Here is a 53,703-nt window from a genome sequence, read left to right as displayed (position 1 = left end):
TGGTTTTCACTGAGCCAACTACTAGAAGGCGCTCGATTCATGCAAGCGCAACAACAGGAGATGTGATCAAGAGACAGATCCTGACACAGGGGGTAAGCATAAGAATGCGATTTTGCTTCTGGATGAACCTGGTATGAGTCTTCATGCGCTCAAACAGAGAGATTTTAGAGAAACAATCTCTCGATTATCTAAGGACAATCAGACCATATTCTCAACGCACTCTCCTTTTCTCGTTGGGCCTGACGAACTAGACATTGTTCGTGTCGTTGAAATGAAGAGCCGAGAAGCTGGAACAACAGTCCACACCACTTTGTCCTCAAAAGACCCAGCTGGAATGCTTCCTCTACAAGAGGCGCTTGGCTATGACCTCGCCAACAGCCTATTTTCACAACAACGAAATTTGATCTTAGAGGGAATAACAGATTATTGGTATATCGAGGCAACATCTTCACTCTTCAAAGATGCAGGAAGAACATCAGTGAATGATAAAATTGCTCTTGTATTTGCTAATACAGCGGGAAAGGTGGTTTATTACGCAACAATACTTCATGCCCATAAATTGAAAGTTGCCGCATTGCTGGATACAGATAGTGCAGGAGATCAAGCTGCTCAACAGGAAAACCTTGTTCACGCTCTAGGTAATAAAAATATTTTGCGCACAAAAGATTACTGTGATGTAGGTAAAGCTGAGATAGAAGATTTACTTAGAGTCACTTTAGCGTCTATCGTCAAATCAGAATATGGAGTGGACCTTACAGAAAAAGTGACCACTCAGTCAAGTAGACCTGTTGTTGAGCTGTTCTCTAAAGAAATAGATGGTTTTTCAAAGTACAAATTAGCTAAAGCCTACATTCGCTGGACACAAAATCATACAGTAGACAATTTAAGCCCAGATGAAAGTTCTCAGTGGGGTAAGCTATTTGATACTATCAATAAAGTATTAAAATAATTTTCAGTGCACTATACATAAGTTAAGCGCTGTACTCGGATAATTTCAAAATTGACGGTGTTCATATCGCTAGCAGTTCATTTAGATTTAGGGGTATGTATATTGTCGACTTTTTCAACACATTGTTTTAGAGACTTTAAGCGTTTTATTGGCGAGTTAACAGCTAATGCGGCCGGAACTTATATTGCGGCATGCTTTACAGGGGACAATTTGCCCCCAGCTAGCGATCCATGGGGTGATCTTGCTAAAAATTATGAAATTAAAGTTGATGGGATTAAAACGGAACAAGTATTGAAAAGCTCCTCTAGATTGAATATGGTAAGTATTTACAGTGGATTTGATTTATACCTAGCGGCATTTCGAAAGCAGTACACGGTGCTTTCCGAAAAAAACTGGATCAAAGAAGATAAGGACAGCCCATTTGAAGAGATTCGGAGAAACCTATTAAGAGATAAAATAAGAAAAGCGCATGATGTGGCTGATGAAATGATTGACGTAATTGAATACTATAGATTATTTAGAAATTCAGTTGCTCATCCTTCGGATAAAAATAAAAAAAATGCTGAACAAGTATTTATAGATTCAGAGCTTTCCAGGGAGAGTGTACGAAATTACTATTGTATACAATCAGCACCTAATTCCCCCAACGATATCAATTTTCATGATGTGAAGCTTTTCTCTAGAATTTTGCTGGACTTACTCCCAAAATTTGATGAGATTGTTGATCCTGGAGATGACCGGCTGCTACAATTGTTGCCGAGCAACAGTTGGCTGTTACTTAATGATGAGAGAAAGAAAAATGCGCGTATTGGGTTTTTAGTTAATACATATGGACTTGATAGAAATCGTGCTTCTGAAATTATTGGCTCACTAGCATAATTGGTAGTGCATCGTCCTTCAAGAGAGTCTTCTAAAGAGGGCCCTCTTGAAGGCGAAAGTCCCTAGTTCGAGTCTGGGGTGAGTCACCATTTTTTTGCTTTAACTTCCTTTGTTAAAAAGTATTTTCAAGTGTGTTATCAAATACTATGTGTGACACATTTTGGTAATATATTTTTGACTTTATTTTTAAGTAACCTCGCATGATAAAGCTAGTTTTTAGTAACTTTATGTCATCTTAAACTTCAATTTTATGCCAATATACACTTCACTTGCGGCACTGTAGCTCAGTAAAAGCGTATGTTCTTATGCCAACTTATACTTCAAACAACATTGGGTGCTATAAACTAATTACTTATAACTAAGCCACTTTATAAACTACATTTTATTCAATTTATTTTTCTCTCATTATTCTACTTTTTTCCAATTTTAATCCCATACTTTAAATACTCACTTAAAACTTACGCTATATCAGCATATTAAATTTATATAAATGTTCGTACATTAAAGTAGATTGCTACCACCAAGGCACTTTATTCTGTGTTTGCGTAACTTAATTTAGTAAATGCGACCTAAGTCTAGATTGCGAAGTGCGCTGTAATACTTAAAATAACGCCAAATTAAAAAGGGGCTCAGTAGTATGCAGTTAGAACGTATCCGCAATAGCAATCTGCACCAAAAAGTAATGTCAGCAGAACAAGCTAGCCAATTTATTAAAGATGGAATGACAGTAGGCATGAGTGGCTTTACTCGTGCCGGTGAAGCTAAAGCCGTGCCAAGAGCACTGGTTGAGCGTGTTAAAAATAACCCAATGAAAATAAACCTAATGACCGGTGCGTCGTTAGGTAATGATTTAGATAAACTACTTACAGAAGCGGGTGTGCTAGCCCGCCGTATGCCTTTTCAAGTAGATAGCACATTACGTAAAGCGATTAATAACGGCGAAGTAATGTTTATTGATCAGCATTTATCAGAAACCGTTGAGCAGTTGCGTAATCATCAATTAACTATGCCTGATGTGGCGGTTATTGAAGCGGTAGCCATTACTGAAGAAGGCCATATTGTGCCTACTACTTCGGTAGGAAACTCTGCAAGCTTTGCTATTTTTGCTAAAGAAGTGATTATTGAAATAAATATGTTGCACAGCCCTGAACTTGAAGGCTTGCATGACATATATATTCCTTCGTATCGCCCTGTGCGCCAACCAATTCCTTTAACTAAAGTAGATGATCGTATTGGTAGCACGGCTATTCCAATTGATCCTGCTAAAATTGTTGGCATTGTTTTTACTAATCAGAGCGATTCGTTTTCAACAGTTACCGACCCTGACGTAGATACAGCGGCTATTGCCAGCCACTTAGTGAGCTTTTTTAAAGAAGAAGTAGCACAAAAGCGTATGGCAGAAAACCTAGGGCCATTACAAGCAGGTATTGGTAATATTGCTAACGCGGTAATGATGGGATTGTTAGATTCTGATTTTGAAGATTTAACAATGTACTCAGAAGTATTACAAGATTCGACCTTTGATTTAATTGATGCCGGTAAACTTAAATTTGCTTCAGGCAGTTCAATTGTTTTATCAGAGCGTTGTAATGCAAAAGTATTTAATAACCTATCAGAATATAAAGATAAGTTAGTGTTACGTCCGCAAGAAGTGTCGAATCACCCTGAAATAGTACGCCGTTTAGGGATCATTGCCATTAATACTGCGCTTGAGTTTGATATGTACGGTAACGTAAACTCAACCCACGTTTGTGGTACTCGCATGATGAATGGTATTGGCGGCTCGGGTGACTTTGCACGTAATGCGCATTTAGCGATATTTGTTACTAAGTCGATTGCTAAAGATGGCGCTATTTCGAGTGTAGTACCTATGGTAAGCCACGTTGACCATAACGAACATGACGTTGATATATTAGTAACCGAGCAAGGCTTAGCCGATTTACGCGGCTTAGCGCCACGTGAACGTGCTGTACAAGTTATTAAGCACTGTGTGCACCCAGATTACCGTGACGCCATGCTAGATTACTATGAGCGCGCTTGTAAGCGAGGCGGACACACACCTCATTTATTAGAAGAAGCGTTTAGCTGGCATATTCGCCTTGAAGAGCAAGGCAGTATGAAAAAAGCCTAATAAATATAATCCCAAATTGCACCAATCCATACAGTTAATCTGTTTTGGGTTTAATTAAACGCTCCTTTTAGGGGCGTTTTTTTAGCGCTACTCTACACAATTAATTAGCCACTTAGTCTTGAGTATTAAAAGGCCTAAATTCGGATAATAAGTGCTGGCTAATTACCTTTAAGTAATCCATTAACACCTGGTATTAATGGGTTACTTAAACAGCCTCTAAAATCAAACTTAAGTAAGCTTTTTAGTTAGCCACATACCGCCTAGCACGGCCGCAAAAAACAACAAAAATTCCACTTTAAAAGACACTAATTGAACCAAGCCAGGGCCTGGGCATATGCCACTTAAACCCCAGCCTAAACCAAAGAGTATTGAGCCAGTAATTAAGCGCGCATCAACTTTTTTCAAATCACTTAAGTTAAATGATCCTGAAAGGAGTGGCTTCTCTTTTTTTGCAACCCATAACCACGTAAGCATCATTATTAGCATGGCAACAGCCATCACTATAATTAAACTTGCGTCCCATTGGTTCCCGTAGGTAAGAAAGTTAATTACTTTAGCGGGGTTTGTCATACCGCTAATAATAAGCCCTAAGCCAAATATAAAGCCTATAACAACCATCATAATTGCTTTCATTACTTATCCTACCAGGTTTGCTGTAATAATGGCGACGAGCATAAATGTACACGTTGCAACCCAAGAGCGGGTAGAAAAACGCGACATGCCGCACACGCTATGGCCACTTGTACATCCATTAGCTAAAGTTGTACCTACGCCAACTAAAAGCCCCGCAACAATAATAAGCCAAGGCGACAACTGTAATTCGGCTTCTAATAAAGAAGGGGCAAATACTCTTACAGCTACACCTGCTAACAACAACCCTAAAATAAAGTATAACTGCCAACGAGAGCCCGAATTTGCTTTAGCAAATACAGACTTAACAATGCCCGATATGCCTGCAATTTTTCCGTATAAAACCAGTAATAACGTACACGCTATACCTATTAATGCACCGCCTATTGCAGCCGACACTGGGGTGAATTCTGTTACCATTTTTTAAATTTCCCAAACAATAGAAACACCTAAACCGGTTTGTTTCATTTCGATTGATACTTGCTGATTTGGCGCTAAGTAGTTAGCACCCGTTACTTTTTTTGCAGGCGAATAAAAAGCCATAGCGTTTAATTGTACCTTGTTGGTAAAAGAATGGCTAAAGCCCGTTGTAAAATGCCACTCTTGAACGCCCGGCGCTAAAATATTTAATATAACTTGGGACGAAGGAATAGGTTGCTCGGTGTAAGACACCCCAAAACGAATTTTTTGTTGCGGTGTACGCTGCCACTGATAACCAAGCTTATAAATAGTCATATCGTTCCAGCCAAATCCAGCGCCGGCGTTAGCTCCTAAAGGCGCTGACATTAAGTTATTGATTGGATTTGCAATACTTTTTACTTCGCTGTAATTGATTTTTTGCCAATCAAATACCACCTGATTACTAGGTGTAAGCTGATAAGCTGCACCAAGTTGAAACGAACTTGGCAGATCAAATCCGCCTTGCTCTGCAAACAAACCTTTATAGCTATCAAACTCTTCCATCGACACTGCTGAGCGGTAACTTGCGCCTAAACTAAGCGATGAGTTAATTGCATGGCTTATACCTAATTGAACACCAAACCCTGTACTTGTATCTGTGCCATTATTAGTAAGCGCTTCTGGTGATTGCGAAAAAGGAGCAAAGTTTTCAAGCCCTTGTGCTTCAAACTGTTGCACCACGTAAATGGGGGATACACCAAGGCGTGTTTGTTCATTCAACTTATAGCTTAAGGTTGGGCTAATAAAGAGTTGCTTTAAATCAACGCCTGCCGTACCAGCGTAAAAGGTGCCTTCAGGAGCGGACTCTGCGCTGTACTCGGTATTCATGCCGCCGTTGCCATACACTAATAAACCAATATTTATTTTTTCATTTAATTGATGACCAATAGCAAATTCTGGAATTGCAAACACGGTGTTGTCGCTTTTTTGTGTTTTTGCTGCAAGATAAAATGCGCCAGGGTAAAAAGTATCTACTTTTGATGCAGTGTATTTTCGCTCAGGAGAAAAAAGCTCTAAGCCCAGAGATAGCTGTGTTCCGTTTGGTAAAAAGGTTGCTGGATTATTAGCGCCAGACATTAGCTCTTCTGACAGCGCTACACCTGCGCCAGCCATACCTTTGTGGGTCATGCCGTAGCCGTGAGTAAAATAACCATTCGTAGCAAATGTACTAAATGAGCCCAACGCGCACGTTAAAGCTAAGCCTGATATTAACTGTTTTTTCATTTTGGTAGACACATAAAGTTGGAATTGGCGGACAATAGCTAACTTTTGATATTCTAAAAAGGAATTTAAATAGATTACTTATAATAAAAGGTAATAGAACAATGGCTATAAAGTTAAAATAAATGAGTATAGATTGCTCTTTAACCTTTAGGTTATTTAAATCGCCATTATTAAATGGCGCTATTGTGTGCAAAGGCAAAGCGGCGACTAATATCACCGCTTTTAAAAATCACATAGATTCGAGCGTTTTACCGCGCGTTTCTTTAATATATTTAACAACAAAAAATAGGCTTATAAGTGCCGATAACGCATAAAATCCGTAAGCACCGGCAAGGCCTATATTGGCAAGCATAATAGGGAAGGTCATAGTAATTGCAAAGTTAGCAATCCACTGCGCACTGGCGGCCACAGCAAGGGCTGTACCATCATAATTAGCGTAAGAAATAATATTATTAGCACTATTAATGGTGCTAAATCTTATCCTAATTAACGCCTGATAACTCAAAGCATTACTGATTACAACTTTAAGATTGAATAATAAGCATAAATGCTAGATACTGTTTTTATATACAGCTATGGCAATGTTATGAAAAAAGAATTACCAGCAAAATACTATTTAGCGCATTTTAGAGAGCTTATTGAGTTTGTAACAAGTAAATGTATGCATTTACTTGAGCCCAAGCACAGCGAATTTATTAATAAAATTAATCAGCTTGATGAGCAAAGCCAGTGTATGTTGGCGCGCGTATATTCGCGCAAACCCTATTTAGTACAAGCGCAGTCCCTCACTTATGAAGAAATAACCTCGCCGCATCAGGCTATTTATACGCTAAAAAAAGCAGGTGTTTTATTTGAGCCGAACGAGCAGCATTATTCACAGCTTTTGGCGCACTTAACCAAACCTGCTTTACTAGAGTTACTAAGTAATTATCCTGATCAAATAAGCTATAAAAAGAGCGCCGCTAAAGGCGCGCTGGTGGATAGTGCACGTGAGTTTTTTAAAAGCTGCCCGCACGAGCTTGCACCGCTTTATAGCCAGTATGTAATTAATAACCGCAGCGATTATTATGAGTATTTTGAGTTTTTATTTGCAGGTAAACTAAGCAGTGGTGATGTGAATCATCAAAACCGTTTTGTAATGCGAGACTTAGGTTTAACCGCTACGCGTGAAGGGCATAGCGAGAGCTTATCGCGCTTTGAAACGAAGGCCGAGGCGCAATCAAACTATTTATTAAACCGTTACCGATTAGCATTTAAAAATATAACCGATGAGAGCGATTACGTTGCTTTAGCGCCGCAGGTTCTAGTGCAAGCTGCACATGGTGCAATAGCTGTTACGCTTAAAAATAAGTTATTAGTACAGCTTTTTAAACAGTTAAAAAACACCAATAGCGAACTTGCTTTTAGTTTACTTGAAGGGTGTGTTGATGATAGCGAAGCACACGAAATTCAAATAAGAGAGCAATACAGGCTTGGTAATAAACAGTGGGTAAAAGCACGCTTAGAAGCCATTATTGAAAATCCGCTAACGGATGATTTACTGTACTTTGCTGACGACTTTTTAATGCGTAAATTTAATAAGCAAACGCGTTCGCGTTTAAGCACTATGCTTGCTGACACTCAGTGCGTACTCGAAATTGACGAATTATACCGAGGTGAAGTAGAGCAAGGCGTAAACGATTATTACACTGGCCAAGGTATGCAGGTATTTAATACCGAAAACACATTGTGGCAAAGTTTGTTTGGTTTAGTATTTTGGCACGAATTATTTATTGATACCCCTTATCCGCCATGCAATGAGTTTGATATTTATCCGCAAGTATTAAGGCTTGGTAATTTTTATGCAGCGCAACCAGCGCAAATAAATGAGCGCTTAGCACAGTGCCAAACACCTCAGGCATTACTTAAATTAGTATGTAAAAATGCAGCGCAATACTTTGATCAACCTAACGGTTTATTTAAATGGCATAACGAGTTATTACAACCACTAGAAGCGCTGATTTTAAATAGCCCAATTGAGGCGTTAATTACTCACTTAACTAATATGAGTAAACATTATTTACAGCTAAAAGACGGCTACCCCGACTTAATGGTTATCCATAACGGCAAAGTACATTTTGAAGAAGTAAAAGCCCCAGGCGACAAGCTAAGGCGAAATCAATTAACGACTATAGATAACTTAAAGAGCAGTGGTTTTGAGGTACATATAGCCGTTGTTAAATGGTTTATAGATCCCAACCGCATTTACAGCGTAGTTGATTTAGAAACGACAGGCGCATTAAAAGGCGGTAACAAAATAACCGAAATTGGCTTAGTTAAAGTACAGCATGGCAAAGTAATCGATACCTGGACTACTTTAGTTAACCCACAGCGACATATACCTGGGTTTATCACGTCGTTAACCGGTATTAGCGATAGCATGGTAAGTAATGCGCCAGTATTTGCAGATATAGTAAAACCTTTAATGGCTAAATTAGCGGGAAGCATTTTTGTTGCGCACAATGTTAACTTTGACTACGGGTTTATTAAAAAAGAATGCGAAATGGCAAAGGTGCCTTTTAAAATGCCCAAGTTGTGCACTGTGGTGGAATCGCGTAAAGCCTTTGCGGGCTTAAAGTCGTACTCGTTGGGTAATTTGTCAAAGCACTTTAATTTAAACTTAACCAGCCATCACCGAGCGCTTGCCGATGCAACCGCCACAGCGCAGTTGTTACTCCTTATTCAACAAGCACCAATAGCACATAGGTAAATACAGGGAAGGTATTTACCGTGTTTTTTAACTTTAATTGCAGTTGCTTGTTCTCTAGCCGCTTTGTCATAAATACTCTCGCTGCTTAATTTTAATTCAAGTTTTTAAAAAGCACTTAATTTTAAATTAAGTTTAAAGTTTTTATTTTATTTTGGAATAAACCAATAATTCATCCGTCTTCTATATGTCAATCCGACAAACTAGAGGAAAAGATGATGACTAAACTAAATAAAATTGTAAGCGTAATGATGTTAAGTGGTGCTTGTGCTTTTGTAACTACGGCGCATGCAGCTGCAGTTGACATTACTCAGTCAACGTCGGCAGAGCAACAAACAGCAACGTCAGTGAAAATGGCTCAAAATGGTGTAAATGCCAGAGGCAGTAATGACACTAACATATCGAACGAGACGAGCGTAACCGCTTCAAAGTCAGAAACAACCGCAGATGGGCAAAGTGATACCGAAAATAGTGCAAATTCACTGGTTGCAGCTACAAGCTCGGCGCTTAACACTTCATTCAGATCATCGGCTGCTTCATTAGATGCGACTACCAACACCGCGTTAAACACCACAGCACAGCTAACTCGTTCAGCCGCTAATTTAACCGGTGGGCTGAGCCAATCTTCATTATTAAATGTAACATCAACGCAGACTGAAAACGCTGAAGGTGTTAAACCTACAACGCCAGACACCGCGCTGGTATCAAATGTTAGTCATGCAAAAGCTGCAGTAACGCAAGCTGCAGCAGAAAATACGCTTAATTCAGCACAATTAACAAACCAGCTAACACTTACAAATACCGTAAATTCTGCGCTGCAATTAGGCAATGGGATTGACGCAAGCACTGAGGTTGTAGGCAGCGTTCAGCAGTCTTTAATGAGCAGTGTACAAGACAGTACCGTGAGTTCGTTGCAAGCTACGGTACAGCAAAGTGTTAGTGGGCAAGTTAGCTCAGCGGTGTCAGAGCAAATAAGTAACGATGTAGCACTGAGTACAGCAAGCGAAGTGGTTACTAATATTACCAACGATTTAGACCTAGGCCTTTAATACATTATTAAAGCCGAGTAGGGCAACCTACTCGGCGTGTTGGAGATCACTATGAAAGCAATTATTACAGCCACATTATGCGTATTTAGCACTCAAGCCAGCTTTGCTGAAACAACAGCCATAGCGCCAAAAAGTAGTTTTGATGTATCCGCCGATGCTGCGGTGGGAGTATTAAATAACTCGGCATTGTCAGTACAAGAACTCGATGATATTTCATCAAAAAGCGATAGCGGCGTTAAAATTTCGACTGGCGCCACTGCAAAATGGCAAGTGTCTAAAGCTGTAAAGCTAACGTCAAGTTATCGCTTTGAGCAGCAAAATTATGACGAGTTTGATCAGTACGATTTAGACTTACATCAATATGGGGTAGATGGGAGCTATAGCTTTAATAGTAATGAGCTAGGGCTACGCTACGATGGCGCTAAAGCTAATGTGGCTGGCGATACCTTTTTACATTTTAACCAAGTAAGTGCCTATTATGGGCGATTTTTATCACCGCAAACTTACTTAAGAATGAGTGTGAAAAATAAAACCAAACGCTTTGCCAGTGCAACAGCGCGTGATGCCGATGGTGTAGGGGCTGATATTGGCTTGTATCACTTTATAAACGACGGGCAGACCATGCTAATGGCATCAATAGCCGCTGATAAAGAGGATGCACAAGACAGTCAATTCGATTTTAGCGGCTATACCTTTAACACAAAAATAACGCACAAATTTACCGCACTTAATTTAAGTAATAAAGTGGGCTTGGGCTGGCGCTATCAAAATAAAAATTACGAAGAGCAAACGAGTAATGAAGTACTTGAGGCGCTTCCTTCGCGCGATGAGCATAGAAATGTTGTTAACGTGTTTTGGCATCTCGACTTGTTTAAACATATAATGTTAGTCACAGAAGCCGAGTACGGTGACTATGAATCTAAGCAAAATAGTAACACTTATACGCAAAGTATTGTCTCTGCATCTATTAAAGTGCACTTTTAGGGCGATAAATTGCCCCATAGCCAAACCGACTATCTTTACCTTGCTCACCGAGATCGTGAGCAAGCGAGGTTAGTTCATCAAGCGCTTTGGTTTTGTTGTTTTTATGTTTTACCAGTAAGCAACTCAGCGCAGCACTCACATGAGGGGCTGCCATTGAAGTCCCCGACTCCTTGCCAAATTCACCATTGCCTAAAGCGGTAAATACATTTACCCCCAGTGCACTAAAGTCAATATAGTCACCATTATTAGACCAACGATAAAGCTGGTTATTGTTATCGATAGCACTAACTGCAATAACGCTATGATACGCCGCAGGGAAGAGCGGCTTAGCCGCAGGGCCTTCGTTTCCTGCTGCGGCAACGATAAGACTATTTTGCTTTATCGCCGCTTCGATACTGGTTTTTAAAATAGCATTGTCTGGCCCAGTTAAGCTCATATTGATCACCTTAACTTTTTCATGCGCTAACCAATCTAACGCCTCAACAATGGCAAATAATGTCGCCCCTTGTGCAAACTCTGACTGACGATAAAACACCTCAGCGCTATATAAGTATGCATTACCTAATAGCGGAGTGAGCTCATTGCTGCTACCCACTAATAAGCCCGCAATCGCAGTACCGTGTAATATCGGGGAATTAAGTCCATCGGGTAAAAAGCTACGATTAATAATTTTTGCGTTAGTAAAAGCGCGGTGCTGCTTGTTTATGGCACTATCGATAATACCTATTTTGGCGCTAGATTGGCAAAAAGGCTGCGGCGTTTGAGCGATGACTGTCGTTAATACAGCCGTTGATGTTTGTGCTTGATATACATGGTTTCGATCCAGTAGAGCCGCGTCAGTTAAGTTAAGTTTTTTTACTAATTGTGCTTTGGAGTCAATGTTTTTGGCCACATTAAAACGTACTAAACTCATTCCAAGAGAGCTGTAGTTTTTAACTGAAATAATCGTCACATCGTGTTTTTTTAGCGCACTGAGTTGTTCGGCATTAGCCATTAATAACCATTGGTGTTGAATAGCACGAAAGCCACCTTCTACCTCTACGTCAACAAACATATTATGTTGGTTGTTAATACTTATATTAATTACACTGGGTAAGTTACTCAATGGTTGGTTTACTTGTGCTTTTAGTTCGTCCAGCGAGGTTTGTGGGATCAGTGCGGGTAAGCGCTTAGTGCGATTGATGCTTGACTCAATTCTTTGCTCAATCGAGTTTAAATGCTTGAGCGCTTGGTCTACCGGTACTAGGTTTGCAAATACCGAGCTGGTACAAAAACAAACAGAGGCTGTAATTATGAAAGGTATTTTCATGCTAAAGTTACTTCTTATAAATTAAAACGTTAATAGGGTCTGTTTATTTTTCGAGGTTGAATAAACTTTAATCCAGAAAGGTCACAGACCCTAAGTTAACGTTTGAGGCAAAAATTAATTTCAATTATTTTGGAATAAATTTTTATTTGAATCGTCTTCTCTCTATAGAGGAGTAAAAAATGCAAAAAAACCTACAAACACTATTACCCATGTTAAGACGTTTTGCCTACTCGCTAACGGGTAGTAAAGCAGATGCAGACGATGTAGTGCAAATAACAATTGAAAAATTATTAGTTAAAGGCATTCCCGAGGACGTTGAACCCGCAAAGTGGGCGTTTAAAGTTTGCCGTAATGTATGGATAGATGAGTATCGCTCTCGCAAAGTACGCCAAGAAGCAGTACAGAATGAGCATTTACAAGAGCCTGTAAGCACAGATGAACACAGTGCCTTAGAGCAAAAGCAATTGCTTGAAAAAGTGAACAGCGCACTAGGTGATCTCCCCGATGAACAGCGCGCAATTGTGTCTTTAGTAGCGGTGCAAGGCATGGCATATAAAGAGGTCGCACAAGTACTTGATATACCCATAGGCAGTGTGATGAGTAAACTGTCGCGCGCTCGAAGTGCACTGTATAGTTTAATAAAACCAGACTTTAATGAGGAGCAAGCATGAAAATTACCGATGAAACACTTAGCGCCTTTTTAGATTCTGAGTTACCCGAAAACGAGATGGAGCAAGTACGCTTAGCGTTAGAAACCGATGACGAATTAGTAATGCGATTAGCGGAATTAAGCGAAGTGGACGCTTTGCTTAAACAGCACGCGAGTTTAATTGATCAGCAACCACTGAGTGAGGCGCTGGCTAAAACCGTGGCTAAACTACAAAACAATAACCTAGTGCAGTTATCAGCATGGCAAAGGGTTAAGCAAGCAGCGAATAAAAACCTCGCCATTGCCGCCAGTATTGCAGTTGTGTTTGGTGTGGGCACTACTAGTTATTTTCAAACGCAAAGTAATTCCAGCTTAGTGGCACAACATATAGCAACCGCGTTAGATACGCAGTTAAGCACTGATGAAGTTACCCAAGCCGATGGGACAACATTTAAAGCAAGTTTAAGTTTTGCGAATCTACAAGGTGAGCTTTGTCGGCAGTATGAAGTGGCTGCAGCGGCTAAAAGCAATGTTGCTATTGCGTGTAAAACAGCGGATGGCTGGCAAGTAAAAGCGCAGTTTCAACAAGGGAAAAGTGACAATGGTTCGCAATATCAAACGGCTTCTAATAATAAACCGCTTGAGCAAGTAATTGATCAAATGATCAGCGGCGCGCCATTAAACACAAACCAGGAACAACAAGCCATTGCTCAGCAATGGAAAATTAAAAATAATTAATGAGGTATTTTATGAAAACAACATTATTAATAATGAGCATTTTAATCTTGGTAGGGTGCGCATCAAAACCCGACTACCGCCCAGCTAACAAAGGCTCAACCGGTTATAGCGAGCAAAAAATTAGTGATGACCGCTATCGTGTTGAATTTAAAAGCGTATCAAACAGCGTCGCTGACGCTGGCGATTATGCACTGTTAAGAGCGGCTGAACTAACTCAAGCTCAAGGTTATGATTGGTTTGTGGTTACTAACAAAGAAACCTTTGTTGAATCTAAATCACACGCACCGACGTCATCAGTAAGTGCAACACGTGGCCAGCAGGTTGAACGCAACTGTGGTTTACTTACCTGTGAAACACGCACCCGCCCAGTGAACGAAATGGGTGTGCAAATTAGTAATCACGATAGTCGCAAAGAAGTACATACGCTGCTTGATATCAAAATGGGTAAAGGGATAAAACCAAACGATAACAGCTATAGTGCTCAGGATGTGATTGATAATTTAAGTGCTAAAGCGAAAAAGTAACGCAACACAACTGGGTTATTACCCTATTGAAACTAAAGCTTAACTAACCTGATCTTTGGATAATAAATCTATCTCAAGCAGCTATTTTCAGCGCTAACTGCGTTGAATTTACTTGCAATAGGCAGCTATTGACGCGTGAATTCTTCTTGTTTTCACTGAAAACCTCTTAACCATAGTTCAAGTTAACTATTAAAACGATAAGCAGGTAACTAAGATGCGTTGCTGTTATTCTGCTTTTTTTCGAAGTCGATTTTTACTATTTCGAGTGCTTTAAGTACTTCATCAGGAGCAACGTCGTGTTGCTCTAGTAGCATAATTAAATCGACTGCGAGTTTTATATGGGTTGGTGCTTGTTGTAGATTATTGCTCATGCTGGGGTTTCTTTTTTGCAATTTGGCTAATTGCTACATCAATGGCTGTTTGCACCCGCTGTTGCATATGCATACGCTCTGTTTGTGATAAATAATAGGCCATATCTACGTCGGAGCGAATATAGCGCGCAGGCAGTTGATTTAAAACAGTACAGCAAAAATCGGCCATTACATCATCAGTATACTGTTCATTAAGTTTGCGATTAATTATTTCTTCTAAAACAAATTTTTCATAAAAGTTATGTATATCTTCGTGTAATTGCATATTCCACTCGCTCGTTTTTAATCCATTTAATTGAGTTTATACCAAGGAACAGTATAAATCGAGGGGATAGCTTTACAGCTATTTATTAACGGTTAATTAGTTAACGGCTTGATTGGCATTGTGAAACATACTTAAAGTGTTTAGCGAAGTTGTTGTTTTTCTACACGCTGTATTTTTTCTTCGGTGGCCGAAATCGCTTTTCTACAGCGCCCTAAGCGTGCATGCGTTGTTAATATTTCCAAATTTAGCTTTTGTGCTTTAGCTGGAGTTGCTTTATCCATTTGCATTTTACGCTCTTCAATCATTAACAATAATCGGCGTTCAAATTCGTGGTTTTGTTTAAGTTCGTCATAAAGCTCATGAGAAGATTGTATTACTTGTTGCACAGCTTGTTTATAAACGGCTTGTTTGGGACGTGGTTTATAATGACTTTTATTTTCTTTTATCCAAATAGGGGTTGATTTAATAACATTAAAAACAGCTTGTACTTGTGTTGCTATACGCTCAAGTGCGTAGGTGTATGCATGGCGATGCTCACTTGGTGGTAAAGACGATACTTCGTCTTCTATTTCGGCTACATAGTCGGCTAGGTTCATACTTTTAGTACTAAAAACAGCACGGTCAAATAAGCTTGGTTGCGCTTGCATATAACGGTTTTTAGAAAACAGTTTTGCTTTATCAAATTGCTCGGCTTGCTGCTTTAAGGTTGCAACTTGTTGGCGTAGTTTATCAAAAGCGGGTGAGTGCATATTAAAAGTAAGCCTCGTAAATAAGTTTTAGTGCTAATAATATAACCATAGTATTAAATACTGGGCGAATAAACTTGCTGCCAAAGCGTATTGCTGAATGCGCGCCAAACCATGCGCCTAGCATGATAAAAAAGCCCATAGTAATACCCAGTAAAAAGTTAACATGGCCTAATGCTACAAAAGTAATAAGTGAAATAAAGTTAGACACAAAGTTCATTGAGCGCGATAAACCACAATTTAGCAGTAGGTTCATTTTATATAGCATGCCGTTTGAGGCGGTCCAAAAGGTGCCTGTACCTGGTCCTGCTAAGCCATCAAAAAAACCTAAGCTTAAGCCTTGCAGCCACTGCTTTATTTTCATTGTTTGGGTAAGCTTAGGTAGTTCACTTCCCTCTGTGGTACTTAAACTACCAAACAAGCTATAACAGGCTACAACAATTATAATTATAGGTAATAATTTATTTAAGAAGTCGATACTTAAGTGATCAACTATTAAAGTGCCTATTAATGCGCCAATGGCGGTGGCAAAAATAGAGGCTAGCCAAAACTTAGGGTTAAATAAGTCTTTTTTATAATAAGTATAACTCGCAGTTAAAGAGCCAAAGCTTGCGGCTAATTTATTTGTGCCAAGCGTTAAATGCGGTGGTAAGCCTGCTGTTAATAAAGCAGGAACCGTTAACATACCACCACCACCGGCGATGGCGTCAATAAAACCTGCGGCAAGTGCAACGGCACATAAAATAGCCCAGGTTGTTGGATCGAGTGCAAGTTCAAACATTATTAATAATCTATCTGTCTTTTAAAAGGAGGTAAGGTGTCGAGCATTGCTTTGCCGTATCGCTTAGTGATCAAGCGTCTATCGAGAATAGTAATACAGCCAGCATCGCTTTCTTTACGCAGCAGTCTACCACAGCTTTGTACCAATTTCTTTGCCGCATCGGGAACGGTTATTGATAAAAAAGGATTGCCGCCTTTACTTTGTACAAACTCGGCTTGCGCTTCTTCAATTGGCGAGGTGGGTACGGCAAAAGGGATTTTTGTAATTATTAGATTCTCTAGGTATTTACCTGGTAAATCAAGGCCTTCTGATAGGCTTTGGGTGCCAAATAAAATACTACCTTTGCCTTCATCAATATTTTTAGTATGTAATTTAAGCATTGCCTCACGCGACATTTCGCCTTGTACTAATAAGTTAAAACCTTTTGTTCTAAGAAACTTTGATACATGGTCCATTTGCCAGTAAGAGGCAAACAATACTAGGTTGGCTTTTTTGGTGTCTAAATACTCAGGTAGAGTATTGGCTAAGTGATCGCTAAATGCTTTATCGGTTGGTTCAATTTTAGAAACCGGAATACGCAAAGTTGCTTGATTAGGGTAGTCGAAAGGCGAGGGCACTTTAATAAATTTAACGCCTTCCTCTTTGGCCAGGCCTGTTTCGTAAGCAAAATGATCAAACGAGCCTAAAGCACTTAATGTAGCCGAGCATAAAACTGCACCCGCGCACTCGCTCCATAGCTTGTCTTTTAAGTAGTAACCTACTTCAATAGGGCAGTCGCTTAATAAATGGTCATGGTGGTTTTTATACTCAAGGCGCTTTATCCATCTAGCATGCGGTGTACCTTCACCTTTATTTGCATAGCTAAACCACAGCTTATTTAATTGCTCTAAACGATTTATGTATTGCCCGCTCTCCCCTAAAATAGGGTCGGCTACGTAGGGTTTTATATCGCCGTCGCTTACATCTTGGGTTAGCGTGTCATGCATTTTACTTAAGCAGCGCAGTGCATCTTGCGTGGCTTCGCTTATATCTTTGGCTTTACTGTGTAGTGACTGTGGAATTTCGCCATTTTCGAACCTGTAAGTATCATCTTTTGAATATTCAAAGTCAGCATTATCGAGAATGTCGCGTACTACTTTTAAATCTTTGTTGGCGTCGTTAATGCTATCGCAAAGCTTAAAGTTTTGCCCTATCGCCTTTTGACCCACTATTACTTTAGCCATTTTTCCGCTAAATTTAGTGAGCTTATCGAGCCACTCTATGGTGCCTTTTATTGTCGCCGCCGCGGATGAAAAGTCGCGAGTAATATGTGCTAAGTGGTGTGCTTCATCAATTACATAAATAGTGTTGTCGGGTTCGGGTAAAATTTTACCACCGCCTAAGTCTAAATCTGCAAGTAATAAAGAGTGGTTGATCACCAGTACATCCATTTGCATTAATTGCTGACGCGCAAGCTGAAACGGGCAGGTTTGATGCGCTTTCATTTGGCGCTGGCACGAATGTTTATCGCAGGCTATTAATCCCCATACTTTATCAGGAACTGTGTCGGCCCAGCTGTCTCTGTCGCCTTGCCATTTTTTAGTCGTATAAGCGGTGTAAAGCTCATTTAAACATTTGGTTTCCATTACGCTTAAAGGGGAGCTAAGCGTAGGCATAAATTCCATTTGTGTTTGGCTATCGCCGTTAACCGCATTGTGTAGTTTATGAGCGCAAATATATCGCTGGCGACCTTTTACTAAATCAAACTTAAAACTAAGCCCTGAATGCTTTTTAAAAAAAGGTAACTCTTTGGCTATTAACTGCTCTTGCAGCGCAACTGTGGCGGTTGAAATAACTAATTTCTTTTTTTGTGCTAGCGCAAGTGGCAAAGCGCCTAAACAATATGCCAGAGACTTGCCCGTGCCTGTACCTGCTTCTATAACGCAAATACGTTGTTTTTTGTGATATTCACCCGCTAGCGTTTTTGCTATTTCGGCAACTAAGTAATTTTGGCTGCTACGCGGGCGGTAATCACTTAGGTTATTAGCCACATGCTGATGTACTTGCCTAATAGTTTTTTTTAATGAGCTCGATAGCATGTGATGATTACCTAAAGTATGTATATAATTACAGTGTATATATTAAGTGGGATCGGACATTGACACAAGCAATCTATCAGGGCTTTATTTTATCAAGGCAACAATACTCGTCTAAAAACAGGCAGGGCCTTACTTTGTGTTATTGGTTAAGCTCTGAGTATGGGCCTATAAAGGTGGTTGTTGAAAACCAGCAAGCCGTATTTTTTATTGCGCAACAACAGCAGCCTCTTGCACAAACGTTATTAGCCAAAGCCAAAATAAAGGTAAGTTTTAAAGCGGTTAATATGCGCCACTTTAGTGGTGTTGACTGCACAGCTTGCTATTTTAACGACAGTAGTAGCCTTTATAAAGCAAGAGCCCAGCTTGAGGAGCAAATAAATATATACGAAGGCGATATTCGCCACAGCGACCGATTTTTAATGGAGCGCTTTATTAAAGGCGGAGTGTGGGTAACTGGAGAGGCGCTACAAAAAAATGGCTTTATCGAAATTACTCAAGCAAAACTAAAAGCTAATCCAAACTATACGCCACAGCTCGCGTCGCTTTCATTAGATATAGAATGTAACGCAGAAGGCGTGTTGTTCTCTGTTGGATTAGTTGGTAATGGCCTCGATTGCGTATTAATGATTGGTGAGCCACAGCCTCACAGTAAGGCATTTAATATTGACTGGTGCGTTGATGAAATAAACTTACTGCAAAAACTGCAGTGCTACATTACTAGTAACGATCCGGATGTGATTGTGGGTTGGAATGTAATTGAATTTGATTTTAGCGTACTTAATGCGCGCGCAGAAGCATTAGGACTGGTGCTTAATTTAGGTAGAGAACAACAACCTTTAACAATTAGAACGGGTCATTACACCCGGCTTACTTTACCTGGGCGCAGCGTAATAGATGGTATAGATACACTAAAAAATGCCACTTATCATTTTGATAGTTATTCGTTAGCTAATATTTCTCATAAAGTGCTGGGCGAGTCTAAGTTAATTCAAGCTGATAATCGCCTTAGCGAAATTATTCGTCAATTTAATCACGACAAGCTCGCACTTGCCGCTTATAACCGCCAAGACTGTATATTAGTAAATAGAATTTTTGTTAAGTTAAAGCTATTTGAATTTGCCATAGTAAGAACGCAACTTACGGGGCTTGAACTAGAACGTATGGGCGGCTCGGTAGCTGCATTTACCAACCTATATTTACCCTTATTACATCGCAGTGGCTATGTTGCACCTAATTTAGGCGATCATGGCTTATCGTTTGAAAGCCCGGGTGGTTATGTAATGGAGTCGACTCCTGGTTTATATGAAAATGTATTAGTGCTCGACTTTAAAAGCTTGTATCCGTCAATTATGCGCACTTTTTGTATTGATCCATTAGGCCTTATAGAAGGGCTAAACTCTCCCGAAAGTGCGGTAGCAGGGTTTAACGATGCACTTTTTTCACGCGATCTGCATCACTTACCTAAATTAATTAAGCACTTAACCCGTACTCGCCAAAAAGCTAAAGACACCAACCAGCCAATGCTTTCTCAGGCAATAAAAATAATAATGAACAGCTTGTATGGTGTATTAGGCTCTAAAGGTTGCCGATTTTACGATCCCAGGCTCTCAAGTTCAATTACACTAAGGGGGCACGAAATCATGCAAACCACCCGAAAATGGATTGAAGAGCTAGGTTATGAGGTTATTTATGGCGACACAGATTCAATATTTGTAAAAGTAAATGAGCGCTTAAATGCCACACAGTGTAATGAAATAGGCAATGATGTGATGCAAATTATTAACAAACGCTGGTCTGATAGCGTTAAAACTCGCTTTTCGTTGACCAGTTATTTAGAAATAGAGTTTGAAACCCATTACAGCCCATTTTTTATGCCTACCATAAGAGGAAAAAAAATAGGCTCAAAAAAACGTTACGTTGGCCAAATTGATAAAAACAACGCCAAGCAGCTCATTTTTAAAGGAATGGAAACCGTGCGCAGCGATTGGACCCAGTTTGCTCAAGAGTTTCAAACCGAACTTTTTAAAACATTATTTGATCAACAATTTAAAATAGAGCAATTAAACGACATTATAAAAAGCTACACTAAAAAACTATACGCAGGGGAGTTTGATAAAAAACTTATATACCGTAAACGTTTAGGCCAAAATTTAAGTGACTATGTAAAAAATATTCCCCCGCATGTGCAAGCAGTAAAAAAATATAAAGCGAATAACCCCGACTTTGATGTAAAGCGCGGCCAAATAATAGAATATGTTTATGCTATTAATGGCGCTGAAATTTACAATGGAAACAACACCCTCAATTACCCTCTTTATATACAGCGGCAGCTAGAACCAGTTGCCGATATGATTCTAAGCGCACTTGGCGTACTGCCAAACTCAACCCAAAGTACTTTGTTTTAAGCTTAATAATCAGTAAAAAATTAAAGTGTAAAGCTGATTAAAGAAGCTGTTTACAAATATTCACATGCCGAAAGTTAACAAGTATGATTTTAATTAAACTGCAACTGAAAACAATATTGAATGAACTGCTTTAAAAACAGTGGGTTATTTTCATTTTTTAATTTGCAGCGAACTTACTAATAGGCTTTTTGTAAACGGCCAGTACTAATAACGGTGATAAAGTGTGATATATGATAACGACAGGTCACTTAAAGTTAATTTTATGTTGACCTTTCTGTTCTCATAGTATTATCATTGGTTACATAATCATTGTTTATTCGTAATCAGATGATTAAATATAAAAAAATAAAATAGTATTCTTGGGAGAATCAAATGTTAAATAATCAAGTTTCAAAAGCTGTTCGCTTAGCGATCGCTTTTGGTGCAGCTTCAACAGCTGTATTTTCAGCAAGCTCAATTGCTGCTGAAGAAGGCATAGAGAAAGTAGAGCGTATTGCTGTTACTGGTTCACGTATTAAAAGAACTGACTTAGAGGGTGCTATACCTGTAACTGTTATCGATCGTGCTGCGATTGATTTTTCAGGACAAACTTCTGTTTCAGACTTATTACGTAATACAAGTTTTAACTCGGCGGGTTCATTTCGTCCACAGTCTGGTAGTTCTGCGCAAGGTATTTCGCAAATTAACTTACGTGGTTTAGGTGCTTCACGCTCACTAATTTTGGTTGATGGTCGTCGCTTACCTAAGTCACCTTCAACTGGTAACTCACAAGATTTGAACTCAATTCCAATGGCGGCGGTTGAGCGTATTGAAATTTTATCTGATGGTGCTTCAGCAGTATATGGTTCTGACGCTATCGCTGGTGTAGTTAACATTATTACCAGAAAAGATTTTAACGGTATTGAAATGCGTATCGGTGCTTCAGAAGTAAGCTTACCAGAAGACGGTGGTGACCGTGAAGAAGGCTCTGTAGTATTTGGTGCTTCAAGCGATAACTCTTCTGTAATTGGTGGTGTTTCTTGGAACAGCCGTGACATTATTTATGAAAATGCGTACCCATGGGTACAACCAGGCGCCTCTAGCTTCGGTGTTAACGTAAAGAAAGAAAATGGTTATAAATCTATTATTTCACAAGCTGAATGTGATAGTTTAGAAAACTTTAGTTTTGGCTCTGCTGGTAACTGTGGATATAACTTTAATGCAACGAATGCTAACGAAGCTTCTACATCAAACACATCAGCGTTCTTAAAAGCCAATTATGATATTAATGATGACTGGAGAATCTTATCGCATACTCTAGTATCAAAAACTAAGTCTTTTGGTCGTTATGCGCCATCTTTAAACGATGCTGGCGATGCGGCTTTCTTATCTGATAACAGTCCTAATAACCCAATTAATGTTAACAGCCCATTTTATGATGCAGAGTTTGCTAATTACATGGTAGCTAAGCGTGAGCAAGCTCGCGCAGATGCAATTGCTGATGGCAAAGAGCCAGGCCCAGATGAATTAGTTAATATTCGTCATCGTTTTGCTGCATTAGGTAACCGTGATAGTGAAGTTGACAACTGGTCTACAGACTTTATGATTAGTGTTGAAGGTCAAATTGGCGCAGTAGCAGTTGATTTTGGTGTACGTAAAAACCAAACAAAAACCTATGAAATAGGTCGTAACTACTTAATGGGTAGTAATGCTCGCGCAGCTATGGATAGTGGCGAATATATGCTAAACGACCCATTTGGCACTCGTTTTACTACTGATGCAGACCGTAATAACTATTCTAAATTACTAAGTGGCTTAAACGTAACTACATCGCGTATTGGTACTTTCCAGCAAGAAGAAGTGTTTGGCTCTGCTGCATTTGACGTAATGGAAATGGGTGGCGGCGCATTACAAGCGATTGTAGGTGCTGAATACCGTAAAGAAGATTACTCTGACACATACGATGCATTATCAGAAGCTGGTCAAGTAGGTGGTTCTGCAGGTAATAGTGCAGGCGGCGGCCGTAACTTGAAAAGTGCTTTCTTTGAAGCATTATTCCCAGTTATGGAAGGCCTAGAGTTTACACTAGCAGGTCGTTACGATGAGTACTCTGACTATGGTTCAGATTTCTCTCCTAAAGTGTCTGTTAGATATGAACCTATGGATGGCTTAGTATTGCGTGCATCATATGGTGAAGGTTTCCGCGCACCTACATTGGATATCCTTACAGCTAAGCCAGCTCCAGATAACCCAAGTGTATCAGATGCTCCGTCATGTCTTAATTTCGGAGAACCAGCAGATTGTGACGTGCAAGTAAGTGCGATTACTTTGGCTAACTCTGAAATTGGTTCTGAATCATCAGAGCAAATTTCATTAGGTTTAGCTTACCAACCAACAGATTGGTTAAACTTTTCTGCTGATTATTATGAGATTGAAATCTCTAACATGATCCGTTTCTTTGGTGCTACTACTATTTTGACTCGTGAACAAACCGGTGACCCAATTCCTGCCGGTTTAGGTGTAGAGCGTTTCAGTAATGGTGGTATTGAGCTAATCACTCAGGGTTATGCTAACGAAGGTAAATGGGAAGTTAGTGGTTTAGATGTAAATTTAAATACAACGTTTGACTTTGATGCAGCGGGTACATTAAAGCAAACATTACAATTTAGTCATCAGTTTGAAAGTAAAATTGATGGTGGTCGTAATACACTTAAAGATGCAGGTGAACCACAGCAACGTGCTTCATTGTCAAACAGCTATGCAATACAAGACTTTGACTTTACTTGGAACATCAATATGATTGGTTCTCAGTATGAAGATGTAACGCAAGTAGCTGGTGGTGGTGTTGAACGTACAGGTAACATTGCAACGTGGATCACACATGATTTACAAGCATCGTATAGCTTCCCTACAGGCACTAAGGTTTCTGTTGGTATGCAAAATGCTTTTGAGAAAGAGCCACAGTTAAGCAGCTTCGGTGGTCGTAACTATAACTTCGACCTTTATGATGCTTACGGTCGTGTTACGTACTTACGTTTCTCACAATCGTTTTAATTTATAAAATAAGTTAAATAAAAAGGTGGGTTTTAAACCCACCTTTTTTTATGGGTAAAAAATGCAACATTGGAATTCATACTGGTCAAGGACCAAATCACTTAATAGTTTTGCTGAAGGGGAGCACAGCCAAGGTTATAAAGGCATTGTCGCCAGTTTTTGGCAAACTATTTTTAAATCACTACCTGAACCAACTACAATTTTAGACCTAGCTACCGGGAATGGTGGACTGGCTGTTTTAGCGCAGCAATTTAATGCAAGTTTTGATGTTTATGCATCAGACGCGGCAAACATAGCACCATTATCTCAACATGCCCCCTCAGATCCTAATTACAAACACCTCGAAAAAATACATTTTTATGGCAATATGCCCTCTGAAACCTTAGCGTTTGAGAACGTTCAATTTGATAGTGTTATAAGTCAATTTGGTTTTGAGTATGCAGAGCCCGCCGCCGCTCTTTTAGCGGTAAATAAGGCATTAAAACCTAATGGTGAATTTATTGCGTTAGTACATCATCAATATTCATTTATTTCTACAGATTGTAAAATTGGGTTAAAAGTACTCAAAGACTTAAGTAAAGACAATGGTTTGTTATTGCAACTTCAAGACTTCGCTGATTTTTGTCAGTCTATTACAAATAAGGTAGAGCCGACTGCTGAGCAACAAGTTCAATTTAAGCAAAAAAATGTAGACCTGTTACAGCAAGTAAAATATCAGCAGAGTAAATGCAACAGTGAAGATGAGTTAGACTGGTTTAATTTATTAGTAAAAGAGCTACTTCCAGCGATCATTGATTGGCCGCAAACAGACAGTAAAAGAGTAGAAGAACTCCGTGATAACTTATATTCTTTTCAGCTTCGCTTACAAGATCAACAAGCCGCATCGTGGTCAAACTCAGATGTTGAGTATATAAAAACCCTTCTGCAAGATAATTGGTCCAGCTACGAGTTCGATGTTATGAAAATAGACGCAGGTATTTTTTGTTGGGTTATAAAAGCACGAAAGTAAATTTAACATTGAATGTATTGTACTAATTTAAAAGTGTAAATTAGTACAATAATAAATAGCTATGTAGTTCTTCATTGCTGTTTAAATTAAGTAAAAAAGAATTGTAAATTACTATCTGCTTATTATAACCAATAATCCCCTCATTAATAACGCAACAGCCCTGCAGGCTATTAATACTGTAGCGGTCTGTTTTGAATAGTTATCTTTCTGACTTGAGGCATATAAACCTCTGCCCCTCTGCTTATTTTATATAAGCTTTAAAGTTATTAATCCGCTAAGTGACTTTGTAGATATGTAGCAGCTACTATTACGCTTTTGTGCAGTTAAACTCAATTGTTCTATTTAGTTAGTAATATGTTACTGCTTTAGTATGGGCTGTTTTTCAATTTTAATGTAAAAGCTAGCTTAATAATTACTAAACCAAACATAATACAGAGATTAATTATAAGTAATATTAACTTTACTTCTATACCTTTATTTTTGCTCTATGCCCCGCCAAATATGAAAATCTGATTTTTATCAGTTAATTCATATACCCCTAAAAACTCAATTATAGATAAACAATAGTACCCACAATAAGTGCGGTAAATTGTTTATCAGATATTATTCATTGTGTTTATATGAATACATGTGCTTTGTAAATATATGTAAACAAGGGCTGTTTTATGTTAACTAGGTGTTGACCTGATGGTGTCCTTAGTAATACTCTTTAATTTGAAAATAGATGCTATGCAGATAACGTAGCTTTATTTTTCATAAAACAATGATAAAAATAAAACTATAGGGACAATAAAATGTTAAATACTAAAGTTTCAAAAGCTGTTCGCTTAGCGATTGCTTTTGGTGCAGCATCAACAGCTGCATTTTCAGCAAGTACAATTGCTGCTCAAGAAGGCGCAGAAAAAGTAGAACGGATAGAAGTTACAGGTTCGCGTATATTACGTGAAGGAGCTATATCACCATCACCAGTGACAGTTATTAGTGGGGACGATTTAGTAAACACTGGGGCTATGAATATCGGTGAAGTACTTAATAAACTACCCGCATTAGCTACTACGTATTCACTTGCAAACTCAGGTCGTTTTATTGGTACGGCCGGTATCAGTTTATTAGATTTACGTGGAATGGGCAGTGAGCGGACACTGGTTTTAGTCGATGGTAAACGTCACGTTGCTAGTGCTCCAGGTACTTCTTCAGTAGATACTAATACTATTCCAAGCGCTTGGATTGAAAAAGTTGAGATTATCACTGGTGGCGCATCAGCTGTATACGGCGCAGATGCGGTGACAGGTGTGGTTAACTTTATTCTTAAAAAAGATATAACGGGCTTCAATGTTTCGGCAACGAAAGGTTTTGCCGATAATAGCTCTTATCAAAATGAAAAGTATACTTTATCTTATGGTCAGGATTTTGCTGAAGGTCGTGGTAATGCCGCATTTTCAGTAGAATACAATTCACAAAACTCTTTAAACTCGCTAGATAACCCTTGGACAGCAACATCATATTCGTCTATGCCGTATGAAGTTGTAACAGGTCAAGCGCGACCAGATGGTCAAATTGATAGTGAAGCTTATCCGGATAAAATTGTAGTTCCTAATGCGGGTTATTACTTAATTTCGAATGCGGGTACGGTTTGGGATCCAAATACGGGTGGTATTTTAGGTAAGTTTAATGGCGATAGCACTTTGGGTGATGTATACACTGGCGCTATTGATGATGGTAATTACTGTGCCAGCCCTGGTTGTGATTTTATTAACTTACGCCAATATTCAGAAATTCAACCTAAGTTCGATCGTGTAAACTTTAACTTTAAAACAAACTATGATGTAACAGATGAGTTAAATGCATATTTTCAAGCGAAATATTCAAAAACGGAAGGCGAGAACATAGGCCAACCTTTCTTTCGCTTTTACAGTGGCGCAAATTTAATTAAGCGTGACAATGCTTTTCTAACTCCAGATACCGCTGCAATGATGGACGAAAAAGGCTTGTCTGTTATTGGCGTTAATAAAATGTATAACGATGTTGGCCGCCGTCTTGAGGAGAATACACGTGAAACAACGCGTTTCGTCGCCGGGATCCAAGGTAATATCAGTGATGACTGGTCAATGGATCTTTCTTTAGTACACGGTAAATCAGAGATAGAACGTATCAATGGTGCAAACGTAATTATGGCTAATTATGCAAATGCAATCGATGCAATTTTTGATGGAAATGGCGATATTGTTTGTCGTGATGCAGATGCAAGAGCGAATGGATGTGTAGCCGCAAACATAATGGGTGATGGTGCAATTAGCCAAGAAGCGATTGATTATGTAACAACAACATCAACAGGTACATCTGAAATTAAGCAAACAGTATTTAATGCAACATTTAGCAACTCAGCTATTTTTGAGCTGCCAGCTGGAATGGTTGGTTTTGCCGGTGGTGTTGAGTATCGCGATGAGAGCAGTGTAACGATTGAAGATGCTTTTGCTAAAACAGGTGCGACGTTCTTCAATGCCTTAGGTGAGACTGATGGTGGCTATGATGTAACCGAAGCCTTTTTTGAATTATCGGTACCTTTAATTGAAGATGTATTTTTGATTGACACTTTAGTTTTTGACACTGCAGTTCGCTATGCTGATTATTCAACAATTGGTGATGCAACCAGCTGGAAATTAGGTCTTGACTGGACTATAACCCCTGAGTTACGTGCTCGTTTTACCTTATCTGAAGCGATGCGTGCCCCTAATATAGATGAGTTATTTTCAGGACAAAGTCAGTCATTTGCGAGTGTAGATGATAGCTGTAAAGTATCTGAGCTGGATCAATTAAGTGCCGGTGGTCGCGCAATACGTGCAGCTAACTGTGCAGCCTTGGGTGTTCCTGCAGGATTTGACTCTAATTATGATAGTGCAACCCTTGAGACTTTAGTCGGCGGTAATCCGGATCTTCAACCTGAAGAGTCTAGATCAATTACTGCAGGTATTGTATATCAACCAGAGTGGTTAGAAGGGTTTAGCGTTACAGCCGATTACTGGGAAATAGATATTGATGACACAATAAGCGGCATTGGTTTTCAAACAATTATTGATCGTTGTGTAGACTCACCTACAGGCATTGACAATCAGTTTTGTGGCTTAATAACTCGCGACCCAAATACCAGCGAGATTACCTTACTAAAAGGTTTTGCACTTAATATCGCACGCAGCACTAACTCTGGTGTAGATTTTGAGGTTGGTTATGATTTTGATGCTTTAGGTGGTAGTTTCGATACTAGTTTTATTGGTACTTATTTGATTGAATCAAAAGATTATCCTTTCTCTGCAGAACCAGAAAACTACACTGATTCTGAAGGTGTATTAGGCGATGAAACATGGCAGGGCAATATTTCTGTTAATTATACTTATGAGAACCTCGCTATAGGCTTTAGCACTCGCTTTATTAATGGTGTTGAGCTATACGATCATAAAGAATTAGAAAGAAATCCAAACCCTTCAAACCAAATGCGTTACGGCTCATACTTTATAACAGACGCATCAGTTGGTTATAACTTTGATAGTGGCGTTGGCTTTAAAGTAGGCGTTGATAACCTATTTAATCGTCAATTACCTGGGAGCACAACAGGCACTGGAGCAGGTTCAGCAATATACGATAATATTGGCAGATTTGCTTATCTTCAAGCTACTTACAAGTTCTAAATATAATTTATAGTGTATAAAAACCTATATTAATAGAGTATTTAAGAACTACTAATTGGTGCAGTAATCTATAAAATACCCATAATCATTTTGATTATGGGTATTTTTTTATATTTATAAATAATATAGTCTTCAGGGTTTACATTTCACTGAGTAAAACGGTTGTTCCATATGAAAATTAAAATTTTATAGAGCTAATATTAAAAAGAGTTTGTTGTTCAACATCTAATCGCTAACCTCATTGAGACCTTTTATAACTCATGACCTACACCCTAAGACCTTATCAGATCGAGGCGGTTGAACGTACCGTTTTACACTTTAGAAAAACCAATGATCCCGCAGTGATAGTATTACCTACTGGTGCGGGTAAAAGTTTGGTAATTGCTGAGCTTGCGCGTATAGCTAAACAAAAAATATTAGTACTGGCGCATGTTAAAGAATTAGTAGAGCAAAACTCACAAAAATATAAAAGCTTTGGGCTTGAGGCGAGTATATTTTCGGCAGGATTAAAAGAAAAATCGTTAAACCATCAGGTTACTTTTGCTAGTGTGCAGTCGCTATCGCGTAATTTAGATCAGCTTAATGAGCATTATTCACTGTTAATTATTGATGAGTGCCATAGAGTTAATGGCGATAAAAAAAGCCAATACGGTAAAGTTATTAATGCCTTGCAAGCGCATAACCCACAATTAAAAGTATTAGGGTTAACGGCAACGCCTTATCGGTTAGGTATGGGGTGGATTTATCATCATCACTATCATGGTTTTGTGCGGGGCAATAAAGACAGCCCATTTAAAAGCTGTATTTTTGAATTACCGCTGCGCTATATGATCAAACATAACTATTTAACGCCGCCTAACGAAGTGGATGCGGCGATTAGTCATTACGACTTTTCGGCGTTAACCAGTGACGCATTTGGCCGTTATACTAATGAGGATATGAATGCGTTATTAAAAAACAGCGCACGCGCAACGCAGGCCATTTTACAACAAGTAATACAATATAGTGAAAACCGCCAAGGTATTATGATTTTTGCCGCTACGGTTATGCACGCACAAGAAATTTTAAGCTATTTACCTCATCAGCAAAGCGCCTTAATTACAGGTGACACACCTAATAGCGAACGCGATAAAATAATTAAACAATTTAAGGCCAAGCAATTAAAATACCTGGTTAATATATCGGTGTTAACCACAGGGTTTGATGCACCTCATGTTGATTTTATTGCTATTTTACGCCCTACTGAGTCGGTGAGTTTATATCAACAAATTGTCGGCAGAGGACTTAGATTAGCCGAGTCAAAAACAGATTGTTTGGTGATCGATTATGCCGGAAATGGTTTTGATTTGTTTCACCCTGAGGTTGGCGATAAAAAAGGCGATAGCGATAACGAGCCGGTACAAGTGCTTTGTCCTGGCTGTGGCTTTGCTAATATTTATTGGGGTAAAACTGACTCTACAGGAAAGGTTATTGAACACTTTGGTAGGCGCTGTAAGGGCTTGCTAGAAGATGATGAAGGTAATAAAGAGCAGTGCGATTATCGTTTTCGCTTTAAAGAGTGTGATGAATGTGGTGCACAAAACGATATAGCCGCACGTAAATGCCATGATTGCGGTGCGGTAATGGCCGACCCTGATGATAAATTACGCAATGCTTTAAATTTAAAAGATGCACTCGTACTTCGCTGTAGTGGTTTAAGTGTAACGCAGCTTAAAAATGAGATGATTAAAGTAACGTATTTTGACGAAGACGGTGCAAGTTGCGACGAAGTTTACGATATTGCAAATAAAGGGGCGGCGTATATTTTTAATCGGCAATTTGGTAAGCGGGTAGACCAAGGGCAAGCGCCCGTAAAATTTAAAACGGCAGAGCAGGTAATTAACGCACAGTTAGATTTAATTGCGCCCGACTTTGTAATTGCGCGTAAAAGTAAAAAATATGGTTGGAAGGTAGCAGATAAGCTGTTTGATTATAAAGGCAGTTTTAGAAAAGCTAATCAGTTAAACCCTTAGGTTTAACTGATTTATAATTTAGTATGGGAATGCAGATTAAGCTTCTTCTGCGTCCATTAATCCCCAACCATCGCCGTAACCGTTAAAGTTATTAGCTATGCTTTCAATGTATTGCTCAGCTTGGCCTAATAGAGTGTGCTCAGGAACCATTTGTACTTGAGTAATTACTTCCCATACGCCAGTGTCTTGGCATTTTTCGAGTTCAGCATGCTGTACTAATGTATCGGCTACTACTTCTTTGGCAAACTTTTCTGCATCGCTTTGTTGCTCAAATAAAATATAAAAATCGACTTGGTGCATTTTACTTAAATCAATACCAGCGGCGGCTATTTCAGCTAAAAGTTGGCCATTTTCGTCATCAGGAAATTGCATTAAAAAACTCATTAAAATTATTGTGTACTTGTTAGGGCTATTGTAACCAAAATAAACGCTTAAAGCGTACTAATTTTAATATTATAGATTGCATATTATGTCACTGGGTAGCTATTAAGTTAATGTAAGGCTCATTACGGCTATGATATTATAGAGTTGATGCATCGTTATATTTTAAGAATTAAAGGTAAGGATATTTACTTGTTTAATCAGTTTTTGCGTTACATGTTTATTTTTTGCATTCTTCTGAGTGCTCAGTCTGTTGCCTCTGAAAATGTAATAGAAGATTATGAGATTAAAGGGATAAATGACGATTTAGAAAAAAATGTTGCGCTTTATTTAAAACAACTTATAGGTGAAAAGCCGACCTTGACCCTGCGCCGCTATGCAAAAAAACAAGTCGAGAATAGTATTAAAGCATTAGGGTATTACAGCCCTAAAGTAGAGGTTAACTTTGATAAAGATGAGCGTGATTTGGTGGTTAGAGTTGAGCGAGGGCCAGCTACTCGCATCGCTGCAATAAATATTAGTGTAAAGGGGGCTGGCAAGCAGGACCCCGCTTTATTGGCAGTAATTAATAATATTACCCTAAAGCAGGGAGATATTTTAAACCACGGACATTATGACAGCGCGCATAAAAAAATAGAATCAATGCTGTTAGAGCTAGGTTATTTTGACGCTAAATGGCCTGCGCGTAAACTAGAAGTATCTTTGGGGAAACATAGCGCAGAAGTTACTTTTATTATTGAAACTGGGGGGCGTTATCAGTTTGGCGATATTGTAATTGCTAGCGATACCCCTGCTGAAAAGTATATTCGTTCTTTAGCGCCTTTTGCCAAAGGGCAGCCTTATAAATCGACCCACATAGCCGATTATAATCTTGATTTATCAAGCACTCCTTATTTTACTAGTGTACGAGTATATGCAGATATAACCGAACGTAAAAATAACCAAGTACCTATAAAAGTAGATGTATTACATAAACCTGCAAATAGCTATGAAGTGGGTGGTGGCTTTAGTACCGACTTAGGCCCCAAAGTGCGCTTTAAATGGAGTAAACCATGGATAACGCAAGATGGCCATTACCTAGAAAGTAACTTAAATGTGTCTGAGCGACAACAAGATATTTCAATGGCTTATACAATCCCAGAGGATGATCCTAATGACGATTTATGGCGTTTTTCGGTTGGTTATAAACTTGAGGATGAATTAGCTAATAATATTTATAGTGAAATACTTACCGGGCAAGTACAACGCCAATGGTTAACTGATAATAACTGGGTGCGTACCGCTTTTATACGCCGCGACCATGAAACATATAGAATAGGTGACGACGAAGAAGAAAGCAGTGAAATGTTAATGCCAGGTATTAGTTATGCACGTAAAAAATCAAAAGGGGGAACAACCCCTTATTGGGGCGAACAGTGGTTAATATCTGCAGAGTTTGGCGTAGAAGATGTACTCTCTAGTACTAATTTGATCCGCGTGCAGTTACAAAACGCTTGGCTGAGAACTTATTTAGACCGCCATTTAGTGTTTTTAAAAGCGAACCTAGGTGCCATGTTGGTCGATAATATAGCTAATGTGCCGTATTCACTGCGCTTTTTTGCTGGTGGCGATCAAAGTGTGCGTGGTTTTGCGTATCAATCAATTTCACCCGAAAACGATGAAGGGCAGCTAATAGGGGGTAAGTACTTAGTCTCTGGTACTGCAGAATACAACTATCAGTTTGCGCAAAATTGGCGGGTTGCTTTATTTGTAGATGGAGGTACTGCAACCAATGATTTTTCGGATAGATTTGAAGTAGGTGCTGGGTTTGGTTTTCGTTATTTAACACCTGTAGGTCCGGTTAGAATTGACCACGCTTGGGGACTTACCAAAGAAAGTAAAAGCACCCGTTTGAGTATTACTATAGGGCCTGAAATTTAATGACTGTATTTAAAAAAATAACTGCAAGTGTCAGTGCTGTTTTAGTCATACTGCTAATAACCGTATTTTGTATATTATTTACTGCACCCGGTAATCAATTTATTGCTTATAGTGCAAACAAGTTGGTTGATGGTTTAAATATTGACATTAAAAACGGCCGGTTTTTATATAACGATGTATTTAATGTTAGGTATAACAATAACGGGGTAGATTTTAATGCCCAGCAACTAAAGCTTAATTTATTTTGGTGGCAGTGCGACGGCATTTGCATTGATAATTTAAGTGCTAATACAATGGCCTTAACTTTGGAGCAATCAACTGAAGCAGTTGCAGAAGAGCCATCTGAGCCACTAACTAAAATTACCTTACCTTTTAATATCGCTGTTAAAAATATAGCTGTAAAAGTATTTACTTTAGAACATCCAAGCGCCAACGTGCGTGTTGATAACTTTAAGTTATCGGCAAAAGCGATGGGATCAGAGCTTGTAGTAAAAAGCTTAAACATACCTAAAATACTGGTTACGCTAAAAGAGCAAGCCCAATCCCAGCAATCACAAACAGCATCAACGGCAATTACGCAGCTTCCTGCACTGCCTAATATCGAATTTACTTCACCACTGGATATAACCATTGAGCAGTTTGATATTGATAAAGTGGCTATACAGCAGGGCGAGCAAGACTATGAGATAGAAAATATAGCACTGCAAATGACTGTAGAAGATGCCAAAATAAATTTATATTCTTTAGCGGCTCGTTATCAGCAGTGGCAATTAAATACACAACTTAACACAGAGCTTGCAGGTAATATGCCGCTAAAAGGTCATATTGTATTAAAAAGCCCGCAACACCAAGCTGACTTATCACTCAGTGGCGACTTGGCAAATTTAAATGTTGATTTAGAAACCACAGGGCAATTTCCGCTTAGTTTAAATGCCAATGCTAATTTAAAGCAAACAAACTACCCATTTACAGTTAAAGGCAAAATAAACCAGTGGCTGATCGACGCACAAAGCGAGCAGTTAACGCTACGTAAGGTTAACTTAAGTGCGCAGGGCAACGCAGATGACTATCAACTTAGTTTAACTGCAACGAGCCAGTTAGGCGCGTACCCAGCCGTTGATTTAAACACACAATTAACGGGCACGCTTACCCATGCACAGCTTTCTACATTGTCGGTTAAGGCCAACGACAGCACTGCAAAAATAAATGCCAATGTTAACTGGCAACAAGGTATAAAAGCAGATTTTGCAGGGACGCTATCGCATTTAAAAGCGCAATACTTAACAGATGCAGTAACGAGTGATATTTCTGGGCAGTTTAAAGGCTCATTTAATGCACAAACGGATACTTGGCAACTGAAAATGAATAATACCAAACTCACCGGCACACTTAACGACGTGCCATTAGAGTTTGCCGCAAACTTTAGGCTAGATAATGCATTAAAAGCTAATATTGATAGTTTTTATTTAAGCAGTGGTAAAAATAAATTAGAACTCAATGGCCAAATAGATAGCAAATGGTTAGTAGATGGCAATATAACGCTACAAAGTGATGGGCAGGCTAATATGCCATTTATTGCAGATGGTAAGGCCAATATAGCCCTTAGAGGTCAAAGGTTAACACCGTCGGTTGACTTAGCATTAATGCTAGATCGCTTTATTTTTGATGAAATAAACATAAGTAAGTTATCTGTTAAAGCTGATCTTGATACAGCGGCCGATTGGCAAACTAATATTGCAATAGATGTTGGTTCGGCTTTAGTTGCTGAGCAACAAATTAACAGTGTAAAAATAGATGCAACAGGGGATAAAAAAGATCATCAACTTACCGCATCTGTTGATGCGCAACAAGGTGCAGTTGAGTTTGAAGTTAATGGTCAACTTACCAATGCGATTTGGCAAGGTGCATTGAGCAATGTGCAGTTAAGCGATAAAAAGCTAAGCTTTAACAACAGTAAAAAAATTACACTTAACGTAAACACCCAAACAGGCGATTTTGATGTAAGTAAGCACTGCTGGCAATCTGCACAAAGTGAGTTGTGTATCGACACTTTGTCGCAAAATAAACAGTTAGGTCAATTCAATGCTAAATTAAACAATTTAGCACTTGAGGAACTAAAGCATTTACTACCTGATAATGTTGGTGCAGAAGGCGCTTTAACAGGGGAATTTGTTGCAAACTGGCAAGCGAGTGCGCTGAAAACATTACGCGCTTCTTTAAATTCAAATAACTTAATAGCCAAATACAATTCCGAAGAAGATAACTTTCGTTTACCAATAGAAACGCTTAGTGTGAATGCATTTACTGATTCTCAAACAGGTAAATTAACAGCTAACTTAAACTCTAGCGTGTTAGGTGAAATTACCACCCAAATTAATGTAGATGACATACAAAACACGCAAGCGTTAAGCGGTAATGTAAACATAGATAAAATATTATTTTCTAACTTGCAGCCATTTTTAGACACTATTGAGCAGCTCAAAGGCAATATTAGCGGTAAAATTGCATTAGCAGGTACATTAAAAGAGCCACTCCTTGAAGGTGAAGTAAATATTGATGATATTAATTTACAAGGTGAACAACTACCAATAGCACTTGAAAAATCGAATGTGAGTATTTTATTTAACAAAGCGACAGCAACAATTAAAGGCCTTTTAACAGATCCCCAAGGCGGGAATATTAAATTAAATGGCGACATAGATTGGCAAGGTGAACAACCAGCCGTTAACGTTGCAATAGTAGGTGAGCAATTTTATGTACGTGCTCAGCAAGGAGTCGTTTTTAAAGTATCTCCAGATTTAAAAATTGGTTTGGCTAACAACGCAATAAACCTTGTGGGTGAAGTAATTGTCCCTTATGGGCGAATTGAAATAGAAGAGTTGCCAGAGGGCGCTGTGCAAGTTAGCGATGACGAAATAATCGTTGATCAAAAAACCAAAGCGACTAAAAAAGTGCCATTTGATTACGATATAGATTTAAAACTGATTGTAAAAAATGACGTGAAAATTGAATCATTCGGTCTAGAATCTAAAGTAGAAGGCGATTTGGCGATTAAAATGAGCCAAGGAACTCCTATTATTGCCACAGGCGAGCTTAAGTTAGTAAACGGTACATACTTAGCATTTGGCCAAGATTTGTTAATTCGTACCGGCCAGGTTGGCTTTAGTGGCTCAATAGAGCAGCCTTACTTAAATATTAAAGCCATTCGTAATCCCGAAAACACCGCCAATGGTGTTATTGCTGGGGTAACGCTTACAGGTAATGTAGAGCAACCCAGGCTAAAAGTGTTTTCGGAGCCAGCGATGGATCAGGCACAAGCTTTGGCCTATTTACTCAATGGCCAACCACTAGGCGAGGGCGATAGCTCCACCGATGCTATGCTCACTCAGTTGTTACTTTCGCAGGGGGTTAGCCGCAGTGAAGGGCTGGTTTCTAAAGTGGGTGAAACGTTTGGTTTGTCGGATGTTAGCCTTACCTCTAAAGGCAGTGGTGAGCAAACAAAAGTAGAAATATCAGGCTATGTGGCACCGAGCTTACAAGTAAAATACAGTGTTGGTATTTTTGACTCCCTTAGTGAAGTGGCAATACGTTATCAGCTGCTTTCGCAGTTTTATATCGAAATAACCAGTGGGCTATATCAAAACGTAGATATACTTTATAAGTTTGATTGGGACTAATAACTACAGGTTAAAGCAGATGTTAGCAAGTAATAACCAAGCTTAAGGATAAGACCCTAATGTAAAACTATAATAATAAGGCGCTAATTTATGAAAAAGTACCTGTTAACAGTGGCCGCTGCGATGTTATTAAACGGCTGTGCTGGACAATATAAACAAAGCATTACCACGCAACAAGGTGAGCCTAAAATAAAGCACACTGCCAGTGACGTTATTACTAAAGCCGCCGAGGACGAGTGGCGAGTGGTTAACCCACAAAATATTTTAAAAATAACCTTACCCACAGGCGCCACTTATATTGAGCTTAATCCGCAGCTTGCTCCAAAGCATGTAAAAAACATTAAAAAACTTGCGCGAGAAGGCTTTTATCAAGGAACAAGTGTTTATCGCTTTGTTGAGGGATTTGTAGCTCAAGGTGGTGCTAGCAGTGCTAAAAAGATTATTAAGACTGCAAATAAATCACTTTTGGCCGAGTTTTATTTAACTACTAAACACCCGTTGGCAATTACAGCCCTTGAAGGTGATGGTTATGCACCTATAACTGGTTTTTTAAATGGTTTTGCGGTTGCTCAAAACGCACTACAAACCCAAACTTGGCAAGTGCATTGCAGTGGCATATTTGCAATGGCGCGAGATAACGATATAAATAGTGCAAGCACCGAATTCTTTATCACTATAGGGCAAGCGCCACGTTATTTAGATAAAAACACCACTGTATTTGGACGCGTACTTGAGGGTATAGAGCATGTTAACCGCTTAGAGCGTACCGCTCGCAATGATAAAGAATTTAACCCAATAACTGATATTCAAGTACTTGAAGACATTAATAATAGTGATAAAAGTGTTTTTAAAGTGATGAAAACAAACTCACAGGCATTTAAAAACCTAATTGCGGCAAGAAAAAATCGCTCTGAGCCTTGGTTTGTACATACAGCTAATTATATAGACGTGTGCGCTGTGGCTATTCCCACCAAACGTAGTGAATAAAAAAGGAGCCTAGGCTCCTTTTTTATTACAATAAACACTTATTGGCGGTTAATTTTAACTGCAAATGGCGTGTCGTTATTATGAGTTGAGCGATACGGATTTATATCAAGGCCACCACGGCGCGTATAGCGAGCATAAACTTCAAGATTTTTAATGCTGAGCTGAGTGCTTAAATCGCTATAAATACGCTCCACGCATTGTTCATGAAACTCATTATGGGTTCTAAACGAAATTAAGTAGCGCAGTAACGACTCTCTACATATTTGCTCACCTGTATAACGAATAATTACACTTGCCCAATCGGGTTGTGAGGTAATTAAGCAGTTAGACTTAAGTAAGTGGCTATGCAGGGTTTCGGTTACCGTTTTATTGCTTTGCGATTTTAGAGAATGAGCGTCAATATCGTAGTTATCAATTTCGATATCTAAATCATCAATACACTCACCAGGTAATGGGGTGTAAGGAAGGCAGTTATACTCATCTGCATTGTATAAAGTTACCTGTACTAAGCTGTTAACCACTGCGGTTAGATCTTTAACTAAATGCTGTTTCACTTCATCACGGCTGTTAAATCGAGTTTGGTTAAAGCTATTTAAATACAGTTTAAACGATTTAGATTCAACAAGGTGACTGCTTTGGCAGGCAAAAGTAAATACAGCGATAGCGACTTGCGGCTTGCCTTTGGCGTTTAACCACGACAGCTCGTAACCAGTCCAAATGTCTTGGCCTTTGAATGGTAAAGCGGCTTCGTCAATATTTAAAGCATCTCTATTTAGCTTGCGTGCAATTGGAAAAAGTAAGCTTGGAGTATATTGATCTATATATTCAGTTGATTGGCCTAACACACTGCCTTTAAGGTCGGGAGAATTGCTGTAATCTGTCATGTTTGCCCTTAAATAGTTACAATAGCGGCATTATATCTAATTTAAATGAGTTTCATAGTATGTCTGTTGTATTGCAGTTAACCCAGCTACACCAAAGGTTTAATGACAAAACCCTAAAAAACACGCAAAAACATCCACTTATGGTGCACGATGAGCAATGGCCAAGCCCATGTGAAATAGGCAATGTTGATCAACAAGGTAATATTCAGTGGCAAGCTGTGCTGCAGCAACCTGCAGGCTCGCTTAATGATTTAGCTAAGGCGTTGGATGTTACATTTCCAAGTGGCTTAAATGCGCTTTATGGGCATATGTATGGTGGCAATATTCAAGCTAGTATTGATGGTCACCAAGTTGAATTGTTACAGGCATGGAATAGCGATGACTTTGATTTATTGCAACAAAATATAACTGGCCACGTTTTAATGAAGCGTAAACTTAAACAACCTGAAACAGTATTTATAGGGTTAACAGCACAAGATGATTTGTTAGTAAGTGTGTTATTGCACAGCGGTGAAGTGTGCTTAGAGTACGTAGGCAAAAAAACGCATCATGTGCTTGCTGCCAATATAGAAGAATTTTTGCAAGCGCTTGAGGTTTAATTAAAACAGGCGTTAATTACCTTAAAACGATTTAGTGTAAAGTATTAGCTCGGAATTAATTTTAATATCGAGCTAATACATTAATAATATCTTTAACTTATTGAAAGTCCCACGATATGTTAGACACTAAGGCGCAGGGCTCACACCTAAAATCAAATAATCCAAACCAGGATTCAGGTAACCTCCAATCGCCATTACAGCTTGGGCATTTACGCTCTAGTTCAGAAGTTTTATCGGTGCCACCTACGCGGTATATATAGTAATACACAGGTTTTTTAGTTAAAAAGCTAATTCGTTTAGTAATGTCTTTACCGCGGCGGAATAAGTCGCTTTTAATACTCGAAATTTCTTCAAGAGCAGGAAACTCACAACGTGTTGCGCCATTAATTTGAATTTGATCGCAGGCTTGCCAGTCTTCCTGCCATTTAATTAAGGTTTTATAATCACCATTAGCAATTGCTGGGATCTGAAATAGCGGTACCGGTAAAAAGTCGTCACCACAATAAAGTGGGCTACAAGTATGCACATAAGTGGTGTATAAAATATAGCTAGAAGGCTCGGCGCAGCAATCAGACCCATTAGAATGAATATCTTGACCAATAATTTTTACTTTTGGCGCAAGTAAACCAGCGCTGTGCAATTGCTCAATGCTGTGTTTTACAAATGGACTATTGTTAAGCGGGTGCATAGCATCTTCGTTTGGGCACATAACACGGGTAATAAAGTAACCATCTTTTAAAACAGTAGGAAACTCTTCGCCCATTATTTGGCCATTAAAACGTAGCGCATTAACCAAGCGATTAATAGCTTGTTCGGCTTTCTCTAAAGTGGTGTCTTGGTAGCAATCAAAGGTTAAATCAACAACGAACATTTATAGTCTCGAATTATTATTTTTCTAGTAGGGTAAGTAACCGGTCGAGCTTTTCTTCAATTCTGTCTAGCTGCGAAGTTTTAGAATCGCTACTACTCGGCTGTACTTGGCTTTTCATTAAGTTATAAATTGAATCTGGATTGTTTTTATACTGACTCACCGCCGCAATAATAACAGGCATCGGCACAGGCTTAATTAAACGACTTTTAGTAAGCGCGACAGTAGGTACTTTGCCTTCATCAAGAAGGACTTTAATTGCATCAAATACAGCAGCATTCATTAGGTTTATAACTCTTTAGTATAAATAGGTACGCAGCATGAAGCTGCTGCGTGGAGGCTATAGTAACAATAAATAGGGAGGGGCACATTAAATGTCCCAAATTAAATCAATTACCTTAAAATTAATTGCCTTGGCGAAGGCGTACATCAAGCTCATCAATAACTTCACTCCAATCACTGTCCTCTGCGAGTGATTCAGCTAAAAAATGCTGTTGAGATTCATCCCAAAAAGGTGCATCTTGTATTAACGTTGTATCTTCAATCGCATGGGAAGCAATAAAAGCATCAATCTGAGCTTCAGAACTAGGTAAGCCAAGTTGTGCAAACAGTGTATTTATATCGTGCTTTGTTGTATCCATGTTGTGCTCCTAGCGTGTCAAAATAAGATTATAAATAAACTATAGTCTAAGCCAGCTAAACTCACGCTGAATTTACCATTAATAACTTTACAGCTATAGTTTAGAAAGTGAGTAAATAAAGCGCTTATTTAGAGAACAAATATAAATTTATTATGTGTGTAAGTTGTAGCTATGAGTAAACCCAATCGCATTAAGTTAGTGATTATAGCGCCAAGCTAATGGTTTAATCATAAGGCGAAAATAATGATGTGTTGTTCTAATACAAAAAAGGAATAATAATGACTGTGACCACCCAAGCCGATACATTTAGCGTACAGTATTTAGCCGCAGAAGATATAAGTATTGCCGCGAGTTTAATTTATCAGGCGTACCACGACGATCCTATTTTACAAACTATGCTCAATTACGAGCAAGAGAGTAAATCGGCCTACGAAAAAAAACTTCGGTCATTAATTCGCGAAGAGCTAAGCAGCTTTTGGCAAGAAAAGCAGCCGCTTATTGGTTTATATCGTAACGATAAGCTCAAAGCCGTTGCCTGCGTGTTCGAATCAAACAGCCAATTACAGGCGCAGCGTTATTGGCATTGGCGCTTAAAGCTAATGTTAAGTGCTGGTTACTTACAAACCAATCAACTAATAGATAAAGAGCAAACAATTAGAGATGCACTAGAGCAGCAGGGCAACTACTATTTTTTAGCTTTTATTGCGGTCGATCCGCATTTTCATGGCCAAGGGTTTGGGCGTTATTTATTAAGAGGCCTAAATGACCTAGTTCAATCTAATGCTGAGTCTACAGGTATGGCGGTGTTTGTAACGCGCAAAGAGCATACTCAATTTTTTAAAACCGAAGGGTTTGAAAGCTTTAAGCAGCTTACTTTTAATAAGATTGCGGGCGAATTGTTATTTAAGTCAAAAAACTAAATTTAATTTAGGTTATAAGGTAGCCTGCATTGGTGGTTTACATCCCAAAACGGACATATGACCGTGAGATATATCTCACATCGCTGTGCGAGTTGTCAGTTTAAATTGCATTGAAATAGTTATTCCTTACCTATTTGATTGATATGTAAGGTTATTTTTATAGTTTGTGTTTTTTAATATAAATGCCATTTAATAATTAACAGCTAGGTACTATATCTACTAGCCATTTGCTTTAAACTTTACTTTGTCAAGACGACACAGCTCAATGATTGAGTGATTGCCAAGGATACGGAAGTAGGCAACATAGCAGACGCTAGCAAGAAGCAAAACGGACAAGTTAACACGGATGCAAGGATGAGTAGGAAAGTGCATGATGCGCTTAAGTGGCAGGAGCTACTAAGGGATAATCAAGGATGGCGCTACAGGAAGTAGCCGGAGCGTTAGTTTACGCAGGACAGCCAAGGTGGCAAGAGGATATTGCAGGATGCAATGTGAGGGTGAACAAGGTTGTTTGCTCGTTCAGAGGATGATAATACGGATTACACAGGTAAAGGATACCTAACAGGATGTTTGTCAATTGGGGCGTAACTTTAGTTACGCCTTAGTTTTTTGTGTTTTACTTATTTTTAAATTAAACCTTACCCTAAATTAAACTTTTAGCGCAGTATAAAGGTTATATTTTATGCGGTGGAATAACCACACTTTTTAAATACTCATTTTCCATGATCAGTATTCCCTGATAGGCATTTTCGCCATCACTTGAAAACTCAAAAATAAATTCGCTTTTCACTCCAGGTTTACCACTTTTTAAAAAGCCAAAGCGGCGTTTACTACAGGCAACGCTCATTAATTGCACCTGCAGTTGTTCGCTTTGGCGTTTAGCATGAACGTTCGCCGCCTCGGCTACCTTTCGGTTTAGCCAAAATAAGTAAATTACACTACCAATAAGTATGAACGTCCATAAACTTGCCATTTAAGAGAATAACCTTCCAATTGCACGCGCGAGGGTTTCGCTACGATTTTCTTTACGTAATAAGCCTAATAAATGCGGGCGAATGGTGGGTATTGCAACTAAATCAGCAAAAACACTCACAAATAGTTCAGTAATTTGTTGATGGTGTGCACAGTTGTCCATAAATACATGCAAGCGTTCAGGGTCTTCTAGTTGTTTAAAACAACGCCCAGCAATAGTGAGCAGTACGTCAGCATCTTGATTAACCGATGAAGTTAATACGCTATCGACCAATTGGGCGGTTAAGCCTTGCGCTTGCGCTTTAGAAAGCGAACGTAGCGCTACTGTAACAGCAAACGGGTCGTTATTTTTTATAGCCGCTTGGCCGAACTCTACTAGTAATTGACTTAATGAGGGCGGTATTTCTACATGCTCAAGCATGGCGCTAAAGGGCTGTAATACCTCAACGGGCAAATGAGGCCAGGCTTTTTGTAAATTAGCTAAGTTAGTCTCATTATCGAGGCGCAGTGCAAAATCGGCAATGCCTTGTAATGCCACACTTTGCCAATTTTCAAAACCCAGCTTACCACTAAAGTACAGCTGCGTATGCTCGTAATACTGTGATGCAGGTTGTTTTAATAGTACTTTAAGTTGCGCATTAAAGGCTGCTAATTTATTAGCGTTTGGTGTAAAAACATAAGGATTGTTATCAAGTTTACCATCGGCTTGCTCACCGGTAAGTTGTGTGCCGAGTGCTTCAATTACCATGTCGGCAAAGTGATCGCGACTCGCACTCACCAGTTTGCTTTGCTCATCTACTGGAAATTTCAAAAACCATACATAAGGTTCTTTACTCGCTTTACTATCCCAAAACTGAATAGCTAACCACGCATGACCAGCAAGCGGATATGGGTAAGGGACTTGTGCTTGCTCTATGGCTAAAAATTGTTTTTTATCAAGCTTAGTTATGTGTCTACCAATATCAAACGCGCGCCACTGAGTACCTGCATTATCTAAAAGCTGCCCTAATGTCGCTATTTGCTTACTCATCGTTTTCTCAATTGTTTTTACTACAAAATTGCGTCAATTATACGCCATAGCAAAGGTTGAGGGAACCGCGCTTATAGAGTTTGAGTTTTGATTTTGCTAAATAACTGAGCAAGCGGGGGTAATATTAAGCGGGTATTTTCAGTTACTATAATTTCCCTCTTAATAAATACAAATGGTATTATTACTTCATCTAGTTTTAAGAGGGCGGTTATGTACCAGCAAACCCAAGCTTATTTAGTGCAGTTAAGGGCACTTTTAAAAAAGCATCAGCTTTGGCAAAATGAGCCAATAGCAGCAGAAGCATTACAATCAAACGTGCCTTTTTGCCACGACACCATGGCATTTGAACAATGGTTACAGTTTGTATTTATTGAAAAAGTTGAGCAGCTAATTATTGATAAGCAGCCATTGCCGCGCAACTTTGCAATTGCTCCTATGGCACAAATGACGCTTGCGAGTAAAAAAGGCAGCGATGAAATTATTACTCTGTTAACAGCTCTCGATGCCTTTTTAGGAGATCCAAATGAGTGAGCGCCCAATACCAATTGAGTATGGCGAACTGACTATCTTGTATCAGGATGAAAACTACGTAGCCATAGATAAACCCTCAGGCTTATTAGTGCATCGTTCGTTTTTAGATAAGCACGAAACCCAGTTTGCTATGCAAATGCTACGCGATCAACTTGGGCAGCATGTTTTTCCGGTACATAGGCTCGATAGACCCACATCGGGGGTGTTACTGTTTGCGTTAAGTTCAGAAGCGGCCCGCGATATGAATCAGTTATTTATTGAAGGCACTATTAGTAAACGCTATTTAGCCTTAGTACGTGGTTTTGCACCCGAGTCGGTATTTTTAGATAAACCACTAAAAGAAGAGCTGGACAAAATAGCAGATAAGTTTGCCGATCAAGACAAAGCGCCACAAGAAGCGCAAACTCAGTTTAACTGCTTGCACCAAGCAGCCTTACCTATTCCCATTGGCAAGTATCCAACGGTGCGCTATTCCCTCGTAGAATGTTTTCCTAAAACGGGGCGTAAACATCAAATTCGTCGGCATTTAAAGCATTTATCACTGCCTATCATTGGCGATGTAAACCATGGTGATAATCAGCATAATCAATTTTTTAGGGAGCATTTTGAGCTGCGCAGATTAATGTTATTTGCAACTGAGCTTAGCTTTGTGCACCCTTATAGTAATGAATCAATAACAATTAAAGCGCCACTAGGTGATGCAATGCTCAGCATTTGCAAACAACTAGGTTGGCCAGATGAAGAAAAGGATTATTAATTAATGGCACATATTAGTATTTTTGTAGGCAGCGTATATGGCGGTGCAGAGCGTTTAAGTGACGAAGTAGCCACAACAATAGAGCAAGCTGGGCATGGCGTTACGGTATTTAATGAGCCAGTGTTGAGCGACATTCAAAGTGCGTCACATATTTTAATTATTACCTCAACAACCGGCCAAGGCGATGTGCCTGATAACTTGGCTGATTTTTATAATCAGTTAAATAGTACTTTTCCTATGTTAACCGACAAGCCATTTGGAATTATTGCCATGGGCGACAGAAGCTACGGCGACACCTTTTGTGGTGCAGGGCGCAGCTTTGATGAATTATTACGTGACTTACAAGCTAAGCCTGTTGGTAACCGCTTAGAGGTTGATGCCTGCGAAGACTTTGAACCTTGGCCGGTTACCGAGCCGTGGTTAACAACTTGGTTAGGTAAGTTATAATTTAATGAAAACAACAACAAAAAAACATGCACTGAGTTTGGTGGTTTTAGCGGGAGGTTTAGGAAGTCGTTTTGGCGGTAATAAACAAATTGCTGAAATTAGTGGGCTTGGTTGCACCATTATGGAGTTAAGCATTGCCGATGCAGTTGCTGCCGGTGTAACGCAGGTGGTGCTTATAATTAACCAAGCGGTGCGCAGCGAAATAGAGCAAATAATTTTACCACGTTTAGCAGCAAATATAGACGTTGTACTTATCGAGCAGCATACCAGTTTAGTGCCAAAACAATTTGAGCAACTTGCCCAACAGCGCGAAAAGCCATGGGGTACTGGGCATGCGTTATTATGCGCCAAAGACGTGATTAATAATCCGGCAATTGTTATTACCGCCGATGATTACTATGGTGCATCGTCGTTTAAGCTCCTTAGTGAGCACTTTAAACACCAAGGTAATTGGGCCATGGTAGGCTATCCTATAGTCGATACGTTATCGGGGGAAGGCGGTGTGAATCGGGGTGTTTGCCAAGTCGAAGACAACCAACTGCTGAGAATAGTTGAATACTTAAACATTCAACAACAAGCAGGGCAAATAATGGGTGATAACCCAGCAGGAGTGCGCGAAGGTATTGCGAAAGATGCGTTGGGCTCTATGAGTTTTTGGGGAGTAACCCCCTCATTTTTTCAATACTTAGAACAAGGTTTTACTGCCTTTTTACAGCAATACGATACAGCTGTAAAAGTGGAATATTATTTACCGGATCAAATTCAGCGCGCAATTACCACCAAGCAGCAAGCTGTGAGTATTTATCGTGCTCAAGAATCTTGGTACGGCGTTACCTACAGGTCAGAATTTGTCAGCGTTGCTGCAACCTTATATAAATTACGACATTAATAAATAGCACGTACTTGCCTTTTTAGGCGCAAAAATAGCGAAATAAAAAATGAATTTAAATCCTATCGCGATGCAATTAGCGCAAAGCTTTGGCCTTGGCAATAAACACATAACAATGAAAGCAATTGGCAGTGGCCATATAAACTGCACTATGCTGCTTAGCGCTCCGCAAGAGTTATTAGTGCTGCAAAAGCTCAATGTTGATGTGTTTCCTGAGCCCGATTTACTCGTAAAAAATGCCCGTTTAATAGAGCAACACCTAACTAGCAAGCAGCAATTGGGTGAGTACAACTTAGATATTATTCGCCACGTAGCGACTATTAATAATGACTATTTAGTTAACTGTGATCAGGGGGTATGGCGAGCACTAGAGTTTATTGGTGGCAGTTACAGCGACGATGTAGTCACTAATGCTACCCAAGCGCAAACTGCGGCGAATGCCTTTGGTCAATTTGCTGTGGCGCTAGAGGATTTTGATGCAGAACAATTGCACCATGTGATCCCTGATTTTCATAACTTAGCCATGCGTGCACAGACGTTTAAAACTGCAGTTAGTCTTGACCCAGAGCAGCGCTTAGCTAGTTGCCAAGCTGAGGTTGATTTTTGTTTATCGCAATTTACACTCATTGATGAACTCCAAGCATTAGCAGGATCTATACCGATAAGGCCTTGTCATAACGATACAAAAATAAATAACATGCTGTTTTGTGAGCAATCACATAATGCTAAAGCGGTAATCGATTTAGACACTTGTATGCCAGGGTATTGGCTTTACGACTTTGGTGATATGGTACGCACCTTTTGCTCACCAGAGCAAGAAGACTCCACCGATTTAAGTAATGTAGGTGTGCGCGAAGAAATATTTGCAGCCATAGTTAAAGGTTACGTAGAGCCATTAAAAGGCCTGATCACCGAGCAAGAAAAACAAAGCTTTTGGCTAGGTGCTAAAGTGATGACCTTTATGATAGGCCTGCGATTTTTAACAGATTATATTGATGGCGATAATTATTTTTCAATCAAACATGCCAATCATAATTTAGAGCGGGCGCAAAATCAGTTTGCGCTTTATAAAGATATTATTGCAAAACAAAGCACCCTTAAAGCAATATTAGCACAAGCCTAAAATAACTAAGGCGCTATAAGCGCCTTAGTTTTACCTGTTGCAGTTTAACTGCTTCTAACATCTACTTTTAATTTAAGCTTTTGCCCCGGCTGTAAATACTTTTGCCCGGCTAAACTATTCCACTTTATAATGTCGTTTACAGTTAAGTTAAACTTAGACGCAATACGCGCTAACGAATCACCACGGCGCACTTTATACGTAATTGTACGATGCGTAGTGTTTGCTGCTGTCTTTGCTTTATTAGCAGATTTATATACCGTTAGCTTTTGATTTAAACGCAATGTGGCGCTTTTCTTCAGCTTATTCCACTTTGCAAGCTCATCCATAGTGACATCGTATTCACGACTAATATCCCACAGCGTATCACCACTTTTAACCGTATGCGAAAGCTTAGTACGGCTGGTATTATTAGCCGCAGAGCGCATTTGCTCTGGTAAATGTTCGCTATTAATTGCGCCATCAGTTAGTGGCACTAATAGTTGCTGACCGACTCTAATTGTATTTGAGCTTAACTTATTTAATGATCGGATTGCACTGGTGCTGGTGGTAAACTTTTTGGCAATAACCGATAAACTGTCGCCACGCTCAACCGTATATTGCTGCCAGCGTAAGCGGTTTTTAATATCAGTATTAGCTAATTTTTGACTAAACTGCTCAGCTTTATCAACCGGTAATAGTAAAGAATGCGGGCCATTAGGATCGGTTGCCCAACGATTAAAACCAGGGTTTAACCTATACAACTCAGTGAGTGTTATATCGGCCATTTCTGCAGCGAGTGCTAAGTCAATTTGCGAACCAATTTCAACTACTTCAACAACTTGTGCATTTATAATAGGATTCCACGTCACGTTAAAGTCATCTGAGCGCTTTAACAAGTCGGCCAGTGCTAATAATTTTGGTACATAGGCGGTGGTTTCGCTAGGTAAATCAAGTGACCAAAAATCGGTCGGCAAGTGTTTTTTGCGATTCTTTTTAATCGCGCGCAACAAGCGACCTTCACCCGAGTTATAAGCTGCAATGGCATTGAGCCAATCGCCCTCAAGGGTTTTGTGTAAATACGACAAGTAATCAAGCGCAGCGCGAGTTGATTGTACTATGTCGCGACGCCCGTCATACCACCAGTTTTGCTTTAAATCGAAACGCTCACCGGTTTGTGGCATAAATTGCCAAATACCCGACGCCGTGCGATGCGAGTAACCAAACGGATCAAAAGCACTCTCTACAATAGGCAGCAGTGCAATTTCGATAGGCATTTCACGTTTTTCTATTTCTTCAACAATAAAATGCAAATAAGGTTCGGCACGCTTCGAAATACGATTTAAATAAGATTGGTGCTTTGCATAATAGTTACGCTCGGTAACTACGGGGCGATTTTGCGGCACCTCTATTGAAAGCTGGTAACGAATACGCTCCCATACATCATCAAAAATAGGTGCTTCAGTGTCAGTATCTTTAACGTGTTGATACTTGGCGCTGCTCATTAATGCATTGCTAATATCGTGTGGACTTGCGCCTCCAAGCTGCTTATTTGCTTGAGTTGCGGCTTGCGAGTCAGTGTTTTCGTTTGTTAACGTTTGACAGCCGCTTAGTGCTAATACTAAAACCAGTAATAGGGGAGATTTATTCATAAATACCAATACATGGGGTAAAAAACTCGGCGAATACTACCCGTTATGAGCTAACATTGCCACTTGTGACCTTTTAAAACACTTAGCAATAATCAAATGCTAATTTTAACTTGTTTTTTGCTAAACAAAAAGTACATGTGGCTATTGGTTAGCGGATTAAAAATGGTCTTTGAACTTTCTCAGACCCGCAAAGTTTTCCCAAGGTTCATTGTTTTTTGTAACCGAGCAAAATTCTTTTGGTAATAGTTCAGTAATGTTAGGTAAATCGCTGCGCATAAAGGGGTTTATTTTTAGCTCTTGGCCGATAGTGCTTGGTAAAGTAATTTCATTTTTGCTGCGCAGTCCATCTACTCTTTTACTATAGGCAAGTAGCTCTGGGTTACGCGGTTCAATGGCTGTTGCAAAAGCGAGGTTAGCTTGAGTGTATTCGTGAGTACAGTAAACTTTGCAATCAGCAGGTAATTCGCGCAGTTTATTAAACGAGTGCCACATTTGCTCTGCAGAGCCTTCAAATAAACGCCCACAACCACCACTAAATAAAGTATCACCAGTAAAGGCAAGTTGTTCATTAACATAACAAATATGATCTAGAGTATGCCCGGGTGTCGCTATAATATTAAAAGCAGTATTAAGCACTGTAATACTTTGGCCATCAGTAAGTTGCTGAGTAATCCCCTTAAACGGGCTGTTAGTTGGGCCGTATACAGCAATATTTGGGTTTTCGCTAACCAGCTTTGCTACGCCATCGGTATGGTCGTAATGATGATGGGTAATTAAAATACCCGCCAAGGTTAAATTATGCTGCGCCAAATAATCAAGTACTGGCTCTGCTTGGCCCGGATCGACTACCCAAGCTTGCGTATTATTGCTTGTAGTTAAGCACCAAATATAATTATCTGAAAAGGCTTTAATTGCTTTGACTTGCACCATGTAACGTTGCTCTATAAAGTGACAGTTAACACCTAGTATAACGAGCTCATAAAATGAAACCAGCCCTTAGTTTTCAAGAAGGACCTAAACCGTTGTCATGGCAGCAGTTTCCTCATGGGGATTATTTACGCTGTGAGATTGAACGTAAATTAGCGCCGTGGCTCCCCCGTATGTTTGGCTACCATATGCTTAAGTTAGGTAGTTTGAGTGGCGAGCTAAACACCAGTAAATGTTTAATAAAACACCAAGTGTGCGTAGCGCAAGCGGGCGCTCACACCGGCGTTATTGCCGATATAGACGAATTACCATTTTATGAGCACACTATTGATGCATGTATTTTAAGCCATTGCTTAGAGTATCACTCAGATCCTCACCATATTTTACGCGAAGCACATCGCACTTTAATTCCAGGTGGGTATATTGTGGTAACAGGCTTTAATCCGTTTAGTTTATGTGGGCTTGCCCAATTACTGCCATTTAGTGGCCAGAAACTGCCATGGACAGGGCGTTTTTTTACCCCTGCACGGGTTAAAGATTGGCTTAATTTATTGGGGTTTGAAATAGTGAGTGATGAGCGCTTTATTTACTCATCACTGGCGCGAGGTAATAGATTGTCGCGTTTTGCGTTTTGGCGTAGCTTTACCAAACAATACTTAAAACCTATGGGCAGTGTTTACATGCTGGTGGCACGTAAACGTGTTGCACCGCTCACACCCATTAAACCTAAGTGGCATGCTCGCCCGCGCTTTACAACAGTAGAAGGGGGCCTTAGACAAACCTCAAAGCAACACTTAAAGCATTGTGAGCAAAATAAAAAGTAATTTGGTATGTGCTAATCAGCTTTAAGGTTGATAACCTACATCATCGAGTAAATCTTTACTGCCAGCGGCATCGCGCGCTAAGTCATCTACAATTTCATTGTATTTATGACCGCTATGCCCTTTAACCCATTTCCAGGTTACGGTGTGTTTAGCGCACGCTAAATCGAGGCGTTTCCATAAGTCGACATTTTTTACTGGTTTTTTAGCTGAGGTTAACCAGCCGCGCTTTTTCCAATTCGTGATCCAAGACTCAATACCTTGTTTCACATATTGGCTATCGGTAGTGATATTAATAACACATGGGCGAGTTAATACTTCCAGAGCCACAATTGCCCCCAGCATTTCCATGCGATTATTAGTTGTTAGTTTATAACCTTGACTCAATTTTTTTTCATGTTCGTTATAAATCATGAATATACCATAACCACCGGGGCCTGGATTACCTAAACACGAACCATCGGTATAAATCTCTACGGTTTTTTCCACTGTTTTACCTTGATATTATGTACAATAAAGTGATTATAGAAAGATACCAGAGTCAGGATTAATTCGATATGGCACGCAGACAAATAGTTTTAGATACAGAAACCACCGGCATCGACCCTAAACAAGGGCATCGTATTATCGAAATAGGGTGTGTTGAATTAGTAAATCGCCGCTTAACCGGCAATAACTTTCATGTGTATATTAACCCGCAGCGCAACAGTGAAGAAGAAGCAATAGATGTTCACGGTATCACTAATGAGTTTTTACGTGATAAACCATTGTTTCATCAAATTGCTCAAGAGTTTTTTGATTATATTAAGGGTGCAGAACTGGTTATTCATAATGCGCCGTTCGATATTGGCCATATGGATAACGAATTTTCTCTGCTTAACCAGGGCTATCCTAAAACGGCCACTTTCTGTCAAGTACTCGACACGCTTAAAATGGCGCGTGACTTGCATCCAGGACAAAAGAACAACCTAGATGCGTTATGCCGTCGTTACGACGTAGATAACGCTAAGCGAACCTTGCACGGCGCATTACTGGATTCTGAAATATTAGCTGACGTTTACCTAGCAATGACTGGCGGACAAGTTAAGCTAAATTTGAATCAAAATAAAAATGACGATACCGATCAGCAAAAAGGCGGAATACGACGCTTAAGCGCCCAAAGAGCACCTCTTGTAGTATTAAGCGCCAGTGAGGCAGAACAAGCTGCACACGAAGCACGATTAGATATTGTTAATAATGAAGGCGGCCACTGTATATGGCGCGCTGATTAAGGCCATATTATGAAAACCTTTTATTTGGTAACCGCATTAGTATCTGCTAGTTTTTTTGCAACCAGCGCATATGGCGTTAAACAAGTTGAAGTACTAAAGCGTGATGGGAGGCAAAATGAAATCCCTTTATTAGATAATCGTTTTCGTATTGATAGTAAAGTAGCTGAAATAACCTTACTTTTTTTTAGAAAACCAGGCTCACCGGCTGTTATTTTAGTAAGGCCCGATGGCAGTAAATATTTTGCTACCGAATCAGTTAAAAACCCTGACTTAAGTTGGCATGACGAGCTTAGTTATGATTTGGTTACCATACGCAACCCCATGGCTGGCCCTTGGCAAGTTATAGGTAATATCTTACCCGACAGCCGCATTGTCGTATTAGGCCAGGTATCACTTGAGGCAGAGCCGTTACCGGAAATGCTGTTTCGAGGCGAGACAATAAAAATCACCGGAAAAATTTTAAATGACGGTGCTCCCATAAATGCCAATCTATTTAGAGATGTCGTTACCTTAAATGTTGATTTTGTAAGTACTAATAATGCAGAGGCTGCTAATTTTGGAGCCAGTACTCAAGAAGTCGCTGAATTTAAAGATGATGGCCGAGGGTTTGACGAACGCCCAAACGATGGCGTTTTTACGGGCGAGTTTAAATTAGACTTTCCCGAAGGAGAATGGATCCCCGAGCTCTACATAGCAACCCCCTTATTACAACGTCGAATAGTGCAAAGCAGCATTGTGGTACATTCTGCCCCAGTAAGTTACGACATGACGTTAGCAGAGCAAGAAAGTAACGAGCACCTTTTAGCTATTAATTTAGATGACACAATAGTTAAGCCAGAAACCGTAATTATGCAGGGTAAAATTTACTACCCTAATAACGAAGAGCAAATGTTTAGTATAGAGTCGGATGCACAACATACGAGGCAGTTAGCAATTAAAAATTATGGTTGGGGTCGATATAGTGTCGAGCTATCTATTTTTGGCACAAATATAAAGGGTCGTGAGTTTATGGCAACGCTGCCAACGTACAAATTTGAAATTGCACGCCCAATAGAAGCGGTACCGGCAGTTGATCCAGCGACCATAATTCCACCTGATTTAATGATTGAGAGTGAACCCGTAGCAGAAAAAATAGCGAATTGGGTTTTACTCAGCTTAATTATTGTTGGAAATCTGTGCGTTTTATTAATGGGTTGGCTGGCAATTCGTATTTTTGTACAGAAAAAATCGCTTAAATTTAAAGTGAAGCTGCCTTTTATAAATAAAAAGACAACAACAAATGACGATGTTGGTAATTCTGAAAAAAAGCAAAGTACTAAAAACGGCTCAAAAAATGACAAAAGCGGTGAAATTTTAAACCTTTCGATGACAGATGACTAAAAAACCTAAATAAAAGCGAAAAAGCCCTTGACGAAATAGGGGCTGGTTCGTATTATTCACGCCGCTGTCAGGGGAGACTCAAACAGCAACGAAAATGTGGAGTGGTAGTTCAGTTGGTTAGAATACCGGCCTGTCACGCCGGGGGTCGCGGGTTCGAGTCCCGTCCACTCCGCCAATTTTCGAAAACTTGTAAGCAAAACTGGAGTGGTAGTTCAGTTGGTTAGAATACCGGCCTGTCACGCCGGGGGTCGCGGGTTCGAGTCCCGTCCACTCCGCCAACTATTTAAACATTGTTATAGTATAAAATTTGTATGCTGGAGTGGTAGTTCAGTTGGTTAGAATACCGGCCTGTCACGCCGGGGGTCGCGGGTTCGAGTCCCGTCCACTCCGCCAACA

General features: G+C 39.5%; 45 protein-coding genes, 4 tRNA genes and 2 pseudogenes. 31 read left to right on the top strand and 20 right to left on the bottom strand.

Annotated features, from left to right (window positions below; translation table 11 throughout):
• Positions 1–103: 103 nt before the first annotated feature.
• The 4 genes and pseudogenes from J5X91_RS08040 to J5X91_RS08025 all read left to right on the top strand — a co-directional run.
• Positions 104–949: pseudogene (locus J5X91_RS08040) on the top strand (AAA family ATPase); the annotation flags it as partial.
• A gap of 102 nt (positions 950–1,051) precedes the next feature.
• Positions 1,052–1,828 carry a hypothetical protein gene (locus tag J5X91_RS08035; protein ID WP_208834376.1) on the top strand — a complete coding sequence of 259 codons (777 nt, stop codon included), beginning with the start codon at positions 1,052–1,054 and terminating at the stop codon, positions 1,826–1,828.
• Positions 1,814–1,917: transfer RNA gene (locus tag J5X91_RS08030), tRNA-OTHER, on the top strand. Before J5X91_RS08035 ends, J5X91_RS08030 begins: the two co-directional genes overlap by 15 nt.
• A 548-nt stretch (positions 1,918–2,465) precedes the next feature.
• Positions 2,466–3,959, top strand: a complete 1,494-nt coding sequence (locus J5X91_RS08025) for an acetyl-CoA hydrolase/transferase family protein (protein ID WP_011328660.1) — start codon at positions 2,466–2,468, stop codon at positions 3,957–3,959.
• Between the two features lie 228 nt (positions 3,960–4,187).
• On the opposite strand, the gene J5X91_RS08020 is transcribed toward J5X91_RS08025, so the two are convergent.
• The 4 genes and pseudogenes from J5X91_RS08020 to J5X91_RS08005 form a co-directional block, all read right to left on the bottom strand.
• Positions 4,188–4,592 carry a DUF6691 family protein gene (locus tag J5X91_RS08020; RefSeq protein WP_011328659.1) on the bottom strand — a complete coding sequence of 135 codons (405 nt, stop codon included), beginning with the start codon at positions 4,590–4,592 and terminating at the stop codon, positions 4,188–4,190.
• 3 nt (positions 4,593–4,595) lie between these two features.
• Positions 4,596–5,009, bottom strand: a complete 414-nt coding sequence (locus J5X91_RS08015) for a YeeE/YedE thiosulfate transporter family protein (RefSeq protein WP_208834375.1) — start codon at positions 5,007–5,009, stop codon at positions 4,596–4,598.
• A gap of 3 nt (positions 5,010–5,012) precedes the next feature.
• Complete coding sequence (locus J5X91_RS08010) at positions 5,013–6,272, bottom strand: outer membrane protein transport protein (protein WP_208834374.1); 1,260 nt, start codon at positions 6,270–6,272, stop codon at positions 5,013–5,015.
• 229 nt (positions 6,273–6,501) lie between these two features.
• Positions 6,502–6,690 (bottom strand): annotated as a pseudogene (locus J5X91_RS08005) (MFS transporter); the annotation flags it as partial.
• Positions 6,691–6,819: 129 nt separating this feature from the next.
• On the opposite strand from J5X91_RS08005, the gene J5X91_RS08000 reads away from it, so the two are divergent.
• The 3 genes from J5X91_RS08000 (at position 6,820) to J5X91_RS07990 (ending at position 11,051) form a co-directional block, all read left to right on the top strand.
• Entirely contained in the window at positions 6,820–9,021 is a 2,202-nt protein-coding gene (locus J5X91_RS08000; protein ID WP_208834373.1) for an exonuclease domain-containing protein, read from the top strand.
• 215 nt (positions 9,022–9,236) lie between these two features.
• Positions 9,237–10,067 (top strand): hypothetical protein, encoded by an 831-nt coding sequence (locus J5X91_RS07995; RefSeq protein WP_208834372.1) that lies wholly within the window; start codon positions 9,237–9,239, stop codon positions 10,065–10,067.
• 51 nt (positions 10,068–10,118) lie between these two features.
• The gene (locus J5X91_RS07990) at positions 10,119–11,051 is read left to right on the top strand and encodes a hypothetical protein (RefSeq protein WP_208834371.1); all 933 of its coding nucleotides are present in this window, start codon (positions 10,119–10,121) and stop codon (positions 11,049–11,051) included.
• Here J5X91_RS07990 and J5X91_RS07985 read toward each other — a convergent pair.
• Positions 11,035–12,360: a S8 family serine peptidase gene (locus J5X91_RS07985; RefSeq protein WP_197108298.1), complete on the bottom strand. Its 1,326-nt coding sequence runs from the start codon at positions 12,358–12,360 to the stop codon at positions 11,035–11,037. The genes J5X91_RS07990 and J5X91_RS07985 overlap by 17 nt on opposite strands.
• 179 nt (positions 12,361–12,539) lie before the next feature.
• Between J5X91_RS07985 and J5X91_RS07980 the strand changes: the two genes are divergently transcribed.
• From J5X91_RS07980 to J5X91_RS07970, 3 genes are read left to right on the top strand one after another with little or no spacing between them, the layout of a single operon-like run.
• Complete coding sequence (locus tag J5X91_RS07980; protein ID WP_208834370.1) at positions 12,540–13,031, top strand: RNA polymerase sigma factor; 492 nt, start codon at positions 12,540–12,542, stop codon at positions 13,029–13,031.
• Positions 13,028–13,747, top strand: a complete 720-nt coding sequence (locus J5X91_RS07975; RefSeq protein WP_208834369.1) for a hypothetical protein — start codon at positions 13,028–13,030, stop codon at positions 13,745–13,747. The genes J5X91_RS07980 and J5X91_RS07975 overlap by 4 nt, the downstream gene beginning before the upstream one ends.
• 11 nt (positions 13,748–13,758) lie before the next feature.
• Positions 13,759–14,271, top strand: a complete 513-nt coding sequence (locus tag J5X91_RS07970; protein WP_208834368.1) for a hypothetical protein — start codon at positions 13,759–13,761, stop codon at positions 14,269–14,271.
• A 209-nt stretch (positions 14,272–14,480) separates the two neighbouring features.
• Here the strand turns inward: J5X91_RS07970 and J5X91_RS07965 are convergent, their stop codons facing one another.
• The 5 genes from J5X91_RS07965 to dinG form a co-directional block, all read right to left on the bottom strand.
• Positions 14,481–14,642, bottom strand: coding sequence for a YbaM family protein (locus tag J5X91_RS07965; protein WP_083497521.1), 162 nt, complete (start codon positions 14,640–14,642; stop codon positions 14,481–14,483).
• Complete coding sequence (locus J5X91_RS07960) at positions 14,632–14,907, bottom strand: late competence development ComFB family protein (RefSeq protein WP_089368542.1); 276 nt, start codon at positions 14,905–14,907, stop codon at positions 14,632–14,634. Before J5X91_RS07960 ends, J5X91_RS07965 begins: the two co-directional genes overlap by 11 nt.
• Before the next feature lie 140 nt (positions 14,908–15,047).
• Positions 15,048–15,656, bottom strand: coding sequence for a primosomal replication protein (locus J5X91_RS07955; RefSeq protein WP_011328651.1), 609 nt, complete (start codon positions 15,654–15,656; stop codon positions 15,048–15,050).
• A 1-nt stretch (position 15,657) separates the two neighbouring features.
• On the bottom strand, positions 15,658–16,434 hold the full coding sequence (locus tag J5X91_RS07950) for a TSUP family transporter (protein ID WP_011328650.1): 777 nt from the start codon (positions 16,432–16,434) through the stop codon (positions 15,658–15,660).
• Between the two features lie 2 nt (positions 16,435–16,436).
• Entirely contained in the window at positions 16,437–18,512 is a 2,076-nt protein-coding gene (dinG, locus tag J5X91_RS07945; RefSeq protein WP_011328649.1) for an ATP-dependent DNA helicase DinG, read from the bottom strand.
• A 59-nt stretch (positions 18,513–18,571) separates the two neighbouring features.
• Between dinG and J5X91_RS07940 the strand changes: the two genes are divergently transcribed.
• The 5 genes from J5X91_RS07940 (at position 18,572) to J5X91_RS07920 (ending at position 30,654) form a co-directional block, all read left to right on the top strand.
• Positions 18,572–20,917, top strand: a complete 2,346-nt coding sequence (locus tag J5X91_RS07940; protein WP_208834367.1) for a DNA polymerase II — start codon at positions 18,572–18,574, stop codon at positions 20,915–20,917.
• 372 nt (positions 20,918–21,289) lie between these two features.
• The gene (locus tag J5X91_RS07935) at positions 21,290–23,950 is read left to right on the top strand and encodes a TonB-dependent receptor (protein WP_208834366.1); all 2,661 of its coding nucleotides are present in this window, start codon (positions 21,290–21,292) and stop codon (positions 23,948–23,950) included.
• A gap of 61 nt (positions 23,951–24,011) precedes the next feature.
• Positions 24,012–24,959 (top strand): class I SAM-dependent methyltransferase, encoded by a 948-nt coding sequence (locus J5X91_RS07930; protein WP_208834365.1) that lies wholly within the window; start codon positions 24,012–24,014, stop codon positions 24,957–24,959.
• A 794-nt stretch (positions 24,960–25,753) separates the two neighbouring features.
• Entirely contained in the window at positions 25,754–28,642 is a 2,889-nt protein-coding gene (locus J5X91_RS07925; RefSeq protein ID WP_192531559.1) for a TonB-dependent receptor, read from the top strand.
• A gap of 260 nt (positions 28,643–28,902) precedes the next feature.
• The gene (locus J5X91_RS07920) at positions 28,903–30,654 is read left to right on the top strand and encodes a DEAD/DEAH box helicase (protein ID WP_208834364.1); all 1,752 of its coding nucleotides are present in this window, start codon (positions 28,903–28,905) and stop codon (positions 30,652–30,654) included.
• A gap of 36 nt (positions 30,655–30,690) precedes the next feature.
• Here J5X91_RS07920 and J5X91_RS07915 read toward each other — a convergent pair whose 3' ends face one another.
• Positions 30,691–31,026 (bottom strand): ribonuclease E inhibitor RraB, encoded by a 336-nt coding sequence (locus J5X91_RS07915; protein ID WP_011328642.1) that lies wholly within the window; start codon positions 31,024–31,026, stop codon positions 30,691–30,693.
• A 201-nt stretch (positions 31,027–31,227) separates the two neighbouring features.
• Here J5X91_RS07915 and J5X91_RS07910 point away from each other — a divergent pair, with 201 nt between their 5' ends.
• From J5X91_RS07910 to J5X91_RS07900, 3 genes are all read left to right on the top strand, one after another.
• A complete protein-coding gene (locus tag J5X91_RS07910) occupies positions 31,228–32,955 on the top strand; it encodes an autotransporter assembly complex family protein (protein WP_197108290.1) in 1,728 nt (575 codons plus the stop codon).
• Positions 32,955–36,632: a translocation/assembly module TamB domain-containing protein gene (locus J5X91_RS07905; protein WP_208834363.1), complete on the top strand. Its 3,678-nt coding sequence runs from the start codon at positions 32,955–32,957 to the stop codon at positions 36,630–36,632. Before J5X91_RS07910 ends, J5X91_RS07905 begins: the two co-directional genes overlap by 1 nt.
• Positions 36,633–36,722: 90 nt before the next feature.
• Positions 36,723–37,619, top strand: a complete 897-nt coding sequence (locus tag J5X91_RS07900; protein ID WP_208834362.1) for a peptidylprolyl isomerase — start codon at positions 36,723–36,725, stop codon at positions 37,617–37,619.
• Between the two features lie 38 nt (positions 37,620–37,657).
• On the opposite strand, the gene queF is transcribed toward J5X91_RS07900, so the two are convergent.
• Positions 37,658–38,503, bottom strand: a complete 846-nt coding sequence (queF, locus tag J5X91_RS07895; RefSeq protein ID WP_011328638.1) for an NADPH-dependent 7-cyano-7-deazaguanine reductase QueF — start codon at positions 38,501–38,503, stop codon at positions 37,658–37,660.
• Between the two features lie 59 nt (positions 38,504–38,562).
• On the opposite strand from queF, the gene syd reads away from it, so the two are divergent.
• Positions 38,563–39,102, top strand: coding sequence for a SecY-interacting protein (gene syd, locus J5X91_RS07890; protein WP_089368970.1), 540 nt, complete (start codon positions 38,563–38,565; stop codon positions 39,100–39,102).
• A gap of 97 nt (positions 39,103–39,199) precedes the next feature.
• Here the strand turns inward: syd and J5X91_RS07885 are convergent, their stop codons facing one another.
• From J5X91_RS07885 to J5X91_RS07875, 3 genes are all read right to left on the bottom strand, one after another.
• The gene (locus tag J5X91_RS07885) at positions 39,200–39,973 is read right to left on the bottom strand and encodes a Zn-ribbon-containing protein (RefSeq protein WP_208834361.1); all 774 of its coding nucleotides are present in this window, start codon (positions 39,971–39,973) and stop codon (positions 39,200–39,202) included.
• A 16-nt stretch (positions 39,974–39,989) separates the two neighbouring features.
• Positions 39,990–40,253, bottom strand: coding sequence for a hypothetical protein (locus tag J5X91_RS07880; protein ID WP_011328635.1), 264 nt, complete (start codon positions 40,251–40,253; stop codon positions 39,990–39,992).
• Between the two features lie 121 nt (positions 40,254–40,374).
• Entirely contained in the window at positions 40,375–40,611 is a 237-nt protein-coding gene (locus J5X91_RS07875; protein WP_011328634.1) for a DUF2789 domain-containing protein, read from the bottom strand.
• A 278-nt stretch (positions 40,612–40,889) separates the two neighbouring features.
• Between J5X91_RS07875 and J5X91_RS07870 the strand changes: the two genes are divergently transcribed.
• Entirely contained in the window at positions 40,890–41,531 is a 642-nt protein-coding gene (locus tag J5X91_RS07870; RefSeq protein WP_011328633.1) for a GNAT family N-acetyltransferase, read from the top strand.
• A gap of 673 nt (positions 41,532–42,204) precedes the next feature.
• On the opposite strand, the gene J5X91_RS07865 is transcribed toward J5X91_RS07870, so the two are convergent.
• Together J5X91_RS07865 and J5X91_RS07860 are read right to left on the bottom strand one after the other, a co-directional pair.
• Positions 42,205–42,504 (bottom strand): DUF3301 domain-containing protein, encoded by a 300-nt coding sequence (locus J5X91_RS07865; RefSeq protein WP_011328632.1) that lies wholly within the window; start codon positions 42,502–42,504, stop codon positions 42,205–42,207.
• A complete protein-coding gene (locus J5X91_RS07860) occupies positions 42,505–43,533 on the bottom strand; it encodes a DUF3549 family protein (protein WP_208834360.1) in 1,029 nt (342 codons plus the stop codon). It lies immediately after the preceding gene.
• 210 nt (positions 43,534–43,743) lie between these two features.
• Between J5X91_RS07860 and J5X91_RS07855 the strand changes: the two genes are divergently transcribed.
• Genes J5X91_RS07855 through J5X91_RS07835 form a run of 5 tightly spaced genes read left to right on the top strand, consistent with a single transcriptional unit; the run spans position 43,744 to position 47,280 of the window.
• On the top strand, positions 43,744–44,064 hold the full coding sequence (locus tag J5X91_RS07855; protein ID WP_192531553.1) for a YqcC family protein: 321 nt from the start codon (positions 43,744–43,746) through the stop codon (positions 44,062–44,064).
• On the top strand, positions 44,057–44,821 hold the full coding sequence (gene truC / locus J5X91_RS07850) for a tRNA pseudouridine(65) synthase TruC (protein WP_011328629.1): 765 nt from the start codon (positions 44,057–44,059) through the stop codon (positions 44,819–44,821). Before J5X91_RS07855 ends, truC begins: the two co-directional genes overlap by 8 nt.
• A gap of 3 nt (positions 44,822–44,824) precedes the next feature.
• On the top strand, positions 44,825–45,268 hold the full coding sequence (locus J5X91_RS07845; protein WP_208834359.1) for a flavodoxin: 444 nt from the start codon (positions 44,825–44,827) through the stop codon (positions 45,266–45,268).
• Between the two features lie 4 nt (positions 45,269–45,272).
• On the top strand, positions 45,273–46,157 hold the full coding sequence (locus J5X91_RS07840; RefSeq protein ID WP_208834358.1) for an NTP transferase domain-containing protein: 885 nt from the start codon (positions 45,273–45,275) through the stop codon (positions 46,155–46,157).
• A gap of 49 nt (positions 46,158–46,206) precedes the next feature.
• Positions 46,207–47,280 carry an aminoglycoside phosphotransferase family protein gene (locus tag J5X91_RS07835; protein WP_208834357.1) on the top strand — a complete coding sequence of 358 codons (1,074 nt, stop codon included), beginning with the start codon at positions 46,207–46,209 and terminating at the stop codon, positions 47,278–47,280.
• A gap of 44 nt (positions 47,281–47,324) precedes the next feature.
• Here J5X91_RS07835 and J5X91_RS07830 read toward each other — a convergent pair whose 3' ends face one another.
• Together J5X91_RS07830 and gloB are read right to left on the bottom strand one after the other, a co-directional pair.
• Positions 47,325–48,908: a LysM peptidoglycan-binding domain-containing protein gene (locus J5X91_RS07830; protein WP_011328626.1), complete on the bottom strand. Its 1,584-nt coding sequence runs from the start codon at positions 48,906–48,908 to the stop codon at positions 47,325–47,327.
• A 156-nt stretch (positions 48,909–49,064) separates the two neighbouring features.
• Entirely contained in the window at positions 49,065–49,838 is a 774-nt protein-coding gene (gloB, locus tag J5X91_RS07825; protein WP_208834356.1) for a hydroxyacylglutathione hydrolase, read from the bottom strand.
• A gap of 53 nt (positions 49,839–49,891) precedes the next feature.
• On the opposite strand from gloB, the gene J5X91_RS07820 reads away from it, so the two are divergent.
• Positions 49,892–50,659 (top strand): class I SAM-dependent methyltransferase, encoded by a 768-nt coding sequence (locus J5X91_RS07820; protein ID WP_011328624.1) that lies wholly within the window; start codon positions 49,892–49,894, stop codon positions 50,657–50,659.
• 21 nt (positions 50,660–50,680) lie between these two features.
• On the opposite strand, the gene rnhA is transcribed toward J5X91_RS07820, so the two are convergent.
• Positions 50,681–51,145: a ribonuclease HI gene (gene rnhA, locus J5X91_RS07815; RefSeq protein ID WP_011328623.1), complete on the bottom strand. Its 465-nt coding sequence runs from the start codon at positions 51,143–51,145 to the stop codon at positions 50,681–50,683.
• Positions 51,146–51,213: 68 nt separating this feature from the next.
• Here rnhA and dnaQ point away from each other — a divergent pair, with 68 nt between their 5' ends.
• From dnaQ to J5X91_RS07790, 5 genes are all read left to right on the top strand, one after another.
• Positions 51,214–51,927 carry a DNA polymerase III subunit epsilon gene (dnaQ, locus tag J5X91_RS07810; RefSeq protein ID WP_011328622.1) on the top strand — a complete coding sequence of 238 codons (714 nt, stop codon included), beginning with the start codon at positions 51,214–51,216 and terminating at the stop codon, positions 51,925–51,927.
• Between the two features lie 9 nt (positions 51,928–51,936).
• The gene (locus J5X91_RS07805) at positions 51,937–53,307 is read left to right on the top strand and encodes a TIGR03503 family protein (RefSeq protein WP_208834355.1); all 1,371 of its coding nucleotides are present in this window, start codon (positions 51,937–51,939) and stop codon (positions 53,305–53,307) included.
• A 98-nt stretch (positions 53,308–53,405) separates the two neighbouring features.
• Positions 53,406–53,482 (top strand) — tRNA-Asp (locus J5X91_RS07800).
• 26 nt (positions 53,483–53,508) lie between these two features.
• Positions 53,509–53,585, top strand: a tRNA-Asp gene (locus J5X91_RS07795).
• 38 nt (positions 53,586–53,623) lie between these two features.
• Positions 53,624–53,700 (top strand) — tRNA-Asp (locus tag J5X91_RS07790).
• The last annotated feature ends 3 nt before the right edge of the window (positions 53,701–53,703 follow it).

The organism is Pseudoalteromonas sp. K222D (assembly GCF_017653575.1).
Taxonomy (GTDB): Bacteria; Pseudomonadota; Gammaproteobacteria; order Enterobacterales; family Alteromonadaceae; genus Pseudoalteromonas; species Pseudoalteromonas nigrifaciens.
This window is presented reverse-complemented; position numbering and strand designations above follow the sequence as displayed.

Coding starts and splice junctions, on each gene's coding strand:
- J5X91_RS07930 (WP_208834365.1), top strand. CDS start 24,012: ATGCAACATTGGAATTCATACTGGTCAAGGACCAAATCACTTAATAGT.
- J5X91_RS07980 (WP_208834370.1), top strand. CDS start 12,540: ATGCAAAAAAACCTACAAACACTATTACCCATGTTAAGACGTTTTGCC.
- J5X91_RS07990 (WP_208834371.1), top strand. CDS start 10,119: ATGAAAGCAATTATTACAGCCACATTATGCGTATTTAGCACTCAAGCC.
- J5X91_RS07960 (WP_089368542.1), bottom strand. CDS start 14,907: ATGCAATTACACGAAGATATACATAACTTTTATGAAAAATTTGTTTTA.
- J5X91_RS08025 (WP_011328660.1), top strand. CDS start 2,466: ATGCAGTTAGAACGTATCCGCAATAGCAATCTGCACCAAAAAGTAATG.
- J5X91_RS07935 (WP_208834366.1), top strand. CDS start 21,290: ATGTTAAATAATCAAGTTTCAAAAGCTGTTCGCTTAGCGATCGCTTTT.
- J5X91_RS07985 (WP_197108298.1), bottom strand. CDS start 12,360: ATGAAAATACCTTTCATAATTACAGCCTCTGTTTGTTTTTGTACCAGC.
- J5X91_RS07905 (WP_208834363.1), top strand. CDS start 32,955: ATGACTGTATTTAAAAAAATAACTGCAAGTGTCAGTGCTGTTTTAGTC.
- J5X91_RS07865 (WP_011328632.1), bottom strand. CDS start 42,504: ATGGCAAGTTTATGGACGTTCATACTTATTGGTAGTGTAATTTACTTA.
- J5X91_RS08010 (WP_208834374.1), bottom strand. CDS start 6,272: ATGAAAAAACAGTTAATATCAGGCTTAGCTTTAACGTGCGCGTTGGGC.
- J5X91_RS07820 (WP_011328624.1), top strand. CDS start 49,892: ATGAAACCAGCCCTTAGTTTTCAAGAAGGACCTAAACCGTTGTCATGG.
- dinG (WP_011328649.1), bottom strand. CDS start 18,512: ATGCTATCGAGCTCATTAAAAAAAACTATTAGGCAAGTACATCAGCAT.
- J5X91_RS07805 (WP_208834355.1), top strand. CDS start 51,937: ATGAAAACCTTTTATTTGGTAACCGCATTAGTATCTGCTAGTTTTTTT.
- J5X91_RS07875 (WP_011328634.1), bottom strand. CDS start 40,611: ATGGATACAACAAAGCACGATATAAATACACTGTTTGCACAACTTGGC.
- J5X91_RS07925 (WP_192531559.1), top strand. CDS start 25,754: ATGTTAAATACTAAAGTTTCAAAAGCTGTTCGCTTAGCGATTGCTTTT.
- gloB (WP_208834356.1), bottom strand. CDS start 49,838: ATGGTGCAAGTCAAAGCAATTAAAGCCTTTTCAGATAATTATATTTGG.
- J5X91_RS07860 (WP_208834360.1), bottom strand. CDS start 43,533: ATGAGTAAGCAAATAGCGACATTAGGGCAGCTTTTAGATAATGCAGGT.
- J5X91_RS07920 (WP_208834364.1), top strand. CDS start 28,903: ATGACCTACACCCTAAGACCTTATCAGATCGAGGCGGTTGAACGTACC.
- J5X91_RS07900 (WP_208834362.1), top strand. CDS start 36,723: ATGAAAAAGTACCTGTTAACAGTGGCCGCTGCGATGTTATTAAACGGC.
- J5X91_RS07915 (WP_011328642.1), bottom strand. CDS start 31,026: ATGCAATTTCCTGATGACGAAAATGGCCAACTTTTAGCTGAAATAGCC.
- syd (WP_089368970.1), top strand. CDS start 38,563: ATGTCTGTTGTATTGCAGTTAACCCAGCTACACCAAAGGTTTAATGAC.
- dnaQ (WP_011328622.1), top strand. CDS start 51,214: ATGGCACGCAGACAAATAGTTTTAGATACAGAAACCACCGGCATCGAC.
- truC (WP_011328629.1), top strand. CDS start 44,057: ATGAGTGAGCGCCCAATACCAATTGAGTATGGCGAACTGACTATCTTG.
- J5X91_RS07955 (WP_011328651.1), bottom strand. CDS start 15,656: ATGCACTCACCCGCTTTTGATAAACTACGCCAACAAGTTGCAACCTTA.
- J5X91_RS08020 (WP_011328659.1), bottom strand. CDS start 4,592: ATGAAAGCAATTATGATGGTTGTTATAGGCTTTATATTTGGCTTAGGG.
- J5X91_RS08015 (WP_208834375.1), bottom strand. CDS start 5,009: ATGGTAACAGAATTCACCCCAGTGTCGGCTGCAATAGGCGGTGCATTA.
- J5X91_RS07835 (WP_208834357.1), top strand. CDS start 46,207: ATGAATTTAAATCCTATCGCGATGCAATTAGCGCAAAGCTTTGGCCTT.
- J5X91_RS07870 (WP_011328633.1), top strand. CDS start 40,890: ATGACTGTGACCACCCAAGCCGATACATTTAGCGTACAGTATTTAGCC.
- J5X91_RS07975 (WP_208834369.1), top strand. CDS start 13,028: ATGAAAATTACCGATGAAACACTTAGCGCCTTTTTAGATTCTGAGTTA.
- J5X91_RS07855 (WP_192531553.1), top strand. CDS start 43,744: ATGTACCAGCAAACCCAAGCTTATTTAGTGCAGTTAAGGGCACTTTTA.
- J5X91_RS07845 (WP_208834359.1), top strand. CDS start 44,825: ATGGCACATATTAGTATTTTTGTAGGCAGCGTATATGGCGGTGCAGAG.
- J5X91_RS07880 (WP_011328635.1), bottom strand. CDS start 40,253: ATGAATGCTGCTGTATTTGATGCAATTAAAGTCCTTCTTGATGAAGGC.
- J5X91_RS08000 (WP_208834373.1), top strand. CDS start 6,820: ATGCTAGATACTGTTTTTATATACAGCTATGGCAATGTTATGAAAAAA.
- J5X91_RS07950 (WP_011328650.1), bottom strand. CDS start 16,434: ATGTTTGAACTTGCACTCGATCCAACAACCTGGGCTATTTTATGTGCC.
- J5X91_RS07965 (WP_083497521.1), bottom strand. CDS start 14,642: ATGAGCAATAATCTACAACAAGCACCAACCCATATAAAACTCGCAGTC.
- queF (WP_011328638.1), bottom strand. CDS start 38,503: ATGACAGATTACAGCAATTCTCCCGACCTTAAAGGCAGTGTGTTAGGC.
- J5X91_RS07885 (WP_208834361.1), bottom strand. CDS start 39,973: ATGTTCGTTGTTGATTTAACCTTTGATTGCTACCAAGACACCACTTTA.
- J5X91_RS07970 (WP_208834368.1), top strand. CDS start 13,759: ATGAAAACAACATTATTAATAATGAGCATTTTAATCTTGGTAGGGTGC.
- J5X91_RS07840 (WP_208834358.1), top strand. CDS start 45,273: ATGAAAACAACAACAAAAAAACATGCACTGAGTTTGGTGGTTTTAGCG.
- J5X91_RS07995 (WP_208834372.1), top strand. CDS start 9,237: ATGACTAAACTAAATAAAATTGTAAGCGTAATGATGTTAAGTGGTGCT.
- J5X91_RS07830 (WP_011328626.1), bottom strand. CDS start 48,908: ATGAATAAATCTCCCCTATTACTGGTTTTAGTATTAGCACTAAGCGGC.